The 57,671-nt window shown below is 39.0% G+C and carries 51 protein-coding genes (1 of these 51 only partly in view); 49 read left to right on the forward strand and 2 right to left on the reverse strand.

What is annotated here, in order from left to right; translation table 11 throughout:
* The 17 genes from B6F02_RS05365 to B6F02_RS05445 all read left to right on the forward strand — a co-directional run.
* A protein-coding gene (locus B6F02_RS05365) for an acetyl-CoA carboxylase biotin carboxylase subunit (protein ID WP_080146343.1) crosses the window boundary here: on the forward strand, positions 1-565 show its end. The gene continues 809 nt to the left of window position 1, outside the view; the window shows 565 of its 1,374 coding nt (coding positions 810-1,374); its start codon lies beyond the left edge, outside the window; its stop codon occupies positions 563-565.
* A 3-nt stretch (positions 566-568) separates the two neighbouring features.
* Complete coding sequence (accD, locus tag B6F02_RS05370) at positions 569-1,414, forward strand: acetyl-CoA carboxylase, carboxyltransferase subunit beta (protein ID WP_080146344.1); 846 nt, start codon at positions 569-571, stop codon at positions 1,412-1,414.
* A gap of 55 nt (positions 1,415-1,469) precedes the next feature.
* Complete coding sequence (locus tag B6F02_RS05375; protein WP_080146345.1) at positions 1,470-2,252, forward strand: acetyl-CoA carboxylase carboxyltransferase subunit alpha; 783 nt, start codon at positions 1,470-1,472, stop codon at positions 2,250-2,252.
* 117 nt (positions 2,253-2,369) lie between these two features.
* Positions 2,370-3,302: a hypothetical protein gene (locus tag B6F02_RS05380; protein ID WP_080146346.1), complete on the forward strand. Its 933-nt coding sequence runs from the start codon at positions 2,370-2,372 to the stop codon at positions 3,300-3,302.
* Positions 3,303-3,509: 207 nt separating this feature from the next.
* Positions 3,510-4,820, forward strand: a complete 1,311-nt coding sequence (gene tig / locus B6F02_RS05385; RefSeq protein ID WP_080146347.1) for a trigger factor — start codon at positions 3,510-3,512, stop codon at positions 4,818-4,820.
* Between the two features lie 169 nt (positions 4,821-4,989).
* Positions 4,990-6,243, forward strand: a complete 1,254-nt coding sequence (gene clpX, locus B6F02_RS05390; protein ID WP_080146348.1) for an ATP-dependent Clp protease ATP-binding subunit ClpX — start codon at positions 4,990-4,992, stop codon at positions 6,241-6,243.
* Positions 6,244-6,484: 241 nt separating this feature from the next.
* Positions 6,485-7,090, forward strand: a complete 606-nt coding sequence (gene yihA / locus B6F02_RS05395; protein ID WP_080146349.1) for a ribosome biogenesis GTP-binding protein YihA/YsxC — start codon at positions 6,485-6,487, stop codon at positions 7,088-7,090.
* Positions 7,087-8,232 carry a hypothetical protein gene (locus B6F02_RS05400; RefSeq protein ID WP_080146350.1) on the forward strand — a complete coding sequence of 382 codons (1,146 nt, stop codon included), beginning with the start codon at positions 7,087-7,089 and terminating at the stop codon, positions 8,230-8,232. Before yihA ends, B6F02_RS05400 begins: the two co-directional genes overlap by 4 nt.
* A 187-nt stretch (positions 8,233-8,419) precedes the next feature.
* Positions 8,420-9,721 (forward strand): GTPase ObgE, encoded by a 1,302-nt coding sequence (gene obgE, locus B6F02_RS05405; RefSeq protein ID WP_080146351.1) that lies wholly within the window; start codon positions 8,420-8,422, stop codon positions 9,719-9,721.
* A gap of 47 nt (positions 9,722-9,768) precedes the next feature.
* The gene (rnz, locus tag B6F02_RS05410) at positions 9,769-10,710 is read left to right on the forward strand and encodes a ribonuclease Z (protein WP_080146352.1); all 942 of its coding nucleotides are present in this window, start codon (positions 9,769-9,771) and stop codon (positions 10,708-10,710) included.
* Positions 10,711-11,502 (forward strand): SDR family NAD(P)-dependent oxidoreductase, encoded by a 792-nt coding sequence (locus B6F02_RS05415; RefSeq protein WP_080146353.1) that lies wholly within the window; start codon positions 10,711-10,713, stop codon positions 11,500-11,502.
* A gap of 75 nt (positions 11,503-11,577) precedes the next feature.
* Entirely contained in the window at positions 11,578-11,979 is a 402-nt protein-coding gene (locus B6F02_RS05420) for a LapA family protein (protein ID WP_080146354.1), read from the forward strand.
* Between the two features lie 19 nt (positions 11,980-11,998).
* Positions 11,999-12,868 carry a DegV family protein gene (locus tag B6F02_RS05425; protein WP_080146355.1) on the forward strand — a complete coding sequence of 290 codons (870 nt, stop codon included), beginning with the start codon at positions 11,999-12,001 and terminating at the stop codon, positions 12,866-12,868.
* An 84-nt stretch (positions 12,869-12,952) separates the two neighbouring features.
* Entirely contained in the window at positions 12,953-15,268 is a 2,316-nt protein-coding gene (recJ, locus tag B6F02_RS05430; protein WP_080146356.1) for a single-stranded-DNA-specific exonuclease RecJ, read from the forward strand.
* Between the two features lie 32 nt (positions 15,269-15,300).
* On the forward strand, positions 15,301-15,813 hold the full coding sequence (locus tag B6F02_RS05435; protein ID WP_080146357.1) for an adenine phosphoribosyltransferase: 513 nt from the start codon (positions 15,301-15,303) through the stop codon (positions 15,811-15,813).
* Between the two features lie 185 nt (positions 15,814-15,998).
* On the forward strand, positions 15,999-17,027 hold the full coding sequence (locus B6F02_RS05440) for an LLM class flavin-dependent oxidoreductase (RefSeq protein WP_143745302.1): 1,029 nt from the start codon (positions 15,999-16,001) through the stop codon (positions 17,025-17,027).
* Between the two features lie 12 nt (positions 17,028-17,039).
* Complete coding sequence (locus B6F02_RS05445; RefSeq protein ID WP_080146359.1) at positions 17,040-17,609, forward strand: NADPH-dependent FMN reductase; 570 nt, start codon at positions 17,040-17,042, stop codon at positions 17,607-17,609.
* 52 nt (positions 17,610-17,661) lie between these two features.
* On the opposite strand, the gene lexA is transcribed toward B6F02_RS05445, so the two are convergent.
* Entirely contained in the window at positions 17,662-18,297 is a 636-nt protein-coding gene (lexA, locus tag B6F02_RS05450) for a transcriptional repressor LexA (protein WP_080146360.1), read from the reverse strand.
* Between the two features lie 277 nt (positions 18,298-18,574).
* Between lexA and B6F02_RS05455 the strand changes: the two genes are divergently transcribed.
* The 5 genes from B6F02_RS05455 (at position 18,575) to B6F02_RS05475 (ending at position 25,169) form a co-directional block, all read left to right on the forward strand.
* Positions 18,575-18,814: a DUF896 domain-containing protein gene (locus B6F02_RS05455; RefSeq protein ID WP_080146361.1), complete on the forward strand. Its 240-nt coding sequence runs from the start codon at positions 18,575-18,577 to the stop codon at positions 18,812-18,814.
* Positions 18,815-18,942: 128 nt separating this feature from the next.
* Positions 18,943-20,940, forward strand: coding sequence for a transketolase (tkt, locus tag B6F02_RS05460; protein ID WP_080146362.1), 1,998 nt, complete (start codon positions 18,943-18,945; stop codon positions 20,938-20,940).
* A 280-nt stretch (positions 20,941-21,220) separates the two neighbouring features.
* On the forward strand, positions 21,221-21,463 hold the full coding sequence (locus tag B6F02_RS05465; protein ID WP_080146363.1) for a YneF family protein: 243 nt from the start codon (positions 21,221-21,223) through the stop codon (positions 21,461-21,463).
* A gap of 168 nt (positions 21,464-21,631) precedes the next feature.
* On the forward strand, positions 21,632-23,380 hold the full coding sequence (locus B6F02_RS05470; protein WP_080146364.1) for an ABC transporter ATP-binding protein: 1,749 nt from the start codon (positions 21,632-21,634) through the stop codon (positions 23,378-23,380).
* A gap of 1 nt (position 23,381) precedes the next feature.
* A complete protein-coding gene (locus B6F02_RS05475; RefSeq protein ID WP_080146365.1) occupies positions 23,382-25,169 on the forward strand; it encodes an ABC transporter ATP-binding protein in 1,788 nt (595 codons plus the stop codon).
* A gap of 62 nt (positions 25,170-25,231) precedes the next feature.
* On the opposite strand, the gene B6F02_RS05480 is transcribed toward B6F02_RS05475, so the two are convergent.
* Positions 25,232-25,831 (reverse strand): lysophospholipid acyltransferase family protein, encoded by a 600-nt coding sequence (locus B6F02_RS05480; protein ID WP_080146366.1) that lies wholly within the window; start codon positions 25,829-25,831, stop codon positions 25,232-25,234.
* A gap of 237 nt (positions 25,832-26,068) precedes the next feature.
* Here B6F02_RS05480 and rpsB point away from each other — a divergent pair, with 237 nt between their 5' ends.
* From rpsB to deoC, 27 genes are all read left to right on the forward strand, one after another.
* Positions 26,069-26,827, forward strand: a complete 759-nt coding sequence (rpsB, locus tag B6F02_RS05485; protein WP_080146367.1) for a 30S ribosomal protein S2 — start codon at positions 26,069-26,071, stop codon at positions 26,825-26,827.
* A gap of 51 nt (positions 26,828-26,878) precedes the next feature.
* Positions 26,879-27,763 (forward strand): translation elongation factor Ts, encoded by an 885-nt coding sequence (tsf, locus tag B6F02_RS05490; RefSeq protein WP_080146368.1) that lies wholly within the window; start codon positions 26,879-26,881, stop codon positions 27,761-27,763.
* Positions 27,764-27,908: 145 nt separating this feature from the next.
* Positions 27,909-28,640: a UMP kinase gene (gene pyrH, locus B6F02_RS05495; protein ID WP_080146369.1), complete on the forward strand. Its 732-nt coding sequence runs from the start codon at positions 27,909-27,911 to the stop codon at positions 28,638-28,640.
* Positions 28,633-29,190 carry a ribosome recycling factor gene (gene frr / locus B6F02_RS05500; RefSeq protein WP_080146370.1) on the forward strand — a complete coding sequence of 186 codons (558 nt, stop codon included), beginning with the start codon at positions 28,633-28,635 and terminating at the stop codon, positions 29,188-29,190. The genes pyrH and frr overlap by 8 nt, the downstream gene beginning before the upstream one ends.
* Before the next feature lie 412 nt (positions 29,191-29,602).
* On the forward strand, positions 29,603-30,343 hold the full coding sequence (locus B6F02_RS05505; RefSeq protein ID WP_256864652.1) for an isoprenyl transferase: 741 nt from the start codon (positions 29,603-29,605) through the stop codon (positions 30,341-30,343).
* A gap of 24 nt (positions 30,344-30,367) precedes the next feature.
* Positions 30,368-31,150 (forward strand): phosphatidate cytidylyltransferase, encoded by a 783-nt coding sequence (locus tag B6F02_RS05510; protein ID WP_080146371.1) that lies wholly within the window; start codon positions 30,368-30,370, stop codon positions 31,148-31,150.
* A gap of 18 nt (positions 31,151-31,168) precedes the next feature.
* Complete coding sequence (rseP, locus tag B6F02_RS05515; protein WP_080146372.1) at positions 31,169-32,443, forward strand: RIP metalloprotease RseP; 1,275 nt, start codon at positions 31,169-31,171, stop codon at positions 32,441-32,443.
* A gap of 22 nt (positions 32,444-32,465) precedes the next feature.
* A complete protein-coding gene (locus B6F02_RS05520) occupies positions 32,466-34,175 on the forward strand; it encodes a proline--tRNA ligase (protein ID WP_080146373.1) in 1,710 nt (569 codons plus the stop codon).
* Positions 34,176-34,344: 169 nt separating this feature from the next.
* Positions 34,345-38,676: a PolC-type DNA polymerase III gene (locus B6F02_RS05525; protein WP_080146374.1), complete on the forward strand. Its 4,332-nt coding sequence runs from the start codon at positions 34,345-34,347 to the stop codon at positions 38,674-38,676.
* Positions 38,677-38,826: 150 nt separating this feature from the next.
* Positions 38,827-39,318: a ribosome maturation factor RimP gene (rimP, locus tag B6F02_RS05530; RefSeq protein ID WP_080147384.1), complete on the forward strand. Its 492-nt coding sequence runs from the start codon at positions 38,827-38,829 to the stop codon at positions 39,316-39,318.
* A 57-nt stretch (positions 39,319-39,375) separates the two neighbouring features.
* Positions 39,376-40,809, forward strand: a complete 1,434-nt coding sequence (gene nusA / locus B6F02_RS05535; protein WP_080146375.1) for a transcription termination factor NusA — start codon at positions 39,376-39,378, stop codon at positions 40,807-40,809.
* Between the two features lie 37 nt (positions 40,810-40,846).
* Positions 40,847-41,140, forward strand: a complete 294-nt coding sequence (gene rnpM / locus B6F02_RS05540) for an RNase P modulator RnpM (protein WP_080146376.1) — start codon at positions 40,847-40,849, stop codon at positions 41,138-41,140.
* Positions 41,133-41,432 (forward strand): L7Ae/L30e/S12e/Gadd45 family ribosomal protein, encoded by a 300-nt coding sequence (locus tag B6F02_RS05545; RefSeq protein WP_080146377.1) that lies wholly within the window; start codon positions 41,133-41,135, stop codon positions 41,430-41,432. The genes rnpM and B6F02_RS05545 overlap by 8 nt, the downstream gene beginning before the upstream one ends.
* A 21-nt stretch (positions 41,433-41,453) precedes the next feature.
* Entirely contained in the window at positions 41,454-43,805 is a 2,352-nt protein-coding gene (gene infB / locus B6F02_RS05550) for a translation initiation factor IF-2 (protein ID WP_080146378.1), read from the forward strand.
* A gap of 84 nt (positions 43,806-43,889) precedes the next feature.
* Entirely contained in the window at positions 43,890-44,240 is a 351-nt protein-coding gene (gene rbfA / locus B6F02_RS05555) for a 30S ribosome-binding factor RbfA (protein WP_080146379.1), read from the forward strand.
* Between the two features lie 156 nt (positions 44,241-44,396).
* Positions 44,397-45,305, forward strand: coding sequence for a tRNA pseudouridine(55) synthase TruB (gene truB / locus B6F02_RS05560; protein WP_080146380.1), 909 nt, complete (start codon positions 44,397-44,399; stop codon positions 45,303-45,305).
* 8 nt (positions 45,306-45,313) lie between these two features.
* The gene (ribF, locus tag B6F02_RS05565; RefSeq protein WP_080146381.1) at positions 45,314-46,273 is read left to right on the forward strand and encodes a riboflavin biosynthesis protein RibF; all 960 of its coding nucleotides are present in this window, start codon (positions 45,314-45,316) and stop codon (positions 46,271-46,273) included.
* 153 nt (positions 46,274-46,426) lie between these two features.
* The gene (gene hrcA, locus B6F02_RS05570; protein ID WP_080146382.1) at positions 46,427-47,455 is read left to right on the forward strand and encodes a heat-inducible transcriptional repressor HrcA; all 1,029 of its coding nucleotides are present in this window, start codon (positions 46,427-46,429) and stop codon (positions 47,453-47,455) included.
* Between the two features lie 54 nt (positions 47,456-47,509).
* A complete protein-coding gene (grpE, locus tag B6F02_RS05575; protein ID WP_080146383.1) occupies positions 47,510-48,073 on the forward strand; it encodes a nucleotide exchange factor GrpE in 564 nt (187 codons plus the stop codon).
* 52 nt (positions 48,074-48,125) lie between these two features.
* A complete protein-coding gene (dnaK, locus tag B6F02_RS05580) occupies positions 48,126-49,961 on the forward strand; it encodes a molecular chaperone DnaK (protein WP_080146384.1) in 1,836 nt (611 codons plus the stop codon).
* Between the two features lie 161 nt (positions 49,962-50,122).
* The gene (dnaJ, locus tag B6F02_RS05585; protein ID WP_080146385.1) at positions 50,123-51,280 is read left to right on the forward strand and encodes a molecular chaperone DnaJ; all 1,158 of its coding nucleotides are present in this window, start codon (positions 50,123-50,125) and stop codon (positions 51,278-51,280) included.
* Between the two features lie 134 nt (positions 51,281-51,414).
* Positions 51,415-53,238 (forward strand): translation elongation factor 4, encoded by a 1,824-nt coding sequence (gene lepA, locus B6F02_RS05590; RefSeq protein WP_080146386.1) that lies wholly within the window; start codon positions 51,415-51,417, stop codon positions 53,236-53,238.
* A 144-nt stretch (positions 53,239-53,382) separates the two neighbouring features.
* Positions 53,383-54,657, forward strand: coding sequence for an HlyC/CorC family transporter (locus B6F02_RS05595; protein WP_080146387.1), 1,275 nt, complete (start codon positions 53,383-53,385; stop codon positions 54,655-54,657).
* A 67-nt stretch (positions 54,658-54,724) separates the two neighbouring features.
* Positions 54,725-55,369: a DNA-3-methyladenine glycosylase gene (locus B6F02_RS05600; protein WP_080146388.1), complete on the forward strand. Its 645-nt coding sequence runs from the start codon at positions 54,725-54,727 to the stop codon at positions 55,367-55,369.
* Positions 55,370-55,397: 28 nt separating this feature from the next.
* On the forward strand, positions 55,398-55,949 hold the full coding sequence (locus B6F02_RS05605) for a DUF3013 family protein (protein ID WP_179128529.1): 552 nt from the start codon (positions 55,398-55,400) through the stop codon (positions 55,947-55,949).
* Positions 55,927-56,880, forward strand: coding sequence for a 50S ribosomal protein L11 methyltransferase (gene prmA, locus B6F02_RS05610; RefSeq protein WP_080146390.1), 954 nt, complete (start codon positions 55,927-55,929; stop codon positions 56,878-56,880). The genes B6F02_RS05605 and prmA overlap by 23 nt, the downstream gene beginning before the upstream one ends.
* Before the next feature lie 34 nt (positions 56,881-56,914).
* On the forward strand, positions 56,915-57,586 hold the full coding sequence (deoC, locus tag B6F02_RS05615) for a deoxyribose-phosphate aldolase (RefSeq protein ID WP_080146391.1): 672 nt from the start codon (positions 56,915-56,917) through the stop codon (positions 57,584-57,586).
* Positions 57,587-57,671: the final 85 nt, after the last annotated feature.

A 57,671-nucleotide genomic window follows, 5' to 3' on the forward strand; every position in this document is an offset into this window, starting at 1 on the left:
TGCCGGAACGGTTGAATTCTTAATGGATGAAAAAGGATCATTTTATTTTATGGAAATGAACACTCGTATTCAGGTAGAACATCCAATTACTGAAATGATCTCTGACTTTGATATTGTACAAGAACAAATTAAAATCGCAGATAATCAGCCGTTATCGATTGATCAAGAATCATTGACATTCAGCGGACACGCTATTGAGTGTCGTATCAATGCGGAGAATCCTTCATTTAACTTTGCGCCTTCACCAGGTGTTATCAGTTATCTTAATCTGCCGTCAGGCGGTATGGGACTAAGAGTTGATACAGCTTTATTTGCAGGTGGAGAGATTCCTCCTTATTATGATGCTATGATCGCAAAAGTTATTACACACGGGAAAACTCGTGAGATTGCCATCGCTAAAATGAAGCGTGCACTTAAAGAAATGATCGTTGAAGGTATTCAGACTAACTTGGCTTTCCAGTTGGACTTACTGGATGATGAAGAGTTTTTGAACGGTCAATACCACACTAACTACTTGGAAGATACCTTTATTCCGAAATGGCAAGCACGAATAGAGGAGGACTAACTTATGCGTTTATTCAAGAAGCGTCCCTATATACCCATCCAAAAAACGAATGTGGATGCTGATAAGGCACCGTTTGTCCCGGATGGTTTGTTTGTCAAATGTCCTAATTGTAAACAGTCAATATATTCAAAAGAATTAGGACAAGAAAGAGTCTGTCCTAATTGCCAGTATCCGTTCAGAATCAGTGCTCAAGAAAGACTGCAGCTGACAGTTGATCAAGGAACATTCGAAGAATGGGATGAAGACGTCATTTCCACAGATTCGCTTGATTTTCCAGGATATGATGAAAAACTGAAAAAAGCACAAATCAATTCTGGTTTGAGAGAAGCTGTTGTAACTGGTCGTGCAACCATCGATAGTATGGAATTAGCGATTGGCATCATGGATTCGAATTTCATTATGGGAAGTATGGGCCAAGCAGTCGGTGAAAAAATCACTCGCTTATTTGAAAAAGCAACAGCTCAAAAGCTTCCAGTAGTCATTTTTACAGCTTCTGGCGGTGCTAGAATGCAAGAAGGCATCTTGTCATTGATGCAAATGGCCAAAACAAGTGCAGCTATCAAGAACCATTCTGATCAAGGTTTGTTTTACTTAACAGTACTTACAGATCCGACCACAGGTGGTGTGACGGCAAGTTTTGCTATGCTGGGAGACATTATACTTGCTGAACCGGGTGCTCTAGTTGGGTTTGCCGGTCGAAGAGTGATTGAGCAAACCATCAAAGAAGCACTCCCTGAGGATTTCCAGTCGGCAGAAAAGGTACTTGAACATGGCTTTATTGACAAGATTGTTGATCGAAAAGAACTAAGAACCATGATCAGCCAACTGCTGACATTGCATAGCAGATGATCAGATAATTAAAGTGAAAAGATAAGATACTAGACAAAGAAAAAGAGGTGGTCATATGGCGGAAGCAATGGATATTGTGTCAATTGCGAGACAAACAGACCGCATCACTACAACTGAATTGATTGAAGCGATTTTTGATGATTTTATTGAGCTTCATGGAGATCGTGCGTATAAAGATGATGCTGCGATAGTGGGAGGAGTCGGTTCACTGAATGGACAGTCCGTCACGATCATCGGAAACCAAAAAGGGCATGAGTTGGAAGAGAACCTGAAGCGCAATTTTGGTTCGCCGCATCCTGAAGGATACCGAAAATCTCTAAGATTAATGAAGCAAGCGGAGAAATTCAATCGACCGATCATCAATTTTGTCAATACTTCAGGAGCTTACTGTGGTGTTGAAGCGGAAGAACGCGGACAAGGTGAGGCGTTGGCCAAGAATCTTTTAGAAATGAGCAGTCTTAAAGTACCGATTCTATCGATTATTATAGGTGAAGGCGGTAGTGGCGGAGCTTTAGCTTTAGCTGCCGGTAATCAAGTCTGGATGATGGAATTTTCTATTTATTCGATTCTATCACCTGAAGGGTTTGCTTCAATTCTCTGGAAAGATTCTAAACGATCCGGTGAGGCAGCTGAAATTATGAAACTGACTTCTTATGATTTACTTGAAATGGAAGTGATCGATAAAATCATTTATGAACAAAAAGATGATCAGAAAATTGCTCAAGATCAAGTACTCAATACTTTAAAAGCAGAGATTAGCGATGAAATCAGTCGCTTGTCAATGAAAACTGCAGAAGAGCTTGTGCAGGAACGGTATGAACGTTTTCGGAAATTCTAATCAAAAGCCGAACAGAAAAATTTGTTTCTGCTCGGCTTTTTGTTGTCCTATAATAGTAACTTGTCCTTGATGTATACGATTCAGTCTATATAATGTTAATCAGAAAGAGGCGAGAGAATGGGAGAAACCATCGAATTTCCAAATAATGATTTGTTTTATTTACAAAAAGCTAAAACTGAAATGCAAAATGGACATACAAAAGCAGCTATTGAATCAGTGGAGCAAGCATACGCACACTCTAAATCAGTTGAAGTTAATGCCGTTTACGTTTCAATTTTAGTTGCTGCGGAAAAGTATAATGAGGCTGTACTTATTGCCGATGACTTTGAAGAACGGTATAGAGAAGATGAACATTATAAGCTGCTTTACCTGTTTCTTTTAATCAAAGCTCAAAAAGTAGATGAGGCCGAGGAGTTTATGGAGATCCTTCAGCAACAGTCTAGTGTAAAAGGTGAAGAACTTGAGAAAATGCAGGGATTGCTCGAAGAAGAAAAGAAACAACTAAAAGAGCAGCATGCTGCTTTTCTGGAAGAAACCAAACAGAAGCTGTTCGGATTAGCTGATCGCTCTATGGATGAACAGCTGCAGATTATTGAACAGGCTGCTCAATTAGACAACGATACATTAGCAGGCGCAGCACCCTTTATTTTCTCTAATCCTTATACAAATCATGTTATACGGTCAATCTTTCTGCAGACTTTAATCAAAAATCAAGTCAACTGCACTATTCATTTTTCGTTGAATGAACTTGCTGTTGATATCAATCCGTCTCGTTTGATTCCATTTGAAGAGAATGAGAAAGTGAAAGCCTTAAACGAACAGTTGGAGCGTCAGCTAGAAAAAAATCCTAGTTTACTAATGGCTCTAAAACCAGAAATGAATTTTCAGCTATTGAAAATTTTTCCATTTACCGACCAAATCATAAAAAATACTGATAAATGGGTAGAACTATTCATCGGTTACTACTCGAATGAAGAAACACCTGAACAATCTGTATTTAAAAATGAAGAGAAAGAAATGGCTGATTGGATAAGAAGATTAAGTGATTAAAAAGCGTAATTTTCCGGGTTTTTGTTTACATTTTCAAGTAACTATTGTATGATAAGCTAGTATGTTTAATATGCTAAGTGAATGAAAATTCCATGTGCACTAGTATGATACTAGCTGAAATATAGAATTTAACACTGTCTGATTTATTCTGAATAAATCAGCATCACTTAATACAGATAAAAAGAAATTTGGAGGGTAAAAAAAGTTATGACAGCAAATTTTGAAAAAACAGGAGCTACTTCTGGTCGTTTGACTTTTTCGATCGATCAAGAAACCGTAAAGAATGGATTGGACAAAACATTTAAAAAAGTTCAAAAATCTCTAAATGTACCAGGATTCCGTAAAGGACGCGTTCCACGTAAGATGTTCAATCAGATGTATGGAGAAGCAGCTCTTTATGAAGATACTTTGAACGACTTGCTTCCAGAAGCTTATTCTAAAGCAGTAGAAGAAGCTGGAATCGAGCCGGTTGCTCAACCTCAAATTGATATCGAATCAGTTGAAAAAGGACAAGACTGGAAACTGGTTGCTGATGTTACATTAAAACCTGAAGTTGAACTAGGACAGTACAAAGATCTAGAAGTTACAAAACAAGATCGCGAAGTAACAGATGAAGCTGTTGAAAAAAATATCGAAACACGTCGTGAAAATCTGGCTGAATTGACAATTAAAGAAGATGCAGCTGAAGAAGGCGACACTGTCGTTATTGACTTTGAAGGATTTAAAGACGGAGAAGCATTTGAAGGCGGAAAAGCTGAAAACCACTCTCTTGAACTAGGTTCAAATTCATTCATCCCAGGCTTTGAAGAACAATTAGTTGGAACAAAAGCCGGCGATGAAAAAGACGTAACGGTTACTTTCCCTGAAGAATATCAAGCAGAAGATCTTGCAGGACAAGAAGCAGTATTTAAAGTTAAAGTTCATGAAGTCAAATCAAAAGAACTTCCAGAACTTGACGATGAGTTTGCAAAAGATGCTGATGAAGAAGTTGAAACATTAGATGAATTAAAGGCAAAAATTCGCAAAAATCTTGAAGAAGGACGCGAAAATGCTGCAAACGATGCTCGCGATGACGAAGCAATCCGTAAAGCAGTAGAGAATGCTAAAATCGAAGAAATCCCTCATGAAATGGCTCATGATGAAGTTCACCGTCAAATGGACATGTTCTTGAACAACCTTCAACAACAAGGGATCTCTCCTGAAATGTACTACCAAATGACGAACTCTACTGAAGCAGATCTTCATAAACAATTCGAAGGCGAAGCAGAATTCAATGTACGTACAAACTTAGTGCTTGAAGCAATCGTTGAAGCTGAGAACCTTGAAGCGAATGAAGAAGATATTGAAAAAGAAATCAAAGATCTCGCTGCACAATACAACATGCCTGAAGATCAAGTTCGCAGTGTTTTATCAACTGACTTGTTGACACGTGATATCTCACTTAAAAAAGCCATTGATGTCATTACATCTACAGCTAAAGAAACGTTAGAGCCAGCTGAAGAAAACTCTGCTGAATAATCGTTCGAATGAATGCTAAACTTATTGGGAAAAGGGAATGCTGTAAAGCATTCCCTTTTTCTTAATGAAGGTAAAAAAGAACAGATAGTACAGGCTATTGGCAAGCACACATGTTCTGTGTTACTATAAGTAATGTTAAAAGATTTTAGGAATTGAGGTGAACCTGCCTATGTTTGATAACGAAGAAGAACAATCAGGAAATATCTCTTGTTCATTTTGTGGTAAATCACAAGATCAAGTGAAAAAGATTGTAGCAGGTCCAGGAGTTTATATTTGTAACGAATGTATTGATTTATGTAAAGAAATAATGGATGAAGAATTTAGTAAACAAGTTTATGCAGGAGAAACGGAAGTCTTGAAACCTCAAGAAATTCGTTCAATCTTAAATGAATATATTATTGGTCAAGATGCAGCGAAAAAAGCATTGTCTGTTGCTGTATATAACCATTATAAAAGAGTGAACAATCTCGCTAATGTTGAAGATGAGATTGAACTTCAAAAAAGCAATATCTGTCTGATTGGACCCACAGGATCTGGTAAGACATATCTAGCTCAAACATTAGCTAGAATCTTGAACGTTCCTTTTGCTATTGCTGATGCAACAAATTTAACTGAAGCGGGTTATGTCGGAGAAGATGTAGAGAATATCTTACTAAAACTTCTTCAATCAGCAGATTATGATGTAGAGCGTGCCCAACACGGCATTATCTATGTTGATGAGATCGATAAGATTGCTAGAAAATCTGAAAATGTATCGATCACTCGTGATGTCAGCGGTGAAGGCGTGCAGCAGGCTCTGCTTAAAATTCTTGAAGGAACAACTGCTAGTGTTCCCCCTCAAGGTGGACGCAAGCATCCGCATCAAGAATTAATTCAAATCGATACAACGAATATTTTATTTATTGTTGGTGGTGCGTTTGACGGTATTGAAAATATGGTTAAAACACGTCTCGGTGACAAAGTCATTGGATTCGGTGCTTCTAATACACGCAAAGGCTTCGAAGAGAATGCCAGCATGATGCAGCAAATCATTCCTGAAGACTTGCTGAAGTATGGATTGATTCCTGAATTTATCGGTCGTCTGCCTATTACAGCGGTCTTAGAGAAACTGACAGAAGATGATTTAGTTCAAATCCTGACGAAACCAAAAAGTGCATTAGTAAAACAGTATAAAAAACTGATGCAACTGGACAATATTGAGCTTGAATTCGATGAAGAAGCATTAAGAGAAATCGGAAGAAAAGCGATTGAACGTGACACAGGGGCTCGTGGACTGCGTTCAATTATAGAAAGTATTATGATGGAAGTCATGTTTGAAGTGCCAAGCAGAGATGACATCAAAAAAGTAGTGATCACAAAAGAAGCTGTTGAAGGCTCTGGAGACCCAGCATTTTATGATCATAACAATGAAATGGTCGTTTAATTCAATATTGAATCAACAGTATCTCTGTCATTAATTCAGAGATACTGTTTTTTTAACTATTCTTAAATCGAAAGCATATTTATGTGAATACGATGTTTTTGTCATTAATTTGTAAAGAAATTCAGCAGGATGTCATAAACTTTAAAGAATTTCTTTAAATTCTAGCTGATTATGATATACTTGTACAGGATAACTCAGTTTTAATATAAGTTATAAAGAAAAGAGGATAGGAGAAAAAAGTATGGATATCGATAAAATTCATTTTGCAGAAATCACGATCAGTGCAGTTTCTCCAAAACAATACCCTGAAGATGGACTTCCAGAGATTGCACTTGCTGGTCGTTCCAATGTAGGAAAATCCTCTTTTATTAATACAATGGTCAATAGGAAGAAATTGGCAAGAACATCTGGAAAACCTGGGAAGACAAGAACACTGAATTATTTCAATATAGAAAATGAATTGTTCTTTGTAGATGTTCCAGGATATGGATATGCAAAAGTATCTAATGCAGAACAAGAAAAATGGGGAGAGATGATGAATGTGTATTTTTCCAGCAGAGAAGAGCTGGCATTAAGCATTCTATTAGTCGATTTAAGACATCATCCGACCGATTTGGATATCCAGATGTATGATTTTTTGAAGTATTATGATTTACCAGTACTTGTCGTTGCGACAAAAGCAGATAAAATAAAAAAATCCAGACGAAATAAACATATTAATCAAGTCATCCAAACTTTAGAATTAGAACCTGAAGATAAGGTTATCGTTTTCTCATCAGAGACCAGAGAAGGCCGAGAAGAAGTTTGGAAGGAAATACTTTCCAGTACAAGGAATGATCATAATTGAAAATCTTAATGTATGGTGTTAATCAAGATACTGTGTCTATTGAAGATATTGATAAATATAGACTTACTGAAGAACAGAGAGTCCAGCATCTTCATGATATAAAGAATTTTTCCGGTGTTGAAGAGATTTGTATTCTTTCTTCTGACGAACGCAGTGAGTACTATCTCAATGTGGATGAAACGATTTTCAAACATGGTGATTTACTGCGCTATCTTTCTGCGTTTACAGGAAAACCACTTAAAGAAATCATACTTGAAACATACAGTAAATTTAATAAAGATGTTGTTCAGCACTTGTTCACGATTGTCAGCGGAATGGAAAAAAGACCAAAAGGTTCTTATACGGAGCTGCAATTCGCAGAAAACGCCTTGAATCTTGGTGTTGCTGAGTCTACTTTGGGCAGTGTCATGAGTGGATTATTTAAGGACGCTATTCAGTTTTCTCGCAAGATGAGATTATCAGAAGCAATGGGTCCTTTGTATAGTGGTCAGCCATCAAGAGCAATTGAAACATTTTATAAAAAAATCGGTCAGACTGAAGATAAGAAGTTTGTTTTATTTGGATCTGACTATGACGTTGTTCATCTTGCTAAGTTATTGCTTTCTATCAATATTCAATCATTAACGATTGCTAATACTAACTTGAATGAAAGCAAAGTACTGATTGATCAGCTGAAAGATTGGATCAATACGACGACTTACCAGACACAACCGACTCGCTTGCATGCAGCTGATCTGCAATCTGTAGGCTATCGTTTTTCTAATGCAGACGGTATTGTTTTTTCTGCTTCGTTTGAGTCTAGTATGCTGACCGAAGCTGTATTTGAAGAAGTAGATACGATTAGACAAACGAAGAAAAAGCAAGTTATCGTCGACTTTACTCAGCAAGATGAAGCTAGATTTGAATCACTCGGAGAGCTGGTAGTGTATACTTCTATAGATGAAATCAATAACAAAGACTTCACCGAGGAACAGCAAAATCAAGCTGATATTTATTTCGATGAACAATTGCTGCAGGTTACGGATCGGTTTATGGAACAGTATCAATTGCAGTCAGAAAAAATCGAGCAAGAGCCTATCGAGAAGCTGCCAATTTGGCGCAAGACGCACACATTAGATATTTTTCCTAACCAGATGACTTAACAGATAGTTTAGAGATACTTAATCTGCTAACTACGCTGTATGAAACTGAATATAAAGCAAATCGGCGGGCTTGTCCCGCTTTTATTTTGCAATCGATTAAGCTAAGCACACAAGAACATTAGTAATATAAGAATCAATAGTGTAAAATGAAAAATAAGAGAAATGTACAGGAGAGAAGGATTTATACATGTCAATGTTTTTAGATCAAGTGACAGTAAACGTTAAAGCAGGTAACGGCGGAGACGGAATGGTTGCTTTTAGACGTGAAAAATATGTACCTGACGGCGGACCAGCCGGAGGAGATGGCGGAATCGGCGGAAATATTGTATTTGTAGTCGATGAAGGGCTGAGAACTTTAATGGACTTCAGGTATAATCGTCATTTTAAAGCTAAGAATGGTGAAAACGGTATGTCCAAGGGCATGCATGGTCGTGGAGCAAAAGATTTATTTGTAAAGGTTCCGCCTGGAACAGTCGTTAAAGATGCTCAAACAGGGCAGCTTTATGCTGACCTTATCAATCATGGACAAGAAGCAGTCATAGCTAAAGGCGGCCGCGGCGGAAGAGGCAATATTCGATTTGCTACTCCAAGAAACCCAGCTCCAGAAATTGCTGAGAATGGTGAACCGGGAGAAGAAAAAGAAATTGAATTAGAATTAAAAGTTCTTGCTGATGTTGGGCTGGTTGGATTTCCTTCTGTAGGGAAGTCGACATTACTGTCTGTTGTATCAGCTGCTAGACCAAAAATCGGTGCCTACCATTTTACAACGATTGTACCAAATCTGGGTATGGTAGAAACAGAAGAGGGCAGAAGTTTCGTGTTAGCGGACATGCCGGGACTAATTGAAGGAGCTTCTCAGGGAGTAGGACTGGGTATCGAATTTCTTCGTCATATCGAACGTACGCGAGTCCTCTTGCATGTTATCGATATGAGCGGCATTGAAGGCAGAGATCCGTTTGAGGATTATCAGACGATCAATAATGAACTGCAGCAATATGATTTAAAACTGCGTGAAAGACCGCAGATCGTGATTGCGAATAAGATGGATATGCCTGATGCTCCAGATAACCTTGAAACTTTTAAAAAGAAACTTCAGGAAGCTGGAGAAGAACCAGAGATATTTGAAGTTTCGGCTATTTCACAAAAAGGATTGACAGCTGTTCTATCTAGAACCGCTGATCTGCTGGAAACGACTCCAGAATTTCCATTATATGTTGAAGAAACCGATCAAGAAGAAAGAGTTCTTTACAAGCATACGCCTGCAACGGATCACTTCAATATTATGCGCGAGCCAGACGGTACTTGGGTATTATCTGGAGAAAAACTTGAAAAACTATACCGCATGACGAATTTTGCCCATGATGAATCCATCATGCGATTTGCGCGTCAAATCCGTGGAATGGGTATTGATGAAGCATTAAGAGAAAAAGGCGCTAAAAATGGAGATGCTGTTCGTATAGATACATTTGAGTTTGAATTTGTAGAGTAATGAGCAGTTTATCAAGTTAAATTTCGATATAGAATTTGAGGAAAGCTATGGATTTATTATTTTTAGGGACAGGGTCTGGTGTTCCAGCTAAACACCGTAATGTATCGAGTATCGCCCTTAAGTTATTAGAAGAACGAAATAGTATCTGGCTGTTTGACTGCGGGGAAGCCACTCAGCATCAGATTCTTCATACTACAGTAAAGCCTAGAAAAATCGAGAAAATTTTTATTACGCATATGCATGGTGACCATATCTTTGGACTGCCGGGTTTGATCAGCAGCAGAGCTTTTCAAGGCGGAGAGTCTGCTCTGACGATTTACGGACCAGCGGGGATCAAACAGTTTGTTCTTTCTAGTCTTCGATTTTCTGCTACGCATATCAAATATCCGATAAAATTTGTAGAATTCAGTGAAGACGGTATGATTTTTGAAGATGAACAATTTAAAGTATCTGTAAAAAAACTGAAGCATGGAATCCCATCATTCGGTTTTAGAATTGAAGAAGCGGATCATGAGGGAACGCTGAAAGCAGAGGATTTAAAGACGCTTGGCGTTCCGTTCGGTCCCTTGTTTGGCAAGCTGAAAAATGGAGAGACTGTAACGCTCGAAGATGGCAGAGTGATTAATGGGAAGGACTATATCGGACCTGCTCAAAAGGGACGTATCGTAACCATCCTGGGAGATACACTTAAAACCGAAAACAGTCGCCTGCTTGCCCAAGATGCAGATGTACTAGTCCATGAAAGTACCTTTGATCACTCAGATAGCCAGCTGGCAAAAAGTTATAACCATTCAACCAATTTGCAAGCAGCAGAGACTGCAAAAGAGGCTGGAGCGAAGAAGTTGTTGCTGACACATATCAGTGCTCGTTATTTAGCAAAGGATGTGCAGAATCTTCAATCAGAAGCTAGAAAAGTTTTTGACTCAACGTGGGTTATGCATGACCTTAAAGAAGTGAATATACCACTTGAAAAAGAAGGAGAAGATTAAATGACTCAATTAGAAGGGAAAATCGTTCTGATCACTGGTGCCTCTTCTGGAATCGGCGAAGCAATGGCTTATGAAGCAGCAGCTAAAAATGCAACAGTCCTACTATGTGCCAGAAGAGAAGATAAGCTTAAAGAAGTGAAAGATAAATGTGAAAGTATTAGTAATAAGCCTGCTTATGTTTATACTTTAGATGTTTCTGATCCTGATGATATCGATAATGTAATGGATAGAATTAAGGCTGAAGTAGGCGCTATTGATGTACTGATCAATAATGCTGGTTTTGGTCATTCAGAGACTTTCCTGTCTTATGACCTTAAAAAAGCTGAAAGTATGTTCAGAGTCAACGTTTTAGGGTTGATGTACTTATCACAGATCGCTGCAATTCAAATGGCAGATCGTAGAAGCGGTCATATTATCAATGTGGGATCTATCGCTGGTAAGGTCGCTACACCTAAGTCTTCTGTTTATTCTGCTTCAAAATTTGCAGTGATCGGTTTCAGCAATGCTTTGCGATTAGAGCTTAAGCCTTTGAACATCAAAGTAACAACGATTAATCCAGGACCAGTCGATACGGCTTTCTTTGATGAGTTTGATCCTTCTGGCGACTATCTGAATCGTATCCGTTCTTTCGTTTTAACGAGTCAGGAAGTTGCTGAAAAAACCATTAAAGTCATTGGTACGAACAAACGAGAGGTGAATCTTCCATTTAGTTTAGGAGTCGCTTCTAAATTTTATTCCTTGTTTCCTGCTCTAGGTGATTACTTAATATTGACTTCATTTGATAAGAAGTAGGACAAGAAAAATGAAAAATTTCCTTTTACATGTTATTCTTCAATTAGAAAAGGATGAAAAAGGAGCGTTTTTAAGATGAAAAAACAATGGAGTATTGTAGGTGCGATCGTTTTAGTATTGCTGGGGGCTATTTTATCAGTGTTGAACGTGGAGCCTGTTCCGGTCAATTTTTGGTTTGCAACGTATGAGTGGCCATTGATAATTGTGATTTTAGGATCTCTTTTATTGGGTGCTTTAATTGCTTCTTTACTATCAACTGTTAAGATCTATCAAGAAACCAAAATGCGCAAAGATGCCGAGAAAACCGCAAGCGAGCTTAAAGAAAACGAGCAAACAAGAATCAATGCAGTTAAATCTGACTATGAAACGCAAATAGAAGAATTAAAAGCTGAATTAAAAGCAAAAAACGAGCAGCAGACAACCAACACATATTCTGCAGCTGATGATCAAAATTCGATGGGGAATCGTACATTTTGATTCATAGATAGGAGGAGCTATGAATAAACACAAAATAGCAATATTGACTGATTCAGGAGCGGATGTACCTGAAAGCGTCAAAGAACAATTTAATGTAAAAGTCATTCCTTTAAAAATCATCTTTAAAGACGGAGAGTATGTTGATAAACTCAATATTACTGCTGAAGAAGTCTATAAGAGGATGGAAAAAGAAATTCCGAAAACTTCATTACCAGACGGCGAAGCCATTAAAGAGATTCTGAATGAGATCAAAGCTGAAGGATATGAAAAAGTTATTGCTGTTACGATCTCAAGCGGATTAAGCGGTACAAACAATATGATGCGCATTGTCGCTGAAGAATACAAGGATATGGATATTTTTGTTCTGGATACAAAGAATATTGGTATCGGATCTGGATTTTCTGCAGTAGAAGCTGCCTTTCAAGCTGATCAGGGACTGACGTTTGAGGAAATCAGAGCTAATTTACAGAAAAGTGCGGAAAAAGCAAAAGTTTATTTCCATGTTCCAACGCTTGAATATCTGCAAAAAGGCGGAAGAATCGGATTGGTTCAGTCTGTTCTCGGCAGTGTGATGAACTTGAAACCTGTTATCACTTGTAATAAAGACGGAATCTATCATACAGTTGCTAAAGTTCGCGGTAAAGCCAAATCTGTTAATAAAACAATTGAACTGGTTGAGGAATATGCTGCTAACTCCAATAAATATAATTTAGCTGTTGCCTATGGCGGAGAAACTGCTATTGAGGAAGCCAAATCTATTCGAGAAGAATTGAAGAAGAAACTACCAAAGTATGAACATTTCTTCTTTGATCAAGTCAGTCCGGCGCTAGGTGTCCACACAGGACCGGGATTGATTGGGATAGGTGTCCAGCTTCTAGACGATAAATAGAGTAAAAGCAAGAGCTTTGGGCTAAAGTAAACCATTGCTCATGCTTTTTTTATTGCACGTTTAAACAGCCAAGGAGTGAAATGATTGAGTCTTAGTCAAACTAAAAAATGGACCATTGCAGCTGAGCATGACAGAACCTTAGTAAATAAACTTTCTGCTGAACTGGATCGTTCAGCATTATTTATTCAGCTGTGTCTGAATAGAGGACTGACGTCAAAAGAAGAAATCGAAACCTTTCTTCATCCGGATGAAAGCTGGTTTCATGATCCATATGCGTTATATGATATGGAAAAAGTCATTGAAAGAATCTCTGCAGCTATAGAAAGCGGAGAGTCGATTATGATCTATGGAGATTATGATGCAGATGGAGTAACCAGTACAGCTATCCTTTATGAAACACTTGAAGCAATTGGAGCCAATGTAGAGTATTTTATCCCTAACCGGTTTGTTGAAGGATACGGACCAAACAAAAATGCTTTTGAAAGCTTTCTGGAACAGGGCACAAATTTGATCATTACGGTAGATAATGGAGTAGCTGGGCACGAAGCAATCCATTACATACAGGAAAAGGGTATCGATGTAATTGTAACGGATCATCATGAAATGCCAGATCAATTGCCCGATGCCTATGCGATTATACATCCTAACCATCCAAGTGGTCAGTATCCTTTTAAAGATTTATCAGGTGCCGGAGTGGCTTTAAAAGTTGCGACGGCGCTGTTGGGTGAACTGCCGACAGAATTGCTGGATTTAGCGGCAATTGGAACGGTTGCTGACTTAGTTGCTTTGAAGGACGAAAATAGAGCCATCGTCACATTTGGTCTTAAAGCTATGCAGCAGACACAAAGAGTAGGAATATTGAGTTTGTTTGAAGCTTTATCTGTCTCTTTAAAAGAAATAGATGAAACGACAATCGGCTTCAAAATCGCACCACCTATCAATGCCATCGGTCGACTTGAAAATGCCGGTCCGGTAGTCGAGCTGCTGACGACATTTGATGAGCAAAGAGCAAAAGAAATCGCCGGGTTTTTAGATCAGAAAAATAATGAGCGAAAAGAAATCGTCAAAGACATTACAGCAGAAGCAATGACGATGCTTGCGGAACAAAAAGACTCTCTAGTCCATGTGCTGGCTAAAGAAGGTTGGCATGAAGGCGTATTGGGTATCGTTGCCAGTCGAATTGTCTCTGAGACAGGGAAACCAACTATCGTATTGAACTTGAATCCAGAACTTGGAGAAGCAAAAGGGTCTGGAAGAAGTATACAGGCATTTAATTTATTTGAAGAAGGTAACGCTGTAAGAAATCTATTTAAGCATTTTGGTGGACACCATATGGCTGCTGGAATGACATTGCCCATAGAGAATATTCAGCCGCTAAAAACTGCATTAGAACAAGCGGCAGAAAAAATACAGCAGTCGTCCGACTTTACAGATGAAATAGAAGTAGACGAAAAAGTTGCACTTCAAGATATTTCTTTGAAAGCCATAAACGAAATTGAACAGTTAAAGCCTTTTGGGACAGAAAATCCAAAACCTTTGTTCATGTTTGAAAAAGTATACCCTAAACAATCTAGAGCCATTGGTGCAGATCGCGCACATTTAAAGCTGAATATTGCTCAAGATGATGCTTTGCTGGATGTTATTGCATTTAACTATGGTAAAGCTGCGGAAGCTTTAACTGACCAAACGCGTATTTCGCTCGTAGGAACATTGGAAATCAACGAATGGAACGGCACTAAAAAACCGCAAATGCAAATGGTTGATCTTAAATTCTCAGATGCAGTCATTATCGACAAGCGATCTTCTGACTTGAAAAAATCTGACTTTGCAGTACCGGATGTAACATTTGTATTTTTTGGAGAAAAGCTTTATGAAAAAGCCAATGGTTACGTGCACGATCAATCAGAAGCGATATTGATCAAGGATAAGGAAGCTGCAGAGGCATTTACTGCTCATCAGAGCTACATGCTTGTAGATTGTCCAGAATCTCTTGAACAGTTGGAGCGGACGGTAAAAGGGAACCATCAACAGACCCTATATTGTATGTTCTACACCCCAGATAGTTATTATCTTACGGGACTGCCGAATAGAACTCACTTTTCAAAAGTATACAAATTCTTGGCCAAACACAAATCAATTGATCTTAAAACAAAGGGATCCTTAATGGCTGATTACTTGAAAATCGATAAAAAGTTATTGAAATTCATAATCAGGGTGTTTTTAGATGCCGGATTTGTTACAATAGAAAATGGACTGCTAAAAGTTCGAATGACTGCTGAAAAAGCAGATTTAACAAGTACAGCACAGTATCAGCAAAGAGAACGTAAAATCGAAGTGGAAGAAAAAGTTTTATATAGTTCTTTTAAAGAGCTTGCCGAACTGTTAAGAAGCTTTATTTAAATGAGTGTTACAAACACAAAGGAGTAATGACCATGGATTTGAAAAAGTATGTTGCAGATGTGCCTGATTTTCCGCAAGAAGGCATAACTTTTAGAGATATTTCGCCACTAATGGCTGACGGGAAAGCTTATGGAGAAGCTACACAGAAAATTGTCGAGTATGCAAAAGACAAAGAAGTCGATATGATCGTTGGACCAGAAGCTCGTGGATTTATTGTCGGCTGTCCAGTAGCTTTTGAACTGGGGATTGGGTTTGCACCTTGCCGCAAGAAAGGCAAGCTGCCTAGAGAAACAGTAGAAGTCAATTACGGATTAGAGTATGGTAACGATATACTTCAGCTTCATAAAGATGCTATCCAGCCAGGACAAAAAGTTCTTGTTTGTGATGATTTACTTGCAACAGGCGGAACGATTGCTGCAACAATCGAACTAGTTGAAAAACTGGGTGGAGAAGTTGTCGGAACAGCCTTTTTCATTGAATTAAAAGATTTGAACGGCAGAGATAAAATTAAAAATTATGATATTTTCACTTTAATGGACTATTAAAAATCAAGAGTGTTGTACATGGTGGGACTGATTTCTAAATCATTCTGCCAAGTGCAGCACTCTTTTTATGAACGATTTATCTTTAAATCGAAACATTTTTTTAGTATAATTTACTTACAATTTATAAGGAGTTGTTACGAGTGGAGCAATCCAGAATTTTACCTGAAATCGATCAATCAAAAGGGATGGAGTTTGGTCTTTACACCTTAGGAGATCACTTACCGAATCCGCATACGGGGAAACGGATTTCAGCACAACAAAGAATTAAAGAAATTATTGAAACGGCTGTGTTGGCAGAAGAAGCAGGTCTGGATACTTTTCAGATAGGTGAATCTCATCAAGATTCATTTATCTCCCAAGCCCATATGATTATCTTGTCTGCAATTGCTCAGGCCACAGACAGTATCAAGTTGTCGTCTGGCGCTACTATTATCAGTACTTCAGATCCAGTTCGTGTGTTTGAAGATGCAGCAACCATTGATCTGATTTCAAATGGAAGAATAAAGATCGTAGCCGGCAGAGCCTCTCGTATAGGGCTGTTTGATTTGCTGGGATATGATTTGAATGACTACGAAGGACTTTTTGAAGAAAAATTTGATCTGTTGTTGAAAATCAATGAGAATGAAATCGTGAATTGGAGTGGGGAATACCGTCCGTCTTTAAAAAATGCCCATATCATACCAAGACCGGATCATCCTAAAGGTGGTCTGCCGATCTGGCGAGCAGTCGGCGGATCCTATGCTTCGGCTCAAAAAGCCGGACGAATAGGCGTGCCGATGTATCAAGCGCATTTAGGCGGACCAGCCTCTGAATTTAAAAAGCCGATCGACCTTTATAAAGAGACCGCAAGCGCAGCTGGATATCAGCAAAATGACCTGCGTATCGCAACAGCCGGCTTTTTCTTTACGGATGAGAATAAAATGGATGCCTTTCGAGCTTATTATCCTCATGTAAATGAAGGAATGAAAAGAACAAATGGTCAAGGGTTCCCTAAGCAGGCTTTCGCGCACGGACAAGACTATCGGAGTGTTATCAATGTAGGAGACCCTGAACTGATTATTGAAAAGATTCTTTATCAGCATGAATTGTTCGGACATCATCGTTATATTGCTCAATTAGATTTCGGTGGTGTACCGATGGAAGATATCAAGCGAAATATTCATATTATTGGTGAAAAAATACTTCCAGCCATTAAAAAATATACCAAGAAATAAAGGAGAGATGTAATGAATATCCTGGTTTTATCCGGATCCAATGTAGGGAACAAAACAGCCATTGCTTCTAAATCTGTATTTGACGCAATAAAGAACCGTTACGGAGCTGAACATAACATTCAGTTCATAGATTTAAAAGAAAAAGAGATGCAGTTTAGTGACGGCAGAAACTATCTCGACTATACAGGAGATACAAAAGAAGTCACACAGCAGATCATGGATGCAGATATCCTTTTTTTCGGTACTCCGATTTTTCAGGCATCTATCCCAGCTTCATTGAAGAATCTTTTTGACCTATTGCCTCAGAATGCTTTGAGGAACAAGACTTCCAGTATTCTTACAACTGCAGGATCCAATATGCATTTTTTAGTACCAGAACAGCAGCTTAAACCGATTCTCGGATATATGAAAGCCAATGTAGTACCTAACTATGTATATATATTGGATACGGACTTCGACAAAGACACGATTTATAACGATGATATCCATTTTAGAATACAGAAATTGGTAGAAGATACTTTAATTCTGGCTAGGGCTTATAAAGAAATCCAAAGACAAGAAGAAGAAGCTTACGGATTTTAACAAAAAAGAATCTGCGGCAGTTTGATCATACTGCCGCAGATTCTTTTTTTATTTAATAAATGTGGCTTCTGTATAGAGAAACAACTTTTCCAAGAATGGAGACATCTGAAAGGATGATAGGATCCATCGTGTCATTTTCAGGTTGAAGACGGAAATAACCATCTTCTTTGTAAAATCTCTTGCAGGTTGCTTCGTCTTCGTCTGTCATGGCAATAACGACATCGCCGTTTAGAGCAGTTTCCTGTTTGCGGACGATTACTTGATCGCCGTCCAGGATACCGGCATTTATCATACTGTTTCCGCGAATGGTAAGCATGAATAGATTACCTTTTTCAAGTTCAAGGTCACTGGGAATCGGGAAATAATCAGTCGCTTCTTCAACAGCCAGGATTGGTTCACCGGCAGTTACTACACCCAGCAAAGGAATATGATTCTCAAATTCATCGATACCGATCTTGATCAAGCCTTCTTTAGTAAACTCAATGGCTCTTGGCTTGGAAGGGTCTCTGAGAATAAAGCCGTTTTTTTCCAGTCTGGCTAAGTGGCCGTGTACAGTTGAAGTAGAAGAAAGATCAGTTGCTGATCCAATCTCACGGACTGTAGGCGGATAACCTCGTTTATTTACCTGCTCATAAATATAGCGCAATATTTCTATTTGTTTTTCGCCTTTTCGGCCTCTAGTCGTCATTACGTAACACCTCATCCTTTCAAGATTCATACAAACAGTGATTTGTTAAAAGTGTTCTTGTTTCAAGTTGTCGTTACAGGCTTATATAGTCGTTTACTTTAAAAAAATTATATCATAAACCGAACATTGAATCAAACGAATGTTCGAAAAATATCAGAGAAGAATCCAGTGAAAGTCTGTACAATCGAGATTAGAAACAGAAGTGCTCAGTTTTCAGACTTTTAATCATTTCAAAGAGCGTGTATACTGAATAAACAAAGAATATAGGAGGAATAGAATGCTGCCAAAAGACCAATTAGATCGAATTAATGCACTCGTTCGCAAAGAAAGAAGCGAAGGTTTGACAGATGCCGAAAAGGCAGAACAAAAAGATTTGAGGGAAAAATATATCAAAGCTTTCCGTTCAGGAATGAGAACACATATTGAAGGAATGAAGGTCGTTGACCCCGAAGGAAAAGATGTTACACCAGAAAAACTGAAGCAAATTCAAAAGGATAAAGGCATTCACGATAGATAGCCTGATTTTTTATTGTACTGATTTATGCCGAGGAGAGTGTTATTTATGAAAGCGTTGAAAAAAATCGGCATAAATAGTACAATGACCTAGAGCTTTACTATTTTTAAAAATAGAAAGGAATGAATTTTTTGTTTGATAAAACTGATCAAATGGCTGTAGATACAATTCGAACTCTGAGTATCGACGGCGTTCAGAAAGCCAATTCCGGACATCCTGGATTACCAATGGGGGCTGCTCCAATGGCGTATACTTTGTGGACTCGCCACTTGAATGCCAATCCCAAAAATTCAAAATGGTTCAACCGTGACCGTTTCATCTTATCAGCGGGACATGGATCTATGTTGTTATACAGTCTTCTGCACTTATCAGGATATGACGTGACAATAGAAGATTTGAAAAACTTCCGTCAATTTAACAGCCGTACTCCCGGACATCCTGAAGTTCATATTACAGATGGTGTCGAAGCGACAACTGGTCCATTAGGACAAGGTGTTGCAAATGCTGTTGGTATGGCAATGGCTGAAGCTCATTTAGCAGCGACATACAATAAAGACGATTATAACCTTGTAGATCACTATACTTATGCTCTTTGCGGCGACGGTGATTTAATGGAAGGTGTTTCTCAAGAAGCGGCTTCTTTAGCAGGTCACCTGCAGTTAGGTAAATTGATTATGCTTTATGATTCAAACGATATTTCTTTAGATGGTCCCACTTCAATGGCATTCACTGAAGATGTCGGTAAACGTTTTGAAGCATATGGCTGGGAACATATCTTAGTTGAAGATGGCAATGATCTGGAAGCGATCGATCAAGCTATTACAGCAGCTAAACAAACAACGGACAAACCTACATTGATTGAAATCAAAACCATTATCGGTTTTGGTGCACCTAACGCTGGAACACATACTGTTCATGGCGCTCCGCTTGGAACAGAAGGCGTAACAGCTACTAAGGAAGCGTATGGCTGGGAAGGAGAAGATTTCTTCGTACCAGAAGCAGTTGCTGCTCGATTCAAAGAATATATGGTTGAAAAAGGAAGCAAAGCTGAAGAAGAATGGAACAACTTGCTGGACAGCTATAAATCTGCTCATGCAGAATCAGCAGAAAAATTTGAATTAGCATTAAGCGGGGAGCTTCCAGAAGATTGGGATAGAAATCTTCCAGTTTATACTGAAGGCGACAAAGCTGCAGCAACCAGAGCAACAAGCGGAGAAGTGTTAAATGCATTGTCTCAATCTATTCCGAATCTATGGGGAGGTTCAGCAGACTTATCTGGATCTAATAACACCATGATGAAAGAACAGACAGACTTCCAGCCAGGACAATATGCAGGAAGAAACATCTGGTATGGTGTGCGAGAATTTGCGATGACAGCTGCCTTAAACGGTATCCTTCTTCATGGAGGAACAAAATCGTATGTGGGAACATTCTTTGTCTTCAGTGATTATTTACGTCCAGCAGTTCGTTTAGCAGCCCTTTCTGAGATTCCGGCTATTTATGTACTGACACATGATTCGATTGCGGTTGGTGAAGATGGACCGACTCACGAACCGGTTGAACAATTATCAAGTTTCCGCGGTATGCACAATCTTTCAGTCATCAGACCTGCTGATGGAAATGAAGTCGCAGCTGCTTGGGAAATTGCCTTGAAATCTACTGACAGACCTACAATGTTAGTACTGACACGTCAAGGACTGCCTGTGTTGCCGAACTCTGCTTCCCTAGCAAGAGAACAGGTGAAAAAAGGTGCCTATGTCATTTCTCCTGCAGATAAAGAAACTCCAGAAGGCATCCTGATTGCTACAGGATCTGAAGTATCATTAGCGATCGAAGCTCAAAAAGCGCTGAAAGAACAAGGGAAAGATGTTTCTGTAGTCTCTATGCCGAGTCAAGATCTATTTGAACAGCAATCCAAAGAGTATAAAGAATCAGTATTACCTGCCGATGTATTAAGTCGTGTAACCATTGAAATGGGCTCTTCCTTCGGATGGGACCGTTATGCTGGACCTAAAGGCGCAATGCTTTCCATCGATAAATTCGGTGCTAGCGGCAATGGTACTGAAGTAGTGAAACAATACGGCTTTACAAAAGATAATATTGTTAAAACTTATTTATCACTAGGTTAATTTATTTAACAAAAACTGAATTTATATAATCAGTGAGTCTTTCTCTAAGCTTACAGAGTCAAAAATCCTTATAAGGATTTTTGACTCTTGTGCTGGAAAAAGACTCGCTGTTTTTATCGCTTTTGAGAAATGTTTACAAAACGGTCAGTTTAGGTTTATTTTTTGTAGAAATTTGTGTAAAATAATCGAGTGAGTAATTAGAATTAGTACGTCTGTTTATTTAATAGGCTATTTAATCATTGATTCTATATTAACCAGTAATTTAGAGAGGAGTGAAACAATGCCTACATTCGGTTGGATTATTTTAGTAATTGTAGCGCTTATCGGCGGCTTAGTCGGTGGATTCTTTATTTCAAGAAAATACATGATGGATTATTTTGAAAAAAATCCGCCAATCGATGAAAATATGCTTCGCATGATGATGCTGCAAATGGGACAGAAGCCATCTGAAAGAAAAATCAATCAAATGATGAGTCAGATGAAGTCTCAACAAAGAAAGAAAAATAATGATAAAAAGAAATAGTATGATTTGACTACTCTAATGATTTGGTCAATACCTAAAAAAAGCAAACGGGCATGATTGATTGCCCGTTATCTTTTTATACAAAAATGACACCGTGTCATAATTAGTTATATTTCATTATACTGTTATATTAAAAAATACTGTTATATTAAAAAGGAGAATCAAATAATGGGTATATTCAAACGATTGAGTTGGTTTTTCCTTAGAGAGAAAAAGTCCTATATCATTGGTGTTGCTTCGCTGATCATCGTAGCCTTGCTGCAACTGATTCCGCCAAGGATTATTGGAATCGTCGTAGATGAGATCGCTACAGATAGAATTACAGCACAGTCTCTTATTTTCTGGTTGGCTATCTTAGTCATTTCTGCACTCGGTCAGTACTTTTTCAGATATCTTTGGAGGATGAAAATCTGGGGTAACGCGGCAAAATTAGAGCAAACAATGAGAGAGAAATTATATAAACATTTTACTAATATGGATAATCAGTTTTTTCAGAAATATCGTGCAGGAGATTTAATGGCACATGCAACAAATGACCTAAGAGGATTGCGTATGGTAGCCGGTGGCGGGATTCTTACGCTGGCTGATGCCATCAGTGTCGGATTAACGACTTTAATAGCCATGATGATCGTTGTCGATGTTAAACTGACTCTGATAGCCGTCATTCCTTTACCGCTGCTGGCTTTGACCTCACGAGTTCTCGGTCAAAAGCTTCACATGCGATTCAGAGATGCACAAGCAGCGTTTTCACAATTAAATGATAAAGTTCAGGAAAGTATTCAAGGTATTAAAGTATTGAAAACATTCGGACAAGCAAAAGAAGATATTGAAGAATTTGAAGGTCAGACGGATAATGTTGTGGCTAAGAACCGATTGGTATATAAAATCGATTCTCTTTTTGATCCAGCTATTACTTTTATTATGGGGATATCTTACTTTCTAACAATTCTTGTCGGTGGTTTGCTGATAACAGATGGAGATATTTCAATTGGTGATCTTGTCACCTTTATTAGTTATATCGGGATGCTGGTTTGGCCGATGTTTGCAATTGGCCGCCTGTTCAATATTATTGAACGAGGTGCAGCAAGTTATGATCGAATCGAAAATCTACTAAAAGAAAAGTCTTCAATTATTGAAAGAGAAAAGGCATCAACTCGACCTGTACACGGAAACCTGGAATTTGATATCCAAAGATTCAAGTATCCGGATGAAGAAGTTGTAACGCTTCATGATGTAAACTTCACTATCAAAGCAGGTCACACGTTAGGGATCGTAGGTAAAACCGGCGCTGGTAAGACATCGATCTTAAAGCTGCTGCTTAGAGAGTTTGATCATTATAAGGGAACCATCAAGTATGGTGGTCTGGACATTCGAGAGTATACTTTAGATGCTTTACTAAAGCATATTGGATACGTCCCGCAGGATAACTATCTTTTCTCTACAACGATCAGAGATAATATTCGTTTTGCAGATCCTTCGCTTCCACAAGAAGTTGTCGAAGAAGCTGCAAGACTTGCTGATATTCACGAGGATATCTTAGAGTTGCCGGATGGATATGATACTCAAGTCGGTGAAAGAGGAGTCTCGCTTTCTGGAGGGCAGAAACAGAGGATTTCTATTGCCAGATCGATTATCACAAATCCTGAACTGATGATTTTGGACGATTCGCTTTCAGCAGTTGATGCGAAAACTGAAGAAAGTATCCTATCCGGATTAAAAGAAAAACGTCAGAATCAGACAACAATTATCGCAGCCCATCGTATCAGTTCTGTTATGCATGCTGAAGAAATCATTGCTGTCGAAAACGGAACGATAGTGGAACGGGGTACGCATGAAGAACTGCTGCAACTCGGCGGCTGGTATAAAGATATGTATCAACAGCAGCAACTAGAGCAAAAACTGGAAGGAGCCGAATAAGATGGAACAAACCGTATCTCGAGATCGAACGATTCCTTTCAAAAAGCAAATGCATATATTGAAAAGAATAGTAAAATATGCACATCCTTATAGAAAGCAATTTGCTGCTGCAGTCGTTCTCAGTATATTACTGGCGATCATCAATGCAATACTGCCTAGAATCATTCAAATCTTTATCGATGATCATTTAACACCGGGTGGCGTCACGCTTGGAACGATTGTGTTTTTTGCTTCTCTGCATTTTGGAGTGACATTGCTCAGAATGGTCGTCTGGTACTTTGAATTATATATATTCAATATGGCTTCTGAACGTACAGTTAAACACATTCGTGAAAGTTTGTATAAAAAACTGCACAGTCTGGGAATGAGATTCTTTGATCAGACCTCGACAGGTTGGATCATTACACGTGCTACGAATGATACAGAAGCAATGAAAGACTTCTGGAATGTATTTCTGACCATTATGCAAGGTGTTTTTGGTGTAGTGATTTCTCTAGGAGCGATGTTTGCACTCGATGCTTCTGTAGCAATCTGGATTTTGTTATTTGCACCGATTTTACTGGTTATTATTAGGTTTTATCAGGTTTACAGCTCCAAAACTTATGGAGAAATGAAATCTAAGTTAAGTTCGCTGAACACGAAGTTAGCAGAGACCATTAATGGGATGTCGATCATTCAACAATTCAGGCAGGAAAAAAGATTGCAGAAAGAATTTGAAGAAACCAATCAATCTTATTTTGATTCTAGGTACTCAATGGTTAGAATTAATGCAATCTTGTTGAGCCCTGTTATTAACTTCCTATACGCAATGGCGGTCGTGCTGATTCTTGCTATCTTCGGAGTTGAAGCTTTAAACAGTCCAGTCGAAGTAGGGGTCGTCTATCTTTTTACTACGTATGCCAATAACTTTTTCAGACCCTTGACAAGTTTGATGGATAGTTTGAGTTTATTCCAAGACGGTATTGTATCGAGCAGTCGTATTCTTACGGTAATGGACAACGAAGAATATGCACCTGCTCAGAAAGAAATACAAGGTGCAGAAATTGTATCTGGAAAAATCGAATTTAAAAATGTAACCTTCTCTTATGATGGTAAGTCGGATGTATTGAAAGATATCAGCTTTACCGTCAACCCTGGACAAACAATCGCACTTGTCGGACATACAGGAAGCGGTAAGTCTTCTATTATTAACGTACTCATGCGGTTCTACGATTTCCAGAAAGGAGAAGTCTTGATTGACGGACGTTCTATCAAAGATTTTCCAATGCGCGAACTGCGTAAGAAAACTGGATTAGTTCTGCAGGATCCGTTTTTATTCTACGGAACGATCAAAGACAATATTCGAATAAAAAATGATACCATTCAAGATCATGAGATTATTAAAGCAGCAGAGTTTGTTCAAGCGGATCATTTTATTGAGGATCTGCCAGGAGAGTACGATGCCAAAGTTGTTGAACGAGGGGCGAGCTTCTCAAGCGGACAGAAACAGTTGATTTCATTTGCCAGCACAATCGTCCGGGACCCGAAAATCCTTATTCTCGACGAAGCAACTGCTAATATCGATACGGAGACAGAAACGCTGATTCAAGAAGGATTAAATAGAATGCGTACTGGCCGTACGACGGTGGCAATCGCACATAGACTTTCTACGATCCGTGACGCAGACCAGATTCTTGTCCTTGACAAAGGGCGCATCATTGAAAGAGGAACCCATGATGAACTAATTGCCAGCGGAGGCAAGTACAAGGATATGTATGAATTGCAGAATATCGGATTGCAAACAACCTGATGAATTAAAAATAAAAAGGGATGAGACCGCAGCTGGCCTCATCCCTTTTTAATTGAGTAGGATTATTTTTTTACAGATATCTGATCCAGTTCTTCAAAAGACTGTTGAATTTTATCAGAATAATATTGATTTATATCATCGACACCTTCAAGTTTTCTTTCAACATAGAATGGATCGCCGATTTTGACAACGGCTTTCTTTCTTTTGAAAATATCTTTAATCGTATAAGGACCTTCATAGACAACAGGAACAATAGGACGCTTGCTCATTCTGGCGATTGTCACAGCGCCGCCTTTCAGCTCTTGAGAGTGGCGTGTTCCGGTTGGGAAAATCACAAGACTCAACTTATTTTCTTTTAATATTTTTATAGGCTTCTTAATAGCGCTCGGTTTTGGGTTGTCCCGGTCTACTGGAAAAGCATTCAGATTTGAAATAAACCATCCAAATAGTTTGTGATTGAACAATTCTTTTTTAGCCATAAAACAAAATTGTCTGGGACTGGCTGCCAGTGCTATGAATACCGGATCAATCAGTGAACGATGCGGTGCGATCAATACGTATGTTTCATCTTTAGGGAGTTTATCTCTGTTGATATAGGTGGGCTTACCATTGAAAATATAGAGGAGTATGCGAACGAATCCTCTTACAAAAGTAAAAAACACTTTTTACACTTCCTTTACCTTTTCTTTGAACTACATAATTATGATGCATTCTAAATCAAGAAGCAAGTTTTTTATAAAAAGTTTGCTATTTGTACAAATAGTATGTATAATGATTAACGGTGTAAAAACACTAATTTCACACTTTATTGGATGTATCAAATGGTGCTCTAAAGCCATGGAGTGTTTGATACAAATGAAAATAAAGGAAGAAAAAAACCAATATGGAGGAATGTACAAATGGCAGTAGTATCAATGAAACAACTATTAGAATCAGGCGTTCACTTTGGTCACCAGACACGTCGCTGGAATCCTAAAATGAAACGTTATATCTTTACAGAAAGAAACGGCATCTACATCATCGACTTGCAAAAAACAGTTCGTATGATCGATCAAGCGTACAACTATGTTCGCGAAATCGCTGAAGATGGTGGAACAGTTCTTTTTGTAGGAACTAAAAAACAAGCACAAGATGCAATCAAAGAAGAAGCAATCAGAGCTGGCGCTTACTACATCAACCACCGTTGGTTGGGTGGAACGCTGACTAACTGGGATACAATCCAAAAACGTATTACTCGTTTGAAAGAATTAGAAAAAATGGAAGAAGATGGTACTTTTGAAGTTCTTCCTAAAAAAGAAGTAGGAATCCTGCTTAAAGAACGTGACCGTCTTGAAAAATTCTTAGGCGGAATCAAAGATATGCCTAAGCGTCCGGACGTATTATTCGTAGTAGATCCTCGTAAAGAGCATATCGCTGTTAAAGAAGCACAAAAATTGAATATCCCAATCGTTGCTATGGTAGATACCAACTGCGACCCAGACGAAATCGATGTAATCATCCCTTCAAATGACGACGCGATCCGTGCTGTTAAATTATTAACTAAAACAATGGCAGACGCTGTTATTGAAGGAAACCAAGGAGAAGAAGGATTTGAAGAAGAAGTAAAATCCGACTCACTTGATGAAATTGTTGAAGTTGTAGAAGGCGACAACGAGTAATTTAAATTATTCCAATAAAGAGCAGTTACATTTCGATTAGGAGGAATTACATTGGCAAACATTAAGGCAGCACAAGTAAAAGAGTTGCGCGACAAAACAGGCGTTGGAATGATGGACGCTAAAAAAGCACTTGTAGAAACAGATGGAGATTTAGATGCAGCAATTGACTACCTGCGTGAAAAAGGTGTATCTAAAGCAGCTAAAAAAGCAGACCGTATTGCGGCTGAAGGATTAGCAAACGTTTATTCTGCAGGAAATTCTGCAGCAATTGCAGAAATCAACTCTGAAACAGACTTCGTATCTAAAAATGAAAAGTTCCAAAACCTAGTTAAAAACGTTACGAAAACAATCGTTGAGAACAAACCGGCATCAGTTGAAGAAGCTCTGGAAACTGAAATGGACGGAGAGACAATCAACTCTGTAATCACTGAAGCAACTCAGACAATCGGTGAAAAAATCACTTTGCGTCGTTTTGCAGTTTTAGAGAAAACAGACGGTCAAGTGTTCGGAGACTACGAGCACATGGGTGGACGCATCACTGTTTTAACTTTAGTTGAAGGAACAGATAACGAAGAAGTTGCGCGTAATGTTGCAATGCATATCGCAGCGATCAATCCTAAATACATCACTCGTGATGAAGTACCTCAAGAAACACGCGACCACGAATTGAGTGTATTGAAAGAACAAGCTAAAAACGAAGGTAAACCTGAGAACATCGTAGAGAAAATGGTTCAAGGTAGACTAAACAAATGGTTGGCAGAAATCAGTCTTGTAGATCAACCATACGTTAAAGATTCAGATAAAACAGTTGGCCAATATTTGAAAGAAAATGGCGCAGCGATCAAATCTTTCATCCGTTATGAAGTTGGAGAAGGAATTGAAAAACGTTCTGAAGACTTCGCGGCTGAAGTTCAAAGCCAGTTAGGCAACAAGTAAGAGTAGTCTTTAAATCAGGTAGGAGCGTTGATTTTCGCGTTCCTGCCTTTTTTAGAGCCTGATACATATCAGCGTACTTTTATAAATGACCTAGTTAAGGGAATATGGTAAACTGTATCTGAACGACTGATGGAGGGAAATCAAAATGTTAGAACCTAAGTATAAGAGAATAATATTGAAACTAAGCGGAGAAGCTTTAGCTGGGGATACAGGTTTTGGGATTCAACCTCCAACTATTGATGAGATCTGCCAAGAAATCAAAGAAGTACATGACTTGGGAATCGAAATCGCTATTGTTGTCGGCGGCGGAAATATCTGGCGAGGACACGTTGGGTCGGAAATGGGTATGGAAAGAGCACAAGCAGATTATATGGGTATGATTGCTACAATTATGAATGCCTTAGCACTGCAAGACTGTCTTGAAAATAATGGTGTGCCGACTCGAGTACAGACATCTATTGAAATGAGACAAGTGGCTGAACCTTATATTCGCAGAAAAGCGATTCGTCACCTTGAAAAAGGAAGAGTTGTCATTTTTGCCGGAGGTATCGGCAGCCCATACTTCTCAACAGATACCACAGCAGCTTTGAGAGCGGCTGAAATCAATGCAGATGTTATCATGATGGCGAAAAATAACGTCGATGGGATTTACTCTGCTGATCCAAAAATCGATAAGTCTGCTGTTAAATATGAAAAATTAACATATCTTGAAATCATTAATCAGTCACTTCAAGTTATGGATACGACGGCTTCGTCATTAAGCATGGACAATGATATTCCGCTGGTCGTATTTAATTTAAACAAAACCGGCAATATCAAACGTGTTGCATTAGGTGAAACAATCGGTACAACCGTAAGGAGGACTCACAATGAGTGATAGTATAATTAAAGACACATCAGCAAGAATGAAGAAAGCTGAACAAGCTTATGTTCGTGAACTTGGCGGGATACGAGCAGGCAGAGCCAATCCTAGTCTGCTTAACCGTGTAACAGTAGATTATTATGGAGCGCCTACACCTTTGAATCAAATTGCTCAAATTGCGGTTCCGGAAGCTAGAGTATTATTGATTACCCCTTATGATAAAAGTGCATTAGGAGATATTGAAAAAGCTTTAAACCAATCTGATATTGGTATCCCACCTTCAAATGATGGAAATGTTATTCGTTTAGTTGTACCTGCGTTGACAGAAGAGCGCAGAAAAGAAATTGCTAAACAAGTAGGAAAAGAAGCAGAAAATGCAAAAATTGCTGTAAGAAATATTCGTCGCGACGCTATTGATTCTTTGAAAAAAGCAGAGAAAAATGGCGATTTGACAAAAGACGACTTGCATGATTTTGAAGAAGAAGTTCAAAATCTAACCAACAGCAGTGTTGCAGCTATTGATAACTTGTCTGCTGAAAAAGAAAAAGAAATCTTAGACGTATAAAAAATGCAAGGAGATCTCGTCATCTCCTTGCATTCTTTATTTTATAGATTTTGGTTTATAAGTTTTATATAAATAGTAGTATATTAGTGGTACCTTTAAAATTTGTCCATAATCAATTTGTTAACCAGTTTAGTCACAACTGCAGATAGAATTAAACCAACGATATACTTAAAAACTTTATTCTTCATACAAAACGGCCTCCTTTATTGTCTAACTAACCTGTTATCAGTATAACAAAATCTAAAATAGATTTATATTTTTTTGCTTTAAAGCTTCTTTAAAGCCGTACGTTAAACTGAAATCGTTAAAATATTTAAATCCTTATAGGAATTTTAGAAATTTTAATATGGTAATTTAAGGGATTATTTACTACAATAGAGTAGATGTATATTGAATACTTGGAGGTTTTGAAGTGGTAGATCATCCACATAATAAAAAAACAATCGATTTGGTTCCGGATCATGTAGCCGTTATCATGGATGGGAATGGCCGCTGGGCACAAAAGTTGGGAAAAGAACGCAAGGAAGGTCATCAAGAAGGGATGGAAGCGATTCGCCGAGTGACGGTTCGTGCCAGTCAAAGAGGTGTCAAAGTGCTCACGCTTTATGCTTTCTCTACAGAAAACTGGAAACGTCCGCCTCAAGAAGTAAAGTTTTTAATGCAGCTTCCCGTTACTTTCTTTGATCGATTTGTGCCCGAATTGCAAGAAAATAATGTGAAAGTCAATATGATCGGTTTTCGTAAAAATGTTCCAGGGCCTACTAGAAAATCAATTGAAAAAGCCATTGATCAGACTAAAGATAATACAGGAATGATTTTGAATTTTGCTTTCAATTATGGCGGAAGAGCCGAAATTATTGAAGCAACGAAGTCAGTGATTGATAAAGTATTATCGGGTGAATTGAATAAAAAGGAAGTCACTGAAGAAACACTTCAAGCAGAATTATTAACAAACTCTATTGCCCCTTATGATAATGTAGATCTGTTGATTCGAAGCAGCGGCGAACAAAGGTTAAGTAACTTTTTGTTATGGCAGAATGCATATAGTGAATTCTACTTTTCAAAATTGTACTGGCCGGATTTTACCGGAGATATATTTGATGAGGCGCTACTGGATTATCAAAGTAGAAGCCGTCGATATGGAGCAATTTAAACTCATAAATTCAGGAGGAGACGGATGGTACAACGTTCTTTAACCGCAATTATTGCGCTGATATTTTTTGTGCCGATCATATGGATCGGTTCTTGGGTGCTGGAAGCATTTATTGTACTGCTGGCTATAGCGGCATTAATAGAGATCCATCAGATGAAAGGGATCCGACCGCTATCACTGCCTACTTTGTTTGCTTCCATCGCATTGATTTTTGTTATTTTATACGATCGAATGATGGAGCTGTTGCCTTTTATTCCCAATAACGGCTCAATCTTAGCTTTATTTGTATTACTATTACCCTGTCTGACATTATTCGATAAGCATTACTCTATCGAAGATGCAGCAATCTCATTTTTTGGAATCACTTATATCGGTACTGGTTTCCATGCTTTTATGTTAACAAGAGAAACAGATGTCCATCTACTGATTCTTTCCTTGCTGATTATCTACTCAACGGATACCGGTGCTTATCTAGTAGGAAGACAATTCGGGAAACATAAACTTGCTCCAAGCATTTCACCCAACAAAACGATTGAAGGTTCTGTCGGGGGAGTGATCATTTCTCTGCTGGTATCAGCTGTCTATCTAGTTGTTTTCCCGGTTGAATGGTCCAGAACGTTTACACTCATGATGGTTATTGTATTATCCATTGCAGGACAAGTCGGTGATTTAATTGAGTCTTCATTCAAGCGTCACTACAACTTTAAAGATTCTGGAAATATTCTACCTGGACATGGCGGTATTTTTGACCGTTTTGACAGTTTATTGTTCGTTTTGTCTGTCATATTTGTCCTCGGTCTAGTATAAAGATAAAGGAGCATTCTCATGATTCAAACTATTCTAGTTTTCTTACTCGTATTCGGTATAATTGTAATCGTTCATGAGTTCGGACATTTCTATTTTGCTAAAAGGGCAGGAATATTAGTAAGAGAATTTTCTGTAGGATTCGGTCCAAAATTGTTTTACCATAGAAAAGGCGAAACAACCTACACAGTCAGAATGCTGCCTGTCGGCGGGTACGTGCGGATGGCTGGATATGAAGAAGAAGCAGATTTGCGTGCAGGCATGCCGGTATCTCTATACTTGAATGATCAAAATGAAGTAGAGAAAATCGATATTCAAAATAAAGTACAGGATGTCAACAGTTTACCGATCGAAGTCACGAGTTTTGACTTGGAAGATTCTATGTTTATCTCTGGCAGAGTTGACGGCAGCACTGAAGAAACACAGACTTATACTGTCAGTTCAACGGCTTTACTGATCGAGCAAGACGGTACAATTCTGCAAGTTGCACCTAGAAACCGTCAATTCCAATCTGCTTCTTTGATTAATCGTATACTGACCAATTTTGCCGGACCTTTAAACAACTTTATTCTATCCATTGTAGCTTTCAGTATACTTGGTTTTCTTCAGGGCGGAGTAATGTCGGATGAACCGGTTATCGGGCAAGTAGAAGAAAGTTCGCCGGCTGCAGAAGCAGGATTAGAAACTGGGGACCGTATTCTATCCATTGAAGAGACTGAAGTTGATTCCTGGATTCAAATGCTGACGATAATAAACGAATCGCCGAATGAATCTTTACAAGTGACGGTTCAAAAAAGCGATGAGTCTACGGTTGAAAAATCGATTACACCAGAGACTTTTGAAACTGAACAAGGTACAGAAGTCGGAAGGATCGGCATTGTCAATGACATTGACCGCTCATTTTTCGGCAAACTGTCTTACGGGTTTACAAGAACCTGGGATATCATCACTCAAATTTTCACTATTTTAGGATCTTTCTTTACTGGCGGATTCAGCTTGGATAAATTAGGGGGGCCAGTTGCGATTTACGCTACAAGTGAAACTGTAGCTCAATCTGGCTTGATAGGAATCATCAGCTTTATAGGTCTATTAAGTGTGAACTTAGGCATTATGAATCTATTGCCGATTCCAGCTCTAGACGGCGGCAAACTTTTATTGAATATCATTGAAGGTGTTCGCAGAAAACCGCTTAGTGAAGAAAAAGAAGGAATTATTACACTAGTAGGGGTAGGTTTCTTGCTAGTATTAATGCTTGCTGTTACATGGAACGATATTCAGACCTTTTTCTTAAATTAGTATCAAAGGAGATAAAACATATATGAAACAATCAAGATTATTTGCTCCAACATTAAGAGATACCCCAAATGATGCAGATGTCATCAGTCATCAGTTGCTGTTACGAGCAGGCTATATCAGACAGGTATCTGCTGGGATCTATACTTATCTGCCATTAGCACATAGAGTACTAGAAAACATCAAAACCATTATCAGAGAAGAAATGGATCGAATTGATGGTTCAGAAATGCTGCTGCCTACGTTGCTGCCAGCTGATTTATGGAAAGAGTCCGGCAGATACGAGACTTATGGCGAGGATCTTATTAAACTTGAAGACCGTCATGAACGTGATTTTATATTGGGACCGACACATGAAGAAACGTTTACGAGCTTGATTAGAGATGAAATTAAGTCCTATAAAAAGCTGCCGCTGATGCTATACCAATTCCAGACAAAATTTAGAGATGAAAAGCGTCCAAGATTTGGTTTGATGCGCGGTCGTGAATTTATTATGAAAGATGCTTATACATTCCATGACAGCTATGAAAGTCTTGATGAAGCTTATAACGAAATCGCGGGAGCTTATACAAGATCTTTTGAAAGAATCGGTTTGAATTTCCGCTCCATCATCGGAGATGCCGGTGCAATGGGTGGGAAAGACTCTATCGAATTCATGGCACTTGCTGAAGCTGGAGAAGATGTCGTCGTTTATTCGGATTCAAGCGACTATGCTGCGAACTTGGAAATGGCAAGCAGTTTATATAAGTCAACTCCAAAAACTAAAGTTCAAAATAATATCGAATTGGTTGATACTCCAGATACTAAAACAGTTCAAGAAGTTGCTGATTTCTTAAATGTTCCATTAGAACAAGTACTGAAATCTGTTTTATATGTTACAGATGATCAGAAGCCAGTATTAGCTATTGTACGCGGGGATCACGAAGTGAATGAAGTAAAATTACGAACTGCTGCAGGCGCACAAGAAGTTGAACCAGCTTCAGATGAGGAAATTAAAGAGTTATTCCACACTGTTGCCGGATATGTGGGACCAGTTGATTTATCAGAAGACGTGTTAGTGATAGCAGATCTGTATATTCAAGATATTGTTAACGCCGTTACAGGAGCAAATCAAGACGGCAAGCATTACATTAATGTAAATGCAGGCGAAGATTTCAAACCTTCACAGTATACAGATATTCGAGTCGTCAATGAAAACGAGTTGTCTCCAGATGGAGAAGGACGTCTGAAATTTACTAGAGGTATCGAAATCGGACATATCTTTAAACTGGGAACACGTTATTCTGAATCTATGAATGCTACTGTCTTGGACAATAACGGCAGACAGACACCTGTCATCATGGGAAGTTACGGAATCGGCGTCAGCCGTCTGCTCTCAGCGATAGCTGAACAATATGCTGATGAAAAAGGGTTAGTTTGGCCAAATGCCATCGCACCATTTGATGTGCATATTGTTCCAATCAAAGTCAAAGACGATGCTCAACGAGAATTGGCAGAAGAACTTTATGAAGTACTGGAAAACAAAAACTATTCTGTACTGATTGATGATCGCCAAGAACGACCAGGAGTTAAATTCACTGATGCTGAATTGATCGGGATTCCTGTGAGAATCACAGTTGGTAAAAAAGCTGCGGAAGGTGTCGTTGAAGTGACATTCAGAAAGAGCGGAGAAATGGTCGAAATCAAGAAAGATGATTTACTGGATACATTGAGCATTTTAAATCATAACGAATAATGTTAGTTAAGGAGAAGCCAAAGCTTTGATGATGTTCTTTATCTATACAGAAAGTATAACTTGCCTCGGCTGTCGACTTTTTGTATAAATAAAGAATGGAAAAGCGATTTAACGGATTCTCCTTTTCGTTTACCATTGATAGAACACAGGTAGAAAGAAGGCACATATTTTGAGTCTCAATCAACAGGAATTATTTCAGACACTACTGCAGCAGATCGATTTTCACCCAACGCCTGATCAGAGAGCAGTCCTTGACAGTGGGTTGGTTGTATCCGTTATTGTTGACAAACCGACTAAAACTTGGCAAATCACATTACAGTTTCAGGATATTTTACCGTTTGAGACATTTACTCAACTAAAAGACTATCTGCAGCGAGGATTCAAAGAAATTGCCCGAGTAGAACTTAATATCCAAACGACGGACCCTTTACTTACTGAAGAAAAACTAGTGAACTATTGGAGAACAGCTTGTAATGAAAGCAAACTGGATTCACCGTTATGCAATGATTTGTTCGCTAATGGATATCCCGTAATCAATGGAAAGAAAGTCGTTTTTTATATTGAACATGAACTGACAAAAGATAAATTTGCGGATGAATTCTTTCCGAAAATCGAGCAAGAATATAAAAAAATGGGATTTCCTCCACAATTTAAAATTGTACCTATGATAGATGAAAAAATCAGTAATGAAAAGATAACAGCTTTCAAGCAACAAAAAGAAGAGGAAGATCAATTGCTTGCAGAGCGACTGACTAAAAATATTGAGCAAGCATCGATCAATAAAGAAAAGAAAAAAGAGACTGCGCCTAGCGGACCTGTTAAAATGGGCCGACCTATCCAAGGGAACGATGCTATCCGCCAAATGAGTACAATTGAAGAAGAAGAACGCAGTGTAACACTTGAAGGATACGTATTTGATACAGAAGTTAGAGAACTGCGCTCTAAACGGAAATTACTCATTTTTAAGATCACAGATTACACCTCTTCATTTACGTGTAAAAAATTCTCAAACAATGCTTCTGACGAAGAAATGTTTGGATCGATCAAAAAAGGTATGTGGCTTAAAGTACGCGGCAGTGTGCAAGAAGATACATTTATGCGAGATCTTGTCGTAAATGCTCAGGATATCCAAGAAACAGCACATGAACAGAGAAAAGACAATCAGCCTGAAGGCCAGAAACGGGTAGAGCTGCATGCTCATACAGCGATGAGTCAGATGGATGCAACGTCAACAGCTTCAGATCTTGTTGAGCAAGCAGCTAAATGGGGACATACAGCAATAGCAATTACGGATCATGGGGTTGCTCAATCCTTTCCAGAAGCACATTCAGCGGGTAAGAAAAATGGAGTTAAAATCCTTTACGGGTTAGAAGCTAATTTAGTGGATGATGGTGTGCCGATTGCAAACAATTTAGCTGATATAGAGCTTCAAGAAGCTACGTATGTAGTTTTTGATGTGGAAACAACGGGATTATCTGCTATATATGATACGATCATCGAGTTGGCAGCCGTTAAGATGCATAAGGGCAATATTATTGAGGAATTTCAGGAATTTATCGACCCGGGGCATCCTTTATCGGATACAACCATTAATCTGACTGGTATAACGGATGACATGGTCAAAGGATCTAAATCAGAAGAGCAAGTATTGAAAGCATTTAAGGCTTTCAGCGAAGGAACGATTTTGGTTGCGCACAACGCCAGCTTTGATATGGGATTCTTGAATACGGCTTACCAGAAAAATCAGATGTCGGTATCTGAACTACCGGTTATTGATACGCTGGAATTATCTCGATTCCTGCATCCTACTTTCAAAACTCATCGATTAAACACACTGGCAAAACGATACGGTGTTGCTTTAGAACAGCATCATAGAGCGATTTATGATTCTGAAACAACAGCACACTTATTATGGGCCTTTTTAAAAGAAGCATCAGAAGAATATTCTATCGAATACCACAATCAGTTGAATGATTACATGGGACAAGGGGACGCTTATAAGCGTACAAGACCCAGTCATGTAACGATCTTGGCTGCAAGCCAAGCAGGACTGAAAAACTTGTTCAAATTGATCTCCGCATCATTGACAGAATACTTTTACAGAGTTCCTAGAGTCCCTCGTTCACTGCTTGAAAAATATAGAGAAGGCTTGATTATAGGATCTGGATGCGCTCAAGGAGAAGTTTTTGAAGCCATGATGCAAAAAGGCTACGATGAAGCCAAAAAATTGGCTAAGCAATATGACTATCTGGAGATCATGCCTAAAGGTGCCTACAGCCACTTGATTGATCGAGAAATGGTCAATTCTATTAGAGATTTAGAAGATATCATTTCTAACATTACAAAGATCGGTAAAGAACTGGATATTCCAGTTGCTGCTACAGGTAATGTTCACTATATTCACAAAGAAGATGCTATTTACCGAGACATACTACTGGAAACCTTAAACAAAGGCGGATTCAAGAAAACTAAAAATCCGCAAGTTCATTTCAGAACGACTGATGAAATGTTGGAAGACTTATCGTTTTTAGGAGAAGAACTGGCAAAAGAAGTTGTTGTAAATAACACGCAAAAAATTGCTGATTTAGTAGATGACAATATCTCTCCAGTAAAAAAAGACCTGTTTACACCGAAAATGGAAGGGTCAGAACAAGAAATCCGTGATATGAGTTACAACGAAGCACACCGGCTTTATGGTGATCCGCTGCCTGAAATCATTGAAAAAAGATTAGAAAAAGAACTGGATAGTATTATTGGGAATGGATTCTCTGTTATCTATCTGATTTCTCAAAAACTTGTGCATAAAAGTATGAATGATGGCTACTTGGTTGGTTCCAGGGGATCAGTTGGTTCTAGTTTTGTAGCGACAATGACTGGGATTACGGAAGTTAACCCTATGCCTCCGCATTATCGCTGCCCGTCATGTAAATATTCCGAATTCTTTACAGAAGGTGAAATAGGATCAGGGTTTGACTTGGCACCTAAAAAATGCCCGAATTGCGAACATGATTTAATGGCGGATGGCCATGATATTCCTTTTGAGACATTCCTTGGATTCAATGGAGATAAAGTACCCGATATCGATCTGAACTTTTCAGGGGAATATCAGTCAAAAGCCCACCATTATACAAAAGAGTTATTCGGCGAAGAATACGTATATAAAGCTGGAACAATAGGAACAATTGCCGACCGTACAGCTTTTGGATTTGTCAAAGGGTATGAAAGAGATAATCAGATGACCATCCGTTCTGCGGAAATCGATCGATTAGCAAAAGGAGTAACAGGCGTTAAAAGAACGACTGGACAGCATCCAGGAGGAATCATTGTTATACCGGAGTATATGGATGTTTATGACTTTACACCTATTCAGTATCCGGCAGATGACCAGAATGCTGACTGGAAAACCACTCACTTTGACTTCCATTCTATTCATGATAATGTTTTAAAATTAGATATCCTTGGTCACGATGATCCGACAATGATCAGAATGCTGCAGGACCTTTCCGGCATTGATCCGAAAACGATCCCTGTCAATGATCCGGGCGTTATGAAGTTGTTCAGCGGAACAGAGATCTTAGGGGTGGATGAAAGTCAGATCTTCTCTAAAACAGGAACGCTGGGTGTTCCGGAATTTGGAACACGATTTGTCCGCCAAATGCTTGAACAGACAAATCCAACAACTTTTTCCGAGCTGCTGCAGATTTCCGGTTTGTCTCACGGGACAGATGTTTGGTTGGGAAACGCTGAGGAATTGATCAGGCAGCAGAATATTCCTTTATCTGAAGTGATCGGATGTCGTGATGATATCATGGTTTACTTGCAGCATAAAGGCATTGAAGACAGCATTGCTTTCCAGATTATGGAGCATGTACGTAAAGGAAAAGGAATACCGGATGAATGGCAAGCGATTATGCGGGAAAATAACGTGCCTAAATGGTATATCGACTCCTGCTTGAGAATCAAGTATATGTTTCCGAAAGCCCATGCAGCAGCCTATGTTTTAATGGCTTTACGAGTTGCTTATTTCAAAGTACATTATCCTTTGTATTATTACGCAGCTTACTTCTCTATTCGGGCGAGTGATTTTGATTTACAGGCAATGAGTCAAGGGAAAGCTTCTATTAAAGCAAGAATGAAAGAAATTACTGATAAGGGTCTGGATGCTTCGACAAAAGAAAAAAATCTGTTGACTGTGCTGGAATTAGCCAACGAAATGGTGGAAAGAGGCTACCAGTTCAAAATGGTTGATATAGACAAATCAGACGCGACTAACTTCATTATTGAAGGAGATGCTTTAAGAGCACCTTTCAGATGTGTACCGTCTTTAGGGGGCAACGCAGCTGCGGCAATTGTTGAGGCTAGACAAGAAAGTCCCTTCCTTTCAAAGGAAGATTTGTCTAAACGAGGCAAAGTTTCTAAGACTGTCATTGAGTATCTAGACGCCAATAGTGTACTGTCTCATCTTCCCGATGAGAATCAACTATCACTATTTGATATCTAAAACTCGTTGTATCGGCATAAAAAGTATGTGCAAAAGGGTTCAAGTTGCACAGAAAGCCTGATTATGGTATACTACTGTTGAGTAAAGGAATATTTTCCGAGAGTGAGCGCATTCCGCTCACTCTTTTTAATGAAAAATTTAAAACAGATAATGATTGAGAGGAGATGCTTTTTGAGTACTGTAGATAAAGTAACAGCGATTGCCGGCCCAGTTGCTGAGCAAGCGGGATATGAACTGGTGGATGTAGAATATGTCAAAGAAGGAAAAAACTGGTTTTTACGCTTATATATCGATAAAGATGGTGGCGTAGACTTAGATGACTGTACAAAATTCAGCGAAAAAATCGGAGAAGAACTGGATGCCCAAAAAGTTGATCCGATTCCGCATCCTTATTATTTAGAAGTTTCTTCGCCCGGAGCAGAAAGACCTTTGAAAAAAGAAAAAGATTTAATAGAAGCTGTTGGGAAATATATTCATGTATCTTTATATCAACAGATCAGCGGTGAGAACACCTTTGAGGGTACCTTGAAAGAATTGAACGATCAGACACTGACTTTGGTGATCAGAATCAAAACAAGGGAAAAAGAGATCGAAATCGATCGCTCAAATATCGCTAAAGCAAGACTGGCAATCAAATTTTAAAGAAATCTATTGAGTGTCGGATCTTAGAAGCATAAACTATAATAAGGGAGTAGAATAATGAGTAAAGAATTAGCAGCAGCTCTTGAAACGCTGGAGAAAGAGAAGGGGATCTCCAAAAAAATTGTCATCGATGCATTAGAAGCTGCACTGGTTTCTGCCTATAAACGAAATTACGGTACAGCTCAGAACGTGGAAGTGGCATTTGACGAAGCTAACGGAGAAATTAAGGTCTATCAAGTAAAAGAAGTATCTGAAGAAGTCTATGATTCTCAGCTTGAAATCAGTCTGACAGATGCACTGGAAATCAACAAGGCCTATGAAGTTGGAGATAAAATTCGATTTGAAGTTACGCCGAAAAACTTCGGAAGAATCGCAGCACAAACGGCAAAACAAGTGATTATGCAGCGTATGCGTGAAGCTGAACGCTCGATCGTCTATAATGAATATATCGAATATGCAGACGATCTGATGACGGGTACAGTAGAAAGACAAGATAATCGTTTCATTTATGTTAACCTTGGTAAAGTTGAAGCAGTATTATCTAAGCGTGATCAGATTGAAAATGAACGCTACAGCACGCATGATCGAATCAAAGTATATGTCAGCAATGTTGAAAACTCTACAAAAGGCCCACAGGTTTTTGTCAGCAGAACACATCCTAATTTAATTAAACGACTTTTCGAGCAAGAGGTACCAGAGATTTATGATGGTACAGTCGAAATCATCTCTATTGCACGAGAAGCTGGAGATCGTTCCAAGATCGCTGTAATGTCGCGCGATGAAAATGTTGATCCTGTCGGAACCTGTGTTGGTCCCAAAGGTGCTAGAGTACAAGCTATCGTCAATGAGCTGAACGGTGAAAATATGGATATTGTTGAGTGGGATGAAGATCCTGCAGTTTATATCAAGAATGCTTTAAATCCTGCTCAAGTTCTTGAAGTCATGTTTGACAAAGAAAATAAAAGCTGTGTTATTGTGGTACCAGATTATCAGTTATCATTGGCAATCGGAAAACGCGGCCAAAACGTTCGTTTAGCAGCAAAATTGACTGGATTCAAAATCGACATCAAGTCTGAGAGCGACATGGAAGATCTCGAAGAAGTTTCAGATGAACTGACCAACGACTCTTTCTTTGATGCGCTAAATGAAGGAGATGAAGTTGCTGAACAGGAGGTTGATTCTTTGGAAAGTGCAGAACGTTCATTCTTTGATGCTACCGAAGGTGTAGAAGTTGAAGAGTATGATGACGTACAAGTGACAGATGCGGCAGATGCTAACTCAGATGTGATCGCAGAAGGATTATCTGATGATTTTAGTCAACAGACAGACCCTGCGAATGACGGAGATTTCCAAGCAGGAGAACTGACACCTGAAGATGCAGAAGATTTGATTCAAAATGCTGAACAAAGAGATGGCATGGATGAAGAAATCGATCATGAGGCAACACTCGAAGAAATCTCTGAAGAAACTGACGAAGAGAATGAAATTTAATAAACGGGTTTAGTTTTTTGTCAAAGGTGGGATAAAGATGCGGCAACGAAAAATTCCAATGAGAAAATGTGTAGCATCCAATGAAATGAAGCCGAAAAAAGAAATGGTTCGGGTAGTCAGAGATAAAGAAGGTACAGTATCCATTGATCCGACTGGCAAGAAAAATGGTCGCGGCGCCTACATCTCTCTGGACCCTGAGCTAGTAAAAAAAGCTCAGCAGAAACAAGTGTTGAATCAGGCTTTAAACACTAAAGTAGATGAAGCATTCTATGAAGAACTGCAGGAGTATGTTGAGTATCAGAAAGCAAGAATGGAATTGAAGAATGGATAACAAGCAAAAGTGTATGAACCTATTAGGTTTGGCACAGAGATCAGGTAATCTGATCTCGGGTGAAGCATTAGTTCTTAATGCAATTAGAAGCCGGGAAGCAAAGATAGTGATCTTGGCTTCTGATGCAAGTGATAACACAACCAAGCAATTTTTGAATAAGAGCGACCATTATCGTGTTCCTGTATTGAAAGAACTGACGCGCGGAGAATTATCGGCAGCGATCGGACGAGCACGAATAGTGGCGGCTGTTACAGACGGAGGATTTGCACAATCCCTTCAAAAATTGCAATAATCGGAATAGGAAGGTGATTGCATGGGCAAAAAACGCGTCTATGAATTCGCAAAAGAAAAGAACATTGAAAGTAAAAAGGTTATTGAAACGGCAAATAGCCTTGGAATCGACTATAAAAGTCATATGTCTACAATGAACGACAATGATGTAGAGCGCATCAACAAAGCTTTATCCAGTCCTTCTAAACCAGCTTCAGCATCTACTAAGCCGGCAGAAAGACCTAAACAACCCTCTTCTGGACAAGACAAACGTCCGCAATCCAGTCATAAACCGGCTCAGAAACGTCCGCAAAACCAGAACCAGAATCAAAAAGGACAGAGCAAATCTCAAAACAGTAAAGGACAAAACAACATACAATCTCAAAATCGAGCAGCAAATAAACCAAATAAACCAAGTCAATCAAACAGTAAAAAGAAACCGACTCAACCGAATACTGCTGAGCCTCAAGTTCAAAAACGAACTACAGACGAACAGCAGAAACAACAATTCCAGCAAAACAAGAAGAGAAGAAATTCTCGTCAACACCGCGGAATTAATGGCGGACCTGCCGGAAGAAAACGTAAAGGCAAGAAAAACCAACAATCTCAGTCTACACCTACACCGCGTAAGGTAAGAGAACTGCCAAAGGTGTTAGAATACACGGATGGCAATACAGTTGCTGAGATCGCTAAAAAAATTCACCGTGAACCTGCTGAAATCGTTAAAAAGCTTTTCATGATGGGGGTTGCGGCAACACAGAACCAATCATTAGATAAAGATACGATTGAACTGCTTGCAGCTGACTATGGTATGGAAACAGAAGAAAAAGTACAAGTGGATCTGACAGACTTCGATACTTTCTTTGATCAAGAAGCTGTTGAAGAAAACTTAGTCAACCGTCCTGCTACTGTAACAATCATGGGACACGTTGACCATGGTAAAACTACTTTACTAGATACGCTGCGTCATACAAACGTTACTGAAGGCGAAGCAGGCGGCATCACACAGCATATCGGAGCTTATCAGGTTGAAGAGAACGGCAAGTTAATCACATTCCTTGATACCCCCGGACATGCTGCCTTTACAACAATGCGTGCTCGCGGTGCAGACATTACAGATATTGCAATTATTGTTGTAGCGGCTGATGATGGTGTAATGCCTCAGACAGTAGAAGCAATCAATCATGCAAAAGCTGCTGAAGTACCGATTATCGTTGCGGTCAATAAAGTGGACAAACCAGGTGCTAATCCTGATCGTGTAATGCAGGAGCTGACAGAATATGAGTTGATTCCAGAAGACTGGGGCGGCGACACGATTTTCGTTCAGATATCAGCATTATTCAACAAAAATCTTGATGAGCTGCTGGAAATGATTCTATTAGTAGCAGAAGTAGAAGATCTTAAAGCAGATCCTAAACGTCCTGCTCTAGGCTCTGTTATCGAAGCTAGACTGGATAAAGCAAAAGGACCGATCGCGACATTGCTCGTACAAGAAGGTACACTGTCTCAAGGAGATCCAATCGTTGTTGGGAATACTTTCGGACGTGTTCGTACAATGACCAATGATAAAGGCCGTCGAGTGAAAACCGCATCACCTTCTACTCCAGTAGAGATTACTGGATTGAATATGGCACCACAAGCAGGAGATCGCTTCGTCGTCTTTGAAGATGAAAAAACAGCCAGACAGGTTGGAGAATCAAGAGCAACTGCAGCGAATGAAGCTAAACGTTCTACAACGAATAAAGTAACACTTGAAAACTTATTTGAAAGTCTTGAAGAAGGCGAACTGAAAGAAGTAAACGTCATAATCAAAGCTGACGTTCAAGGTTCTGTTGAAGCATTGGCTTCAAGCTTGCAGAAGATTGAGGTTGAAGGTGTGAAAGTCAACATCATTCACACGGGTGTTGGAGCAATCAATGAAAGTGATGTTACTCTTGCATCAGCAAGTTCTGCGATCATTATTGGATTCAACGTTCGTCCGACTGTTCAAGCTAAAGAAAGTGCAGACCGTGAAGAAGTTGATATTCGTACTCACCGCGTTATCTATAACGCAATTGACGAAATCGAAGCAGCAATGACTGGTATGCTGGATCCTGAATTTGAAGAACAAGTAACGGGTCAAGCAACTGTTCGTGAAACGTACTCAGTTTCTAAAGTTGGGACGATCGCCGGTTGTTTCGTTAATGACGGAGTCATAAAACGCAATAGTTCTATCCGTTTAGTACGGAACGGTATTGTTCAATACGAAGGAGAGCTTTCAAGTCTTAAACGATTTAAAGATGACGCGAAAGAAGTTCGTAACGGTTATGAATGTGGTGTTACAATCGAAGGATATAACGATATCAAAGTTGATGATGTAATTGAAGCATTCGAAATGGTTGAAATTCAAAGATAATCTTATTATGATGGTATTGATCACCCTTCATAAGAGGTGATGAGCATGCACATCATAAAAAGATTAAAGGATAGGTGAGCGAATATGCCAAATTATAGAGTTGGACGAGTCTCCCAAGAAATTCAAAGAGAAGTCAATGACATTTTACAAAAACGTGTCAGAGATCCAAGAGTTCAAGGGATCACGATTACGGATGTAGAAGTAACAGGCGATCTTCAACAGGCGACAGTGTATTACAGTACGCTGAAAGATGATGAAGAGACGTCCAAAGAAACACAGATAGGATTAGATAAAGCAAAAGGGCTGATCAGAAAAGAATTAGGCAGCCGATTAACCATTCACAAAACACCAGAACTGTTTTTTGAACGTGATCAATCCGTAGCATATGGAAACCATATCGATGCTTTGCTGAATCAAATCAAAAATGATGAGTAAACGACCGTATCAATCTGGTCATATCCACATTGTTTAATGGTCCGAGGAGAAAGAGAATCGATTGTCTTTGAGACATTGATTCTCTTTTTCCATGTTTACTCTCTATACATAATCCGTTATGTTATACTATATGTGCTTAAAATAGGGGGAATCAAGGTGGAAGGTATTTTACCTTTATGGAAAGAAAAAGGAATGACCAGTCATGACTGCGTATATAAACTAAGAAAAATTCTTGGAACTAAAAAAGTCGGACACTCTGGAACCTTAGATCCTGATGTAGAAGGAGTTTTACCGATTGCAGTCGGAAAAGCAACAAAAGTACTGGAATATCTTGTCGAATCCGGAAAAGTGTATGAAGGTGAAATCACTTTAGGATATTCAACTTCTACAGAAGACAGTTCTGGAGAATTGGTAGAACAAAAATCTGTAGAGCACTGTTTTTCTTTAGAAGAGATTGATCAAGTCATAAGTTCTTTCGAAGGAGAAATCACGCAGACGCCTCCAATGTATTCTGCTGTAAAAGTAAATGGCAGACGATTATATGAATATGCAAGAGCAGGAAAAACGGTTGAACGCCCCTCAAGAAACGTTCAAATCTATGGCTATCAGCGAACTTCCGAGGTGCAATACGATCATGATAAAAAAACGGCCTCTTTTACTTTCACGGTCAGTTGCAGTAAAGGGACGTATATTCGCACGCTGGCAGTCGATACTGGAAAAGAATTAGGATTTCCAGCTCATATGTCGAATCTAGTTCGAACAGAAAGCGGTGGCTACAAAGCATCCGAGGCGCTTACTTTGAAACAAGTGAAGGAATCTGAATCGCCAGAAGATTTATTGAAGCCTTTAGAGTCTGCGCTGCAGGTTTTTCCCAGCTATCCGTTAAACGATACTGAGTGGTCAAATGTAAAAAATGGTTCTTTGATTGAAAAAGAACTGCTGCCGGCAGAACTTAACTACCCAGCGGTGTTCTACTATCAGAATAAAGCCGTTGCTATTTATAACACCCACCCAAAAAAACCATTATATATAAAACCAGTAAAAGTTTTAAGAACAGAAATGTAGGTGATCAAATGGAAATTATTAAAATACACCATCCTTATAGTGCATCAGAAATCGTACAAGAAGATATCGTTTTGATACTTGGCTTTTTCGATGGGGTGCATAGAGGACACCAAAAAGTGATCAAAAAAGGGATAGAGCTGGCAAAAGAAAAAGGCATCAAATCTGCCTTGATGACATTCAATCGTCATCCTGCATTTGTTTACCGTCGGTTTGATCCAGAGTATCACTCTTATTTAACACCGCTTAAAAGAAAAGAAGAGCTGATAGCATCTTTTGGTATTGATATTTTGTATGAAGTAGAATTCACATCTGCTTTTGGAACTCTTCCGCCGCAAGATTTTGTGGATCAGTATATCGCAGGCTGGAACGCTAAAGCAGTTGTTGCCGGGTTTGATTATACCTATGGCAAAGAGGCTTCTGACAATATGGATCATCTTCATTTATATGCTAAAAACCGCTTTGAAATTTATAAAGTTGATGTCGAGAACGAAGCAGAAAGCAAAGTCAGTTCTACCCGGATTCGTCAGGCTATATTAGATGGGAAAATGGCAGAAGCGAATAAACTGCTGGGGCATATCTATGAAACCAGCGGCTTTGTGATTCATGGTGATGCTAGAGGAAGAACGCTAGGCTATCCGACAGCCAACGTCTTATCCGATCCAGATGTCTTTATGCCTAAAATCGGTGTTTATGCCGTTCTGATGAAAGTTAATGATGAATGGATCAAGGGAATGGCTTCCATCGGATATAACCCAACTTTTGGATACCGGAAAAATATCTCTGTAGAGGTGAATTTGTTTGACTTTAAACAGGAAATCTACGGTGAAAATGTTCGCATCAAATGGGTAAAATATTTAAGAAATGAAGAAAAATATGACTCTAAAGAAGCGTTGATCGCTCAATTAGAACAGGATAAGACTGATTCAGAAAAAGTATTGTCAAAGGTCAAAATAAATCAGATTTTATAGTTGACAATAACAAGCTCATTTGTTAAATTATAGTTGTATTAGCACTCGTGTAATTCGAGTGCTAATTTAATGGAGATAGATAAATTAGTTTAGAAACTTCTCCGTTCACTAATAAATTGTTATGTCTCTACCGTGCTTAGGGAGATGATGCACATGTTGACCAAGAGACAGTTGATTATTCTGGAAACGATTATTAAGCTGTTTACATCAACCAGCCTTCCCATAGGGTCCAAAAAAATAGCAGATGAAACGAACATCGATGCGAGTTCTGCAACGATTCGTAATGAAATGAGTTATCTTGAAAAGATGGGGTTTATTGAAAAGACGCACTCTTCGTCTGGTCGAATCCCTTCGTTGAAAGGTTATCGATTCTATGTCGATCATTTGATTCGTCCGAAACAGGTTGAAGAAGAACAGATTCTGATGATCAATCAAGTATTTGGTCATCATGTTCGGCAAATGGACGATCTATTTCATCAATCAGCTCAGCTATTGTCTCAATTGACAAGCTATACTGCTTTAGTACTTGGACCTAAAGCCCAGACCAGCAGATTGACTGGATTTAGATTAGTACCGCTCAATAATAATCAGGTCATGGCGATTATTCAGACAGATACAGGGGCTATCGAAAACACTGTTTTTGAGATGCCCAGTCATATAGAAGATACTGATATTGAGAAAATTACGAATATCTTTAATCAACACTTAGTGGGGTACACACTGCACGAAGTGTACAAAAAGCTGCATACAGATATCCCGCTCCTAGTGGACAAATATGCGTCCAGAGCTAAAAGTATGCTGATTACAATTGACGATATATTCGGACAATCTCAAGAAGAAAGACTCCATATTTCCGGTAAGACCAACCTGTTAGATTTTACGGACAATATGGACAGAAAAAAATTGAAGTCTCTATATGAGCTGCTGGATAACGAACTGAATCTGAATCGCATTCTAAATGAATCAACGCAGGAATTTGAAGTTAAGATCGGCAGTGAATTAAATCATGAATTGTTCGATAACTTCAGTTTAGTCACTGCCACATATAGAGTAGGCGGGCATGGTGAAGGAATGATTGCAGTTTTGGGACCCACCAGCATGCCTTATGATCAGACTTTTGGGATGCTTGAGGCTTTCAGAAATCAATTATCAGAAACTTTACTGAGGTTTTATTTAGATTAACAAGCTAGTAGGGAAAGATAAATACAGAGTAACGGATAGAAGCGAGGGATTAGTATGACAGAGAAACATGAACAACCAGAAGAATTAGATAAGCAACAACAATCTGTTGATCCGATTGTTGAAGAAGCTGCTGCAGAAGCAGAAGTACTTGAAACAGATCCGGTCAGCGATGAACTTGATAGTACTAAGCGTGAATTGAATGAAATGGAAGACCGCTACTTGCGCTTGCAAGCTGAATTAGCCAACATTCAAAAACGCAATCAGCGAGACAGAGAGCAGGCAGCACGCTATCGTTCGCAAGATTTGGCAAAACAGCTGTTGCCTGCACTGGATAATATGGAACGAGCACTTTCAATCGAAGTAAGTGATGAAGCCGGCAAAAATCTTAAAAAAGGTGTAGAAATGGTTATTGAGAGCTTAAATCAAGCTCTAAAAGCAGAAGGTGTCGAAGTCATCGAGGCGGCTGGAAAGCCATTCGATCCTAATTTCCACGAAGCTTATACTCAAGTACCGGCTGATAACGACCAGCAGAGCGGAACAGTCGCTCAAGTCTTTGAAAAAGGCTACAAATTGCATGACAGAGTTCTGCGTGCAGCTAAAGTAGCTGTTTATCAATAAATCTATTTAGTAAATATTTTAAAAAAAATTATGAAGCAAAGGTGAGGATATCATGGGTAAAATTATTGGTATTGACTTAGGAACAACTAACTCTGCAGTCGCAGTTCTTGAAGGCGGAGAATCAAAAATCATTCCAAATAAAGAAGGTAACCGTACAACACCTTCAGTCGTTTCTTTCAAAGATGGAGAAATTCAAGTTGGAGAAGTAGCGAAGCGTCAAGCTATCACTAACCCGAACACAGTTATTTCAATCAAACGCCATATGGGTGAAGATTATAAAGTTGAAGCAGAAGGAAAAGAGTATTCTCCACAACAAGTTTCAGCGTTTATTTTGCAGCATTTAAAAGCTTATGCTGAAGACTATCTTGGAGAAGAAGTAACGAATGCAGTTATTACTGTTCCTGCTTACTTTAACGACTCTCAACGTCAAGCAACAAAAGATGCTGGTAAAATCGCTGGTTTGGAAGTAGACCGTATCGTGAACGAACCAACAGCTGCTTCCTTGGCTTACGGATTAGACAAAGTTGATACAGATGAAAAAATCCTAGTATTTGACTTGGGCGGAGGAACATTTGACGTTTCAATTCTTGAGTTGGGTGATGGAGTCTTCGAAGTTATGTCTACTGCTGGAGACAACTTACTAGGTGGAGATGACTTTGACGAAAAAATCATTGATTATCTAGTAGCTGAATTCAAAAAAGAAAACGGTGTTGATCTTTCTAAAGATAAAATGGCATTACAACGTTTGAAAGATGCAGCTGAAAAAGCGAAAAAAGACTTGTCAGGTGTTTCTTCTACTCAAATCAGCTTGCCATTCATCAGTGCAGGAGAAGCTGGACCGTTACACTTAGAAATGACATTAACTCGTGCTAAATTCGACGAGATTACTGACGACCTAGTTGAAAGAACGAAACAACCAGTCCGTCAAGCATTGAAAGACGCTGGACTTTCTCAATCTGATATCGACCAAGTTATCTTAGTCGGCGGATCTACTCGTATTCCAGCTGTAGTTGAAGCAGTAAAAAGAGAAACTGGCAAAGAACCTAACCGTTCTGTAAACCCAGATGAAGTGGTTGCAATGGGTGCAGCGATTCAAGGTGGAGTAATTTCAGGTGATGTTAAAGATATCGTCTTGCTGGATGTTACACCACTTTCATTAGGTATTGAAACAATGGGCGGAGTGTTCACTAAACTGATCGACCGCAATACAACAATCCCTACAAGCAAGTCTCAAACATTCTCTACAGCTGCTGATAACCAGCCAGCCGTTGATGTACATGTCTTGCAAGGTGAACGTCCGATGGCGAAAGATAATAAAACTCTGGGACGCTTCCAATTAACGGATATTCCACCAGCACCACGCGGTGTACCACAAATCGAAGTTAAATTTGACATCGATAAAAATGGTATCGTAAATGTTTCTGCTAAAGATCTAGGCACTGGTAAAGCACAAGATATTACGATCAAATCTTCTTCAGGTCTTTCTGATGATGAAATCGAACGTATGGTAAAAGAAGCGGAAGAAAATGCTGAAGCGGACAAACAACGTAAAGAAGAAGTTGAAGTACGCAATGAAGCAGACCAATTAGTCTTCCAAATCGACAAAACATTGAAAGATTTAGAAGGAAAAGTTGATGAAGCTGACGTTAAAAAAGCAGAAGAAGCTCGTGACGAGTTGAAAACTGCTTTGGAAAATGACGATCTTGAAGAAATCAAAGCAAAAAGAGATGCTTTAAGTGAAGTCGTTCAAGAAATGTCAGTGAAGCTTTATGAACAAGCTGCAGCACAGCAGGCAGAAGCACAAGGACAAGAAGCGGATCAAACTGGATCTTCAGACGATAATGTTGTAGATGCTGAATTTGAAGAAGTTGACGACGATAAAAAATAATTGATAGATCAAAAATATCTTTCAATTAAGTTTATACCCCTAACTGTATAGATGCATAGACAAAAAGCCAAAGCGTAGCGCTTTTGGCTTTTTGTTCTAAATATAGTATAGTCAAAGAGAAGAATTTACATCTAGCAATATTGAAAGTGTGGAGGATTGGAATGCCAGAAAAAGAAGATTTTTATGACCTTTTAGGTGTCTCTAAAGGCGCTTCAAAAGATGAAATCAAAAAAGCTTACAGAAAATTATCAAAAAAGTATCATCCGGACATTAGTGACGAGCCTAATGCAGATGAAATGTTCAAAAAAATTACAGAAGCTTATGAAGTATTAAGCGATGATCAAAAAAGAGCAGCGTATGACCAGTATGGTCATGCTTCTACCGATCCAAACTTTGGTGCCGGTGGTTTCGGCGGCGGATTCGGTGGAGCTGGCGGCTTTGGCGGCGGGTTCGAAGATATCTTTGAACAATTTTTCGGCGGCGGCGGACGCCGTTCAAGAAACCCGAATGCACCGATGCAAGGAGAAGATTTGCAGTATGTGCTGGATTTGTCTTTTGAAGAGGCGATTTTCGGTAAAGAGACGACAATCAAGTATAGAAGACAAGAAGAATGCAATAACTGTGGTGGAGACGGTGCTAAACCGGGAACAAGTCCACAGACCTGTTCGCAATGTGGTGGAGCAGGTGCAATCAATGTAGAGCGAAACACACCGTTTGGTCGAGTTATGACTCAGCAAGTTTGCCCAACCTGTAATGGTACTGGACAAGAAATCAAAGAGAAATGTGAAGTTTGTCATGGATCTGGCCATACAAAAGAAGAGCACTCTGTTAAAGTAACAGTCCCTGCTGGTGTTGAAGACGGCAACCAAATGCGTCTGCAAAATCAAGGAGATGCTGGTAAAAACGGCGGACCTTATGGAGACCTTTATGTAGTATTCAGAGTCGCAGCTTCTAAACAGTTTGATCGTCGGGGACCAGAGATTTATCTGGAACTGCCGATCAATATGGTTCAAGCAGCTCTGGGAGATGAGCTTGAAGTGCCCACAGTGCATGGGAAAGTGAAATTCAAAATCCCAGCTGGAACACAACCGGGTACAACGTTCCGTTTAAGAGGAAAAGGAGCACCAAGACTCAGAGGAGCCGGAAATGGCGATCAGCATATCACTATAAACGTAGAAATTCCGAAGAATATTACTGAAGCTCAAGCCGAACAATTGAGAAAATTTGCTGAGGTCAGCAACTATGCTGAAGTGCAAGAACAAGAAGAAGGTTCATTTTTTTCAAAAGTAAAAGATGCATTTAAAGATAAGCATAAATAATCGATAAGGAGATGGCATTTTGTCATCTCCTTATTAACTATATGATCTATCCTTGAATAAGATTGTACTCTTTTCTAATCGTTGGTATAATAGATAGGAACGTTTGTGAAGACGAAGGAATGAGGATTTATATAATGGACAAAAATCAAGCTCGAAAGAGACAAAAACAGATCAGGAACTTTTCGATCATTGCACATATTGATCACGGGAAATCTACCTTGGCTGATCGTATATTGCAACTGACTCATACGGTAGCAGATCGAGAAATGCAGGCTCAGCTTTTGGATTCAATGGATCTTGAAAGAGAACGCGGTATTACAATTAAATTAAACACTGTTGAACTGCAATATACAGCAAAAAACGGAGAAACATATATACTTCACTTGATCGACACTCCAGGACATGTCGATTTCACCTATGAAGTATCTAGAAGTTTAGCTGCCTGTGAAGGAGCAATCCTAGTTGTAGATGCTGCCCAAGGGGTAGAAGCGCAGACATTGGCAAATGTGTATTTAGCATTGGATAACGAATTGGAAATTCTTCCGGTTATCAATAAAATCGATTTGCCTGCTGCAGATCCTGAACGAGTACGTACAGAAATTGAAGATATCATTGGACTGGATGCCAGTGAAGCAGTACTAGCTAGTGCAAAATCAGGTATTGGTATTGAAGATATTTTAGAAGAAATCGTACAGAAAGTACCAGCCCCTGAAGGTGATATCGATAACCCGCTGCAGGCTCTGATTTTTGATTCAGCATACGATGCTTATCGCGGTGTTGTCTTGAACATCCGAGTAATGGATGGTGTATTAAGAAAAGGCGATACCATTCAACTAATGAGTAACGGAAAGAAATTTGAAGTAACAGATATAGGTATTTTTTCACCTAAACCGATCTCTCGCGATTATCTGATGGTAGGAGATGTAGGATTTGTTACTGCTAACATTAAGACAGTACGCGATACTCGTGTCGGGGATACCATTACTTTAGCTGATAATCCGACAACAAAAGCTCTGCCTGGTTATCGTCAGATGAATCCAATGGTTTTCTGTGGAATGTATCCAACGGATTCTTCAAAATATGAAGATTTAAGAGAAGCTTTAGAAAGATTGCAATTAAATGATGCAGCCTTGCAATATGAAGCAGAAACTTCACAAGCATTAGGATTTGGTTTCAGATGCGGATTTCTGGGAATGCTTCATATGGATGTTATCCAGGAACGACTTGAGAGAGAATTTAATCTTGAATTGATTACAACTGCGCCTTCTGTTATTTATCATGTAAATAAAACGGATGGCGATATGGTCGAAGTTTCTAATCCGGCTGATATGCCGTCACCGCAAGAAATCGAATCTATCGAAGAGCCGTATGTAAAAGCGGTCATTACAGTCCCAAATGATTATGTTGGTGCAGTAATGGAAATTGCTCAGCGAAAACGCGGAGAATTTATTACAATGGAATATCTGGATGATGTACGTGTGAATATCTCTTACTTTATTCCACTTTCTGAAATTGTTTATGACTTCTTTGACAGACTAAAATCCAGCACAAAAGGATATGCTTCCTTAGATTATTCAGAAGCTGGATACAGAGCCAGCGACTTAGTGAAGATGGATATCCTGATTCACGGAGAAACGGTTGATGCTTTGAGCTTCATCGTTCATAAAGACTTCTCTTATGGAAGAGGACGCTCTGTTGCTGAGCAGTTGAAAGAAACCATTCCGCGCCAGCAGTTCGAGATTCCGATCCAAGCGGCAATTGGACAGCATATTGTTGCTCGTACAACCGTTAAAGCTTACAGAAAAGATGTTACGGCTAAACTGTACGGTGGTGACGTTACCCGTCGTCAGAAACTGCTTAAGAAACAAAAAGAAGGTAAGAAACGAATGAAGAATGTGGGTAGTGTAGAGATCCCGCAGGAAGCCTTCATGGCAGTTTTGAATTTGGATGACGAGTAGTTAATCAATAGAGTGAATCTTAAGTAATTTAAATATAAAGTATTAGTATGGAGGGTCTAAAACTCTCCATGCTGAATTTTTTTCGTACTGCTGCTGTTATATAAGCAGTAATGAGTATACTCACAAAGGGGGAAGTCCATTTCAATGGACAGTGGAGATTTATCTAGTATAGTACTTTTAATTGTATTAATATTGTTATCAGCTTATTTTTCATCTTCGGAGACTGCATTTACTTCAGCGAACCGAATCAGATTAAAAAACGAGGCTGAAAACGGGAGTAAACAGGCGAAGAGAACCTTGAATCTAGCCGATAACTTTGATGCTGTATTATCTACGATTTTAATAGGGAACAATATTGTCAATATTGCGACATCTGCAATTGCTACGCTGCTTTTTGTAGGGTGGTTTCCGACGTATGGTGCAACAATTGCTACAATTGTCATTACAGTTATTGTTTTGATTTTTGGAGAAATCACACCTAAAACAATTGCAAAAGAAAAATCTGAGACGATCGCCAAGTTCTCAACACCCGTTATTTACGTGTTGATGAACTTATTCAAGCCAGCTATCTGGTTTTTTGAAAGATGGCGTATGTTGTTAGATAAAGTTTTCAACTTTGATACCTATGAGACAATCAGTGAAGATGAGTTGCTCTCTATTGTTGATCAAGCCGAAATGGGCGGAAGTATTGAAGATCATGAGCACAGACTGGTACGCAGTGCAATTGAATTTGATGATTTGGAAGTCTCAAAGATACTAATGCCGCGTGTGGATGTAGTAGCCTGTGATGTAAATGAAGAAGATAGTAAAATTGATGAGTTATTCAGCACACATAACTTTTCTAGACTGATCGTTTATGACGACACTATTGATAACATTGTAGGGATTCTTCATGAAAAAGACTTCAATCGCTACTTGAAAACGAAACAGCGGACAGGTAAAGAGGCTTCGATTCTAACCATTATAAAAGAAGTGATTTTTGTTCCACCTGTGATGAATTTATCGCGCTTATTAAGAACAATGCAGCTGAAAAAAACGCATATGGCGGTCGTAACTGATGAGCATGGTGGAACAGTAGGAATTGCAACGATGGAAGATGTCCTTGAAGAGCTAGTTGGAGAAATCTGGGATGAGTCTGATATTATTGAAGAAGAAATTGTTGAAGTTGTTCCAGAACAGACGTATAGAATCAAGGGAGCTGCTAAGCTGGATAAATTATTTGATTTATTCTATTTAGATCATTCTGATGATTTTATCTCCAATACAGTCAGCGGGTTTGTGATTGAAGAATTGAATCGTGTACCTGATGAAGGTGACCTATTTGAGTATGAAAATATGCAAGTAGAAGTAATTGAAGTAAAAAACAGACGGGTTATTGAGATCAAAGTAGATCGTCTGCATACAAATATTGAAGAATAAGTCAAGAGTCAAGCATGTTGATTGTCAACATGCTTTTTCTTTACCATAATAGAGATAAGAAGCAAAAATGAAGGATGAAATAATAGTGATACAGGAAATTATAGATACAAGTAAAACAACAGAAGAAGCTGCTCAGTTGTTACTAGGTAAGCTCCTTGTTCATGAAACGCCAGTAGGCAGGATTTCAGGCTGGATTGTAGAGACAGAAGCTTATCTAGGAGCTGAAGATGCAGCAGCGCATACTTATCGAGGAAGAAAAACCCCGAAAGTTCTTTCAATGTATGAACAGGCAGGAACGATTTATATTTATCAGATGCACACGCATCATCTATTAAATGTAGTGACCCAGGAAGAAGGAACGCCCCATGCAGTATTAATCAGAGCGGTCGAGCCTTATGAAGGTAAAGATTTAATGGAGTTATACCGTCAGAAACAAGGCGTAGATTTAACAAATGGTCCTGGTAAGCTGACCAAAGCTTTCAACATTACAATGGATCAGAATGGAGAAGATGTTTTTAATAAACCGCTTTATTTGGACCCAGAGTTGAAACGTGATCCTGTCAGAGTAGAGGCTACTCCGAGAATCGGAATACCGAATAAAGGAGAATGGACAGAAGCGGCGTTGAGGTATACAGTCAGTGGAAATCCTTATGTTTCAAGAAAACGAGGAAAGGTTACCATGGATAACGGATGGAGAACTATGGTAAAATAAATTATTGAATATTAGAGGAGGATCTCTTTTGAAACAGGACCTTGCGAGTTATTTAGATGATGAACTAAAGGCGATCTACCCGTCTTTTCAGTGGAAAGTAAAAAAAGATACTAAAAAAAGACTAGTAGAAGTCTATGTAACCTTTAATGTTAAAGTGAGCGAATCTCTTCAAGTACAAGATGTTATCGGGCAATCAAATCGTCCGGGATCAATACAGTTTGAAGACGTCATCTGCTTCTATGATCCTGCATATGCACATGTGAAACCGCAGAGCTACCTTACAGCGATATCAGTAAACAGTCATACTGGTGTCGAAAAAGGGTTGATTGAAGCTGTGCTTAAGCAATTGACTATTGTCGTAGAACAAGGAATGTCGGATCTGGAAAAGTTTGCAACTGATGATGTTACAGGAGAATTTAGATTGATCTGGAGTGACCATCATCTTGAAAGTACAATCCAGACACTCAAAACATTAGATCGCTATAATGACGAAAAGGTTCAGTTGAAATTAGATGAAGAAGAATCATTTTTCGATCAAATTAAAAAGGATGAATCGAATGGCGGAGTGGAAAGAATATAATATCCATATTAATCGAGAAGCAACAGAGGCAGTATCTAATATATTACTAGAACTCGGATCTTCAGGAGTTTCAGTTTCAGATAGAAAAGATTTTCTGACGCTGCCTGAATATGGATTTGATACACTATGGGCTTTGGATGAAAACGATTTTCCAGTTGACGGTGTATTGATCAAAGGGTATTTTTATGAAGAACCTGCAGAAAACAAGACAAGAGAAGTATTGGTTGAAAGGATTGAAGCATTAAAAGCATTTGATCTGGATATTCAGGACTTCAAAGTTGAAACAGAAGACGTCATAGAAGAAGAATGGGCAAACGCATGGAAAAAGCATTATCATCCAGTACCTGTCACTCGTTATATGACGATTGTCCCGCAGTGGGAAGACTATGAGAAACAACATGATGAAGAAAAAATCATCTATCTTGATCCGGGCCTGGCTTTTGGTACAGGTACACATCCTACAACTAAACTATGCTTGCAAGCTTTAGAGAGTAATTTAAGAGGCGGCGAATATGTTTTAGATGTTGGAACAGGTTCCGGGGTGTTGACTATAGCTAGTGCCTTGCTTGGTGCTTCTTCCATTGATGCTTATGACTTGGATGATGTAGCTGTCAAGTCAGCTTTAGACAATGTAAATTTGAATCAGTTGGATGCAGAGATTGCCATCAAGCCGAATAATCTTTTAAATGGCGTCAATGTTCAGGCTGATATGATCGTTGCTAATATTTTAGCAGAGATTATCTTAATGCTTGTACCAGATGCATATAAAAATCTAAAACCCGGTGGACTTTTCTTATCATCCGGTATTATTATAGAGAAAAAAGAAACTGTTCTGGATAGTTTGAAAAAAAGCGGTTTTGAAATTGAGCAGATTCATCAAATGAGTGATTGGATTGCAATTTTGGCTCGTAAACCTGAAGAAGATGAATAAAGGATTATTAAGTAAATAGAGAGAAGGAATTTAAATGGTAGAAAATTTGAAGAACTATATTGATCATACCGTATTAAAACCAGAGTCAACAGATTTGGATATTCAGCAAGCTTGTTTGGATGCTAAGGAAAATCAGTTTAAAGCAGTCTGTGTGAATCCTACTTGGGTTTCTTATGTATCTGATCTTTTAAGCGACACGGAAGTAAACACTTGTACCGTTATTGGGTTTCCTTTAGGAGCGAATACAACAGCCGTCAAAGTAGCTGAAACTAAAAAGGCTATTGAAGATGGTGCTGATGAAGTGGATATGGTCATTAACATCGGCGCAATGAAGAGTGAAGATTTTGCGCTTGTTCATGATGACATTCGTGCAGTAGTTAAAGCAGCTGAAAAGAAAGCGCTGGTTAAAGTCATTATTGAAACGGCTTTGTTGGACCATAATGAAAAGATACGTGCATGCGAAATTGCCAAACGAGCAGGAGCAGATTTTGTTAAAACATCTACCGGATTCTCTACAGGCGGCGCTACAGTTGAAGATGTTAAATTAATGCGTTCAGCAGTAGGTCCTGACATGGGCGTTAAAGCATCTGGCGGTGTAAGAACATTTGCTGATGCTGAAGCTATGATTGCAGCAGGTGCTACTAGAATCGGCACATCGAATGGTGTTGCATTAATAGCAGGAGAAGAAGGAACTGACTCTTACTAAAAGTCAGCATAGTTTCTTCCCTTAGTTGAAAGATAGCTGTAAACGCGTTATAATATATTTGAGAACCAGCACTTTACAGTGCTGG

Origin of the sequence: Marinilactibacillus piezotolerans (assembly GCF_900169305.1) — a bacterium.
Lineage (GTDB): Bacteria > Bacillota > Bacilli > Lactobacillales > Carnobacteriaceae_A > Marinilactibacillus > Marinilactibacillus piezotolerans_A.

Bases quoted from the DNA above. Each gene is read 5' to 3' on its own strand.
- accD (WP_080146344.1), top strand. From the start codon at position 569: ATGCGTTTATTCAAGAAGCGTCCCTATATACCCATCCAAAAAACGAAT.
- B6F02_RS05375 (WP_080146345.1), top strand. From the start codon at position 1,470: ATGGCGGAAGCAATGGATATTGTGTCAATTGCGAGACAAACAGACCGC.
- B6F02_RS05380 (WP_080146346.1), top strand. From the start codon at position 2,370: ATGGGAGAAACCATCGAATTTCCAAATAATGATTTGTTTTATTTACAA.
- tig (WP_080146347.1), top strand. From the start codon at position 3,510: ATGACAGCAAATTTTGAAAAAACAGGAGCTACTTCTGGTCGTTTGACT.
- clpX (WP_080146348.1), top strand. From the start codon at position 4,990: ATGTTTGATAACGAAGAAGAACAATCAGGAAATATCTCTTGTTCATTT.
- yihA (WP_080146349.1), top strand. From the start codon at position 6,485: ATGGATATCGATAAAATTCATTTTGCAGAAATCACGATCAGTGCAGTT.
- obgE (WP_080146351.1), top strand. From the start codon at position 8,420: ATGTCAATGTTTTTAGATCAAGTGACAGTAAACGTTAAAGCAGGTAAC.
- rnz (WP_080146352.1), top strand. From the start codon at position 9,769: ATGGATTTATTATTTTTAGGGACAGGGTCTGGTGTTCCAGCTAAACAC.
- B6F02_RS05415 (WP_080146353.1), top strand. From the start codon at position 10,711: ATGACTCAATTAGAAGGGAAAATCGTTCTGATCACTGGTGCCTCTTCT.
- B6F02_RS05420 (WP_080146354.1), top strand. From the start codon at position 11,578: ATGAAAAAACAATGGAGTATTGTAGGTGCGATCGTTTTAGTATTGCTG.
- B6F02_RS05425 (WP_080146355.1), top strand. From the start codon at position 11,999: ATGAATAAACACAAAATAGCAATATTGACTGATTCAGGAGCGGATGTA.
- B6F02_RS05435 (WP_080146357.1), top strand. From the start codon at position 15,301: ATGGATTTGAAAAAGTATGTTGCAGATGTGCCTGATTTTCCGCAAGAA.
- B6F02_RS05440 (WP_143745302.1), top strand. From the start codon at position 15,999: ATGGAGTTTGGTCTTTACACCTTAGGAGATCACTTACCGAATCCGCAT.
- B6F02_RS05445 (WP_080146359.1), top strand. From the start codon at position 17,040: ATGAATATCCTGGTTTTATCCGGATCCAATGTAGGGAACAAAACAGCC.
- lexA (WP_080146360.1), bottom strand. From the start codon at position 18,297: ATGACGACTAGAGGCCGAAAAGGCGAAAAACAAATAGAAATATTGCGC.
- B6F02_RS05455 (WP_080146361.1), top strand. From the start codon at position 18,575: ATGCTGCCAAAAGACCAATTAGATCGAATTAATGCACTCGTTCGCAAA.
- B6F02_RS05465 (WP_080146363.1), top strand. From the start codon at position 21,221: ATGCCTACATTCGGTTGGATTATTTTAGTAATTGTAGCGCTTATCGGC.
- B6F02_RS05470 (WP_080146364.1), top strand. From the start codon at position 21,632: ATGGGTATATTCAAACGATTGAGTTGGTTTTTCCTTAGAGAGAAAAAG.
- B6F02_RS05475 (WP_080146365.1), top strand. From the start codon at position 23,382: ATGGAACAAACCGTATCTCGAGATCGAACGATTCCTTTCAAAAAGCAA.
- rpsB (WP_080146367.1), top strand. From the start codon at position 26,069: ATGGCAGTAGTATCAATGAAACAACTATTAGAATCAGGCGTTCACTTT.
- pyrH (WP_080146369.1), top strand. From the start codon at position 27,909: ATGTTAGAACCTAAGTATAAGAGAATAATATTGAAACTAAGCGGAGAA.
- frr (WP_080146370.1), top strand. From the start codon at position 28,633: ATGAGTGATAGTATAATTAAAGACACATCAGCAAGAATGAAGAAAGCT.
- B6F02_RS05510 (WP_080146371.1), top strand. From the start codon at position 30,368: ATGGTACAACGTTCTTTAACCGCAATTATTGCGCTGATATTTTTTGTG.
- rseP (WP_080146372.1), top strand. From the start codon at position 31,169: ATGATTCAAACTATTCTAGTTTTCTTACTCGTATTCGGTATAATTGTA.
- B6F02_RS05520 (WP_080146373.1), top strand. From the start codon at position 32,466: ATGAAACAATCAAGATTATTTGCTCCAACATTAAGAGATACCCCAAAT.
- rimP (WP_080147384.1), top strand. From the start codon at position 38,827: ATGATTGAGAGGAGATGCTTTTTGAGTACTGTAGATAAAGTAACAGCG.
- nusA (WP_080146375.1), top strand. From the start codon at position 39,376: ATGAGTAAAGAATTAGCAGCAGCTCTTGAAACGCTGGAGAAAGAGAAG.
- rnpM (WP_080146376.1), top strand. From the start codon at position 40,847: ATGCGGCAACGAAAAATTCCAATGAGAAAATGTGTAGCATCCAATGAA.
- B6F02_RS05545 (WP_080146377.1), top strand. From the start codon at position 41,133: ATGGATAACAAGCAAAAGTGTATGAACCTATTAGGTTTGGCACAGAGA.
- infB (WP_080146378.1), top strand. From the start codon at position 41,454: ATGGGCAAAAAACGCGTCTATGAATTCGCAAAAGAAAAGAACATTGAA.
- rbfA (WP_080146379.1), top strand. From the start codon at position 43,890: ATGCCAAATTATAGAGTTGGACGAGTCTCCCAAGAAATTCAAAGAGAA.
- ribF (WP_080146381.1), top strand. From the start codon at position 45,314: ATGGAAATTATTAAAATACACCATCCTTATAGTGCATCAGAAATCGTA.
- hrcA (WP_080146382.1), top strand. From the start codon at position 46,427: ATGTTGACCAAGAGACAGTTGATTATTCTGGAAACGATTATTAAGCTG.
- grpE (WP_080146383.1), top strand. From the start codon at position 47,510: ATGACAGAGAAACATGAACAACCAGAAGAATTAGATAAGCAACAACAA.
- dnaK (WP_080146384.1), top strand. From the start codon at position 48,126: ATGGGTAAAATTATTGGTATTGACTTAGGAACAACTAACTCTGCAGTC.
- dnaJ (WP_080146385.1), top strand. From the start codon at position 50,123: ATGCCAGAAAAAGAAGATTTTTATGACCTTTTAGGTGTCTCTAAAGGC.
- lepA (WP_080146386.1), top strand. From the start codon at position 51,415: ATGGACAAAAATCAAGCTCGAAAGAGACAAAAACAGATCAGGAACTTT.
- B6F02_RS05595 (WP_080146387.1), top strand. From the start codon at position 53,383: ATGGACAGTGGAGATTTATCTAGTATAGTACTTTTAATTGTATTAATA.
- B6F02_RS05600 (WP_080146388.1), top strand. From the start codon at position 54,725: ATGAAGGATGAAATAATAGTGATACAGGAAATTATAGATACAAGTAAA.
- prmA (WP_080146390.1), top strand. From the start codon at position 55,927: ATGGCGGAGTGGAAAGAATATAATATCCATATTAATCGAGAAGCAACA.
- deoC (WP_080146391.1), top strand. From the start codon at position 56,915: ATGGTAGAAAATTTGAAGAACTATATTGATCATACCGTATTAAAACCA.